Annotated in this window: 51 protein-coding genes, 1 tRNA gene, 1 other RNA gene and 2 pseudogenes (2 of these 55 cut by a window edge); 50 read left to right on the top strand and 5 right to left on the bottom strand. The window is 37.9% G+C overall.

Annotated elements, in window-relative coordinates:
* From murA to IYQ91_RS02015, 5 genes are all read left to right on the top strand, one after another.
* Positions 1–1,200 carry the 3' portion of a UDP-N-acetylglucosamine 1-carboxyvinyltransferase gene (gene murA / locus IYQ91_RS02035; RefSeq protein WP_195672921.1) on the top strand. It extends 81 nt beyond the left edge of the window, so only the last 1,200 of its 1,281 coding nucleotides appear in the window; its start codon lies off the left edge, out of view; it ends in the stop codon at positions 1,198–1,200.
* Positions 1,193–1,369, top strand: coding sequence for a DNA-directed RNA polymerase subunit beta (locus IYQ91_RS02030; RefSeq protein WP_195672920.1), 177 nt, complete (start codon positions 1,193–1,195; stop codon positions 1,367–1,369). Before murA ends, IYQ91_RS02030 begins: the two co-directional genes overlap by 8 nt.
* 104 nt (positions 1,370–1,473) lie before the next feature.
* Positions 1,474–2,319: a DNA/RNA non-specific endonuclease gene (locus IYQ91_RS02025; protein WP_195672919.1), complete on the top strand. Its 846-nt coding sequence runs from the start codon at positions 1,474–1,476 to the stop codon at positions 2,317–2,319.
* 291 nt (positions 2,320–2,610) lie between these two features.
* Entirely contained in the window at positions 2,611–4,347 is a 1,737-nt protein-coding gene (locus tag IYQ91_RS02020; protein ID WP_126466646.1) for an ABC transporter ATP-binding protein, read from the top strand.
* Between the two features lie 9 nt (positions 4,348–4,356).
* Positions 4,357–6,126 carry an ABC transporter ATP-binding protein gene (locus IYQ91_RS02015; RefSeq protein WP_195672918.1) on the top strand — a complete coding sequence of 590 codons (1,770 nt, stop codon included), beginning with the start codon at positions 4,357–4,359 and terminating at the stop codon, positions 6,124–6,126.
* Between the two features lie 414 nt (positions 6,127–6,540).
* Here IYQ91_RS02015 and IYQ91_RS02010 read toward each other — a convergent pair whose 3' ends face one another.
* Positions 6,541–7,542 (bottom strand): YdcF family protein, encoded by a 1,002-nt coding sequence (locus tag IYQ91_RS02010; RefSeq protein WP_195672917.1) that lies wholly within the window; start codon positions 7,540–7,542, stop codon positions 6,541–6,543.
* Positions 7,543–7,679: 137 nt separating this feature from the next.
* On the opposite strand from IYQ91_RS02010, the gene ssrA reads away from it, so the two are divergent.
* From ssrA to IYQ91_RS01850, 32 genes and pseudogenes are all read left to right on the top strand, one after another.
* Positions 7,680–8,029, top strand: a transfer-messenger RNA (tmRNA) gene (gene ssrA / locus IYQ91_RS02005).
* An 8-nt stretch (positions 8,030–8,037) separates the two neighbouring features.
* Positions 8,038–8,125, top strand: a tRNA-Ser gene (locus tag IYQ91_RS02000).
* Positions 8,126–8,275: 150 nt separating this feature from the next.
* On the top strand, positions 8,276–8,656 hold the full coding sequence (locus IYQ91_RS01995) for a CidA/LrgA family protein (RefSeq protein WP_021001517.1): 381 nt from the start codon (positions 8,276–8,278) through the stop codon (positions 8,654–8,656).
* A complete protein-coding gene (locus IYQ91_RS01990) occupies positions 8,649–9,344 on the top strand; it encodes an LrgB family protein (protein WP_049516752.1) in 696 nt (231 codons plus the stop codon). Before IYQ91_RS01995 ends, IYQ91_RS01990 begins: the two co-directional genes overlap by 8 nt.
* 117 nt (positions 9,345–9,461) lie before the next feature.
* On the top strand, positions 9,462–9,974 hold the full coding sequence (locus tag IYQ91_RS01985) for an adenine phosphoribosyltransferase (protein WP_003025236.1): 513 nt from the start codon (positions 9,462–9,464) through the stop codon (positions 9,972–9,974).
* 99 nt (positions 9,975–10,073) lie between these two features.
* Positions 10,074–11,018, top strand: coding sequence for a homoserine O-acetyltransferase MetA (metA, locus tag IYQ91_RS01980; RefSeq protein ID WP_003025234.1), 945 nt, complete (start codon positions 10,074–10,076; stop codon positions 11,016–11,018).
* A gap of 8 nt (positions 11,019–11,026) precedes the next feature.
* On the top strand, positions 11,027–11,701 hold the full coding sequence (locus tag IYQ91_RS01975; protein ID WP_003025231.1) for a DnaD domain-containing protein: 675 nt from the start codon (positions 11,027–11,029) through the stop codon (positions 11,699–11,701).
* 93 nt (positions 11,702–11,794) lie between these two features.
* Positions 11,795–12,484, top strand: coding sequence for a tRNA (adenine(22)-N(1))-methyltransferase (locus IYQ91_RS01970; RefSeq protein ID WP_195672916.1), 690 nt, complete (start codon positions 11,795–11,797; stop codon positions 12,482–12,484).
* Positions 12,471–13,268 (top strand): Nif3-like dinuclear metal center hexameric protein, encoded by a 798-nt coding sequence (locus tag IYQ91_RS01965; protein ID WP_195672915.1) that lies wholly within the window; start codon positions 12,471–12,473, stop codon positions 13,266–13,268. Before IYQ91_RS01970 ends, IYQ91_RS01965 begins: the two co-directional genes overlap by 14 nt.
* Before the next feature lie 12 nt (positions 13,269–13,280).
* On the top strand, positions 13,281–14,378 hold the full coding sequence (locus tag IYQ91_RS01960) for an NAD(P)/FAD-dependent oxidoreductase (RefSeq protein WP_195672914.1): 1,098 nt from the start codon (positions 13,281–13,283) through the stop codon (positions 14,376–14,378).
* Entirely contained in the window at positions 14,379–14,855 is a 477-nt protein-coding gene (locus IYQ91_RS01955) for an 8-oxo-dGTP diphosphatase (RefSeq protein ID WP_195672913.1), read from the top strand. It abuts the gene before it with no gap.
* Positions 14,856–14,873: 18 nt separating this feature from the next.
* Positions 14,874–15,702: pseudogene (locus IYQ91_RS01950) on the top strand (ZIP family metal transporter).
* A gap of 202 nt (positions 15,703–15,904) precedes the next feature.
* Entirely contained in the window at positions 15,905–16,774 is an 870-nt protein-coding gene (gene rfbA / locus IYQ91_RS01945) for a glucose-1-phosphate thymidylyltransferase RfbA (protein ID WP_003025214.1), read from the top strand.
* A gap of 3 nt (positions 16,775–16,777) precedes the next feature.
* Positions 16,778–17,371 carry a dTDP-4-dehydrorhamnose 3,5-epimerase family protein gene (locus IYQ91_RS01940; RefSeq protein WP_049508097.1) on the top strand — a complete coding sequence of 198 codons (594 nt, stop codon included), beginning with the start codon at positions 16,778–16,780 and terminating at the stop codon, positions 17,369–17,371.
* Between the two features lie 31 nt (positions 17,372–17,402).
* Positions 17,403–18,449, top strand: coding sequence for a dTDP-glucose 4,6-dehydratase (gene rfbB / locus IYQ91_RS01935; RefSeq protein WP_059220589.1), 1,047 nt, complete (start codon positions 17,403–17,405; stop codon positions 18,447–18,449).
* A gap of 37 nt (positions 18,450–18,486) precedes the next feature.
* Positions 18,487–19,506 carry a UDP-glucose 4-epimerase GalE gene (gene galE / locus IYQ91_RS01930; protein WP_049508100.1) on the top strand — a complete coding sequence of 340 codons (1,020 nt, stop codon included), beginning with the start codon at positions 18,487–18,489 and terminating at the stop codon, positions 19,504–19,506.
* 319 nt (positions 19,507–19,825) lie between these two features.
* Complete coding sequence (locus IYQ91_RS01925; protein WP_195672912.1) at positions 19,826–20,416, top strand: class I SAM-dependent DNA methyltransferase; 591 nt, start codon at positions 19,826–19,828, stop codon at positions 20,414–20,416.
* 118 nt (positions 20,417–20,534) lie between these two features.
* A complete protein-coding gene (locus IYQ91_RS01920) occupies positions 20,535–21,230 on the top strand; it encodes a glycosyltransferase family 2 protein (RefSeq protein ID WP_003030449.1) in 696 nt (231 codons plus the stop codon).
* 7 nt (positions 21,231–21,237) lie between these two features.
* Positions 21,238–21,579: a DUF2304 domain-containing protein gene (locus IYQ91_RS01915; protein WP_003037340.1), complete on the top strand. Its 342-nt coding sequence runs from the start codon at positions 21,238–21,240 to the stop codon at positions 21,577–21,579.
* Positions 21,563–22,831, top strand: coding sequence for a lipopolysaccharide biosynthesis protein (locus IYQ91_RS01910; RefSeq protein WP_195672911.1), 1,269 nt, complete (start codon positions 21,563–21,565; stop codon positions 22,829–22,831). Before IYQ91_RS01915 ends, IYQ91_RS01910 begins: the two co-directional genes overlap by 17 nt.
* Before the next feature lie 2 nt (positions 22,832–22,833).
* Positions 22,834–23,835 (top strand): glycosyltransferase family 2 protein, encoded by a 1,002-nt coding sequence (locus tag IYQ91_RS01905; protein ID WP_059220593.1) that lies wholly within the window; start codon positions 22,834–22,836, stop codon positions 23,833–23,835.
* A gap of 64 nt (positions 23,836–23,899) precedes the next feature.
* The gene (locus tag IYQ91_RS01900) at positions 23,900–25,414 is read left to right on the top strand and encodes a DUF2142 domain-containing protein (RefSeq protein ID WP_229311609.1); all 1,515 of its coding nucleotides are present in this window, start codon (positions 23,900–23,902) and stop codon (positions 25,412–25,414) included.
* Between the two features lie 25 nt (positions 25,415–25,439).
* Positions 25,440–26,090 (top strand): excalibur calcium-binding domain-containing protein, encoded by a 651-nt coding sequence (locus IYQ91_RS01895; protein WP_195672910.1) that lies wholly within the window; start codon positions 25,440–25,442, stop codon positions 26,088–26,090.
* Between the two features lie 102 nt (positions 26,091–26,192).
* On the top strand, positions 26,193–27,119 hold the full coding sequence (locus IYQ91_RS01890; protein WP_195672909.1) for a glycosyltransferase family 2 protein: 927 nt from the start codon (positions 26,193–26,195) through the stop codon (positions 27,117–27,119).
* A 74-nt stretch (positions 27,120–27,193) separates the two neighbouring features.
* Positions 27,194–28,045, top strand: coding sequence for a dTDP-4-dehydrorhamnose reductase (gene rfbD / locus IYQ91_RS01885; RefSeq protein ID WP_195672908.1), 852 nt, complete (start codon positions 27,194–27,196; stop codon positions 28,043–28,045).
* Between the two features lie 107 nt (positions 28,046–28,152).
* A complete protein-coding gene (cps2T, locus tag IYQ91_RS01880; RefSeq protein WP_195672907.1) occupies positions 28,153–29,301 on the top strand; it encodes a beta 1-4 rhamnosyltransferase Cps2T in 1,149 nt (382 codons plus the stop codon).
* On the top strand, positions 29,298–30,233 hold the full coding sequence (locus IYQ91_RS01875) for a glycosyltransferase family 2 protein (protein WP_195672906.1): 936 nt from the start codon (positions 29,298–29,300) through the stop codon (positions 30,231–30,233). The genes cps2T and IYQ91_RS01875 overlap by 4 nt, the downstream gene beginning before the upstream one ends.
* A 2-nt stretch (positions 30,234–30,235) precedes the next feature.
* Positions 30,236–31,042 (top strand): ABC transporter permease, encoded by an 807-nt coding sequence (locus tag IYQ91_RS01870; protein ID WP_080979203.1) that lies wholly within the window; start codon positions 30,236–30,238, stop codon positions 31,040–31,042.
* Positions 31,042–32,244, top strand: a complete 1,203-nt coding sequence (locus IYQ91_RS01865) for an ABC transporter ATP-binding protein (protein ID WP_195672905.1) — start codon at positions 31,042–31,044, stop codon at positions 32,242–32,244. The genes IYQ91_RS01870 and IYQ91_RS01865 overlap by 1 nt, the downstream gene beginning before the upstream one ends.
* Positions 32,237–33,529: a glycosyltransferase family 2 protein gene (locus tag IYQ91_RS01860; protein ID WP_019770495.1), complete on the top strand. Its 1,293-nt coding sequence runs from the start codon at positions 32,237–32,239 to the stop codon at positions 33,527–33,529. Before IYQ91_RS01865 ends, IYQ91_RS01860 begins: the two co-directional genes overlap by 8 nt.
* Positions 33,526–35,286: a rhamnan synthesis F family protein gene (locus tag IYQ91_RS01855; protein WP_195672904.1), complete on the top strand. Its 1,761-nt coding sequence runs from the start codon at positions 33,526–33,528 to the stop codon at positions 35,284–35,286. Before IYQ91_RS01860 ends, IYQ91_RS01855 begins: the two co-directional genes overlap by 4 nt.
* A 114-nt stretch (positions 35,287–35,400) precedes the next feature.
* A complete protein-coding gene (locus IYQ91_RS01850) occupies positions 35,401–37,863 on the top strand; it encodes an alkaline phosphatase family protein (protein ID WP_195672903.1) in 2,463 nt (820 codons plus the stop codon).
* Between the two features lie 369 nt (positions 37,864–38,232).
* Here the strand turns inward: IYQ91_RS01850 and IYQ91_RS01845 are convergent, their stop codons facing one another.
* Positions 38,233–39,315 (bottom strand): M24 family metallopeptidase, encoded by a 1,083-nt coding sequence (locus IYQ91_RS01845; RefSeq protein WP_195672902.1) that lies wholly within the window; start codon positions 39,313–39,315, stop codon positions 38,233–38,235.
* Positions 39,316–39,579: 264 nt separating this feature from the next.
* On the opposite strand from IYQ91_RS01845, the gene ccpA reads away from it, so the two are divergent.
* The 13 genes and pseudogenes from ccpA (at position 39,580) to ftsY (ending at position 54,583) form a co-directional block, all read left to right on the top strand.
* Positions 39,580–40,584, top strand: a complete 1,005-nt coding sequence (gene ccpA / locus IYQ91_RS01840; protein ID WP_003025161.1) for a catabolite control protein A — start codon at positions 39,580–39,582, stop codon at positions 40,582–40,584.
* A 92-nt stretch (positions 40,585–40,676) separates the two neighbouring features.
* Entirely contained in the window at positions 40,677–41,675 is a 999-nt protein-coding gene (locus IYQ91_RS01835; protein ID WP_195672901.1) for a glycosyltransferase family 4 protein, read from the top strand.
* Between the two features lies 1 nt (position 41,676).
* Positions 41,677–42,990: a glycosyltransferase family 4 protein gene (locus IYQ91_RS01830; protein WP_195672900.1), complete on the top strand. Its 1,314-nt coding sequence runs from the start codon at positions 41,677–41,679 to the stop codon at positions 42,988–42,990.
* A 26-nt stretch (positions 42,991–43,016) separates the two neighbouring features.
* Positions 43,017–43,358: a hypothetical protein gene (locus IYQ91_RS01825; protein WP_126466670.1), complete on the top strand. Its 342-nt coding sequence runs from the start codon at positions 43,017–43,019 to the stop codon at positions 43,356–43,358.
* Positions 43,359–43,649: 291 nt separating this feature from the next.
* Positions 43,650–44,351 carry a response regulator YycF gene (gene yycF, locus IYQ91_RS01820; RefSeq protein WP_003025150.1) on the top strand — a complete coding sequence of 234 codons (702 nt, stop codon included), beginning with the start codon at positions 43,650–43,652 and terminating at the stop codon, positions 44,349–44,351.
* Complete coding sequence (gene vicK / locus IYQ91_RS01815; RefSeq protein ID WP_195672899.1) at positions 44,344–45,696, top strand: cell wall metabolism sensor histidine kinase VicK; 1,353 nt, start codon at positions 44,344–44,346, stop codon at positions 45,694–45,696. Before yycF ends, vicK begins: the two co-directional genes overlap by 8 nt.
* 1 nt (position 45,697) lies before the next feature.
* Entirely contained in the window at positions 45,698–46,501 is an 804-nt protein-coding gene (locus tag IYQ91_RS01810) for an MBL fold metallo-hydrolase (RefSeq protein WP_195672898.1), read from the top strand.
* 8 nt (positions 46,502–46,509) lie between these two features.
* Positions 46,510–46,870, top strand: a pseudogene (locus IYQ91_RS01805) (YbaN family protein).
* Positions 46,871–47,252: 382 nt separating this feature from the next.
* The gene (gene rnc, locus IYQ91_RS01800) at positions 47,253–47,951 is read left to right on the top strand and encodes a ribonuclease III (RefSeq protein WP_195672897.1); all 699 of its coding nucleotides are present in this window, start codon (positions 47,253–47,255) and stop codon (positions 47,949–47,951) included.
* Entirely contained in the window at positions 47,942–51,475 is a 3,534-nt protein-coding gene (smc, locus tag IYQ91_RS01795; RefSeq protein ID WP_195672896.1) for a chromosome segregation protein SMC, read from the top strand. Before rnc ends, smc begins: the two co-directional genes overlap by 10 nt.
* 1 nt (position 51,476) lies before the next feature.
* Positions 51,477–52,271, top strand: coding sequence for a Cof-type HAD-IIB family hydrolase (locus IYQ91_RS01790; protein WP_195672895.1), 795 nt, complete (start codon positions 51,477–51,479; stop codon positions 52,269–52,271).
* Positions 52,271–53,083, top strand: a complete 813-nt coding sequence (locus IYQ91_RS01785) for a Cof-type HAD-IIB family hydrolase (protein WP_126466674.1) — start codon at positions 52,271–52,273, stop codon at positions 53,081–53,083. Before IYQ91_RS01790 ends, IYQ91_RS01785 begins: the two co-directional genes overlap by 1 nt.
* Before the next feature lie 12 nt (positions 53,084–53,095).
* Positions 53,096–54,583: a signal recognition particle-docking protein FtsY gene (gene ftsY, locus IYQ91_RS01780; RefSeq protein WP_195672894.1), complete on the top strand. Its 1,488-nt coding sequence runs from the start codon at positions 53,096–53,098 to the stop codon at positions 54,581–54,583.
* A gap of 52 nt (positions 54,584–54,635) precedes the next feature.
* Here the strand turns inward: ftsY and zwf are convergent, their stop codons facing one another.
* From zwf to IYQ91_RS01765, 3 genes are all read right to left on the bottom strand, one after another.
* Positions 54,636–56,123, bottom strand: coding sequence for a glucose-6-phosphate dehydrogenase (zwf, locus tag IYQ91_RS01775; RefSeq protein WP_195672893.1), 1,488 nt, complete (start codon positions 56,121–56,123; stop codon positions 54,636–54,638).
* Between the two features lie 47 nt (positions 56,124–56,170).
* Positions 56,171–57,535, bottom strand: coding sequence for an MFS transporter (locus tag IYQ91_RS01770; RefSeq protein ID WP_195672892.1), 1,365 nt, complete (start codon positions 57,533–57,535; stop codon positions 56,171–56,173).
* Positions 57,536–57,649: 114 nt separating this feature from the next.
* On the bottom strand, positions 57,650–57,671 hold the end of the coding sequence (locus tag IYQ91_RS01765; protein WP_003032772.1) for a TIGR03943 family putative permease subunit. It continues 794 nt past the right edge of the window; 22 of the gene's 816 nt are visible here — the last part of the coding sequence; its start codon lies beyond the right edge, outside the window; the stop codon is at positions 57,650–57,652.

The raw sequence follows: 57,671 nt of genomic DNA, 5'->3' as shown, positions 1-57,671 counted from the left end.
CCTTTGCTTGCAGCAACTATTCTAGCGACGACAGGGAAAACAACTCTAACCAATGTCCCTGTGCTATCCGATGTATTTACAATGAACAATGTAGTCCGTGGGTTGAATACAAAAGTGACCTTTGAGCAAGAAGAAAACAAGATTACGGTGGATGCTACACAGCCATTGAGTGAAGAAGCACCTTATAAATATGTCAGTAAAATGCGTGCTTCAATTGTTGTATTAGGACCTATTTTGGCGCGTAATGGTCACGCAAAAGTTTCCATGCCAGGTGGCTGTACGATTGGAAGCCGTCCTATTGACCTTCATTTGAAAGGGTTAGAGGCAATGGGAGCAGAAATTAAGCAGACGGCTGGATTTATTGAGGCCAAAGCTAACCGATTGCATGGAGCTCATATTTACATGGATTTTCCAAGTGTGGGTGCGACGCAAAATATTATGATGGCAGCAACGTTAGCAGACGGTGTGACTGTTATTGAAAATGCAGCTCGGGAGCCTGAAATTGTGGATTTAGCTGTTTTGTTAAACAAAATGGGTGCTAAAGTCCGTGGTGCAGGTACGGAAACATTAACTATTACTGGGGTTAAGGAATTGTCTGGGACAAGCCACAGCGTGGTGCAAGATCGTATTGAAGCTGGAACTTTTATGGTAGCAGCTGCTATGACGGGTGGCAATGTTCTTGTGCGAGATGCTATCTGGGAGCATAATCGTCCGCTCATCGCGAAATTGATGGAAATGGGTGTGTCTGTTACCGAAGAGGACGAAGGGATTCGGATTTGTTCCGATTTGTCTAAACTAAAAGCTGTCAATGTAAAAACTCTTCCTCATCCCGGTTTTCCGACAGATATGCAGGCGCAATTTACAGCCTTGATGACGGTTGCCAAGGGTGAATCTACCATGATTGAGACTGTTTTTGAGAATCGTTTCCAACATCTGGAAGAAATGCGTCGGATGGGCTTGCACTCAGAAATTATGCGGGACACAGCTCGTATCGTTGGTGGTCAAGCCTTGCAGGGAGCAGAGGTGATGTCAACAGACTTGCGTGCGAGTGCAGCACTGATTTTGACGGGCTTGGTTGCAGAAGGTGAAACAAAAGTAGGACAACTAACTCACTTGGACAGAGGCTATTACCAGTTCCATAAAAAGTTGTCTAACTTAGGTGCTTCTATTAAGCGAGTGAAGGAAGAAGACGATGAATAATGATTTGAAATACGTTGGAAAACAAGTTGGAATTGTTCTAGCAGTCTTGTTGCTTGGTTTGATTTTGTTTGCACTTGGCTTAGTTGTTGGCTACGGTGGAAAAAATCCATGGGCTATTTTATCGCCAGGTAAGTGGCAGGAAATCATCAGCAAATTCACAGGACAATAGATAATAATATTGATAGGAAAAAGGGAGTGAGACAAAAGTCATGATTTCGTAGCAATAGACTTTGTAGTCCCACCCCCTCCTATTTATTTAAAAAGGGGGGAGAAATGGCGAGAAAGAAGTCCAACCAGAAAGTAGCGCAAAGTGTAGTAGGCGTATTTCTTGCACTCGTTCTTGCGCTGGGAGGTTATTCTTTTAGCAATCATCGCACTAGTACGAGTCATTCTGATAGCTCTGCTATTAATCGAAGTATTCGGATGAATCATGCAGCACCCAGTCAAGAATTAGCACAGAGTGTTTTGACAGAATCCGTTAAACGACAGCTCAAAGGAAAGATCGAATGGAATGGATCGGGAGCCTTTATAATCAACGAAAATAAAACAACATTGGATGCCAAAGTTGCAAGCGTTCCTTACGCGGATAATAAGACCAAGCTTGTTCGAGGTCAGACTGTTCCGACTGTAGCCAATGCTCTTTTATCCAAAGCCACTCGTCAGTATAAGAATCGTGAGGAGACAGGAAATGGCTCTACGGCTTGGACACCTGCTGGTTGGCATCAGGTGAAGCATTTATCAGGTGAATATAATCATGCGGTTGACCGTGGGCATCTGTTGGGCTATGCTTTGATTGGTAACTTGAAAGGGTTTGATGCTTCGACCAGCAACCCGAAAAACATCGCTGTGCAAACAGCTTGGGCTAATCAAGCCAATACTGGTCATTCTACGGGTCAAAATTTTTATGAAACAAAGGTCCGCAAGGCACTAGACAAAAATAAACGAGTTCGGTATCGGGTGACTTTGATTTATGCCAATGAACAGGATTTGGTGCCGGTTGGTTCGCATATTGAAGGCAAATCTAATGACGGCAGTCTGGAAATAAATGTCTTTGTTCCCAACGTACAGACAGGACTTCGGCTAAATTATCAAACAGGAGAAGTGACTGTTACCAACTAGATTATTGCTAGTGTTGCATTTATATCATCTTTTTGTTATACTATTTTTACATGAGGTCGGACAAAAAGTATCTCAGCCTCTATCTAATTTAGTGATAAGCGAATGACGCAGTAGGTGATTGGACTCTTTATTCGCTTTTCAAGCTCGAAAGAGCACCTAATCACCTTTGCGGGGGTGGGACTACGAACTTAAATTTTTCAAGATAAGTTCTGTCCCACTCCCCCATTTTGTCTAAAAAGTACGTTGGTGCTTTTTTATTGTGGATTTGTTTTATGAGGAGAAAGGAGAAACATGAAGTATATTTGGTCTTATTTGAAAAAATATCCTAAATGGTTGATGCTGGATTTCTTTGGTGCTGTCTTCTTTGTCGTGGTGAATCTCGGTTTGCCGACTGTTTTGGCACGAATGATTGACGAAGGGATTAATCGAGGAGACAGCAATCGTTTGTATTATTGGGCGATTGTGATGCTCATTGTCATTTTGCTAGGAGTCTTTGGACGGATTGTCCTTGCCTATGCTGCTGGGAAATTAACGACGAGCATGGTACGGGACATGCGCAATGATGTGTATGATAAATTGCAAGAGTATTCCCATCATGAATACGAGCAGATTGGTGTTTCATCCTTAGTGACACGGATTACCAGTGATGCTTTTGTTTTGATGCAATTTGCAGAGCAATCCTTAAAATTGGGTGTCATTACGCCTATGATGATGATGTCTAGTGTGATGATGATTTTTTTCACTAGTCCTTCCTTAGCTTGGATTGTCGCAATTTCCGTTCCTTTTCTTGGCATTGTCGTTTGGTATGTGGCGACAAAAACACGTCCTCTATCAGAAAAGCAACAAAAAACGTTAGACAAAATCAATCAATACGCGCGTGAAAATTTAACGGGTCTGCGCGTCATTCGGGCTTTTGCACGAGAAGAATTTCAAGAAGAGCGCTTTGCTTCACAAAATGAAATTTATGCGGATAATTCCAATCGCTTATTTAAATTAACTGGTTTGACAGAACCGCTCTTTGTTCAAATCATCATTGCCATGATTGTTGCCATTGTCTGGTTTGCTTTAAAACCACTTGGTACAGGAGACTTGCAAGTTGGGGATTTGGTTGCTTTTATCGAATACAGTTTCCATGCTTTGCTGTCTTTCTTGTTGCTATCTAGTTTGTTTACGATGTATCCTCGTACAGCTGTTTCAAGTGAACGCTTGAAAGAAGTAATGGAAATGCCGATTTCGATCAATCCAAACGAAGACGGTGTTACGGAGACAGACAGTCACGGTTATTTAGAGTTTGACAATGTTACTTTTGCTTATCCTGGTGAGACTGAAAGCCCAGTGCTACATGATATTTCGTTCAAAGCGAAACCTGGTGAAACGATTGCTTTTATCGGCTCGACCGGCTCAGGAAAGTCTTCATTGGTGCAATTGATTCCGCGTTTCTATGACGTGACACTTGGAAAGATTTTAGTAGACGGAGTGGACGTGCGTTCTTATAACCTAAAAGCGTTGCGGCAGAAGATAGGTTTCATTCCACAAAAGGCTTTGCTGTTTACGGGAACAATCGCAGAAAATCTGCGGTATGGGAAAGAACATGCTAGTCGTGAGGAATTGGTGCAAGCAGCAGATGTAGCACAAGCGAGAGACTTTATCGAAAGCAAGGAAGAGCGTTTTGAAACGCATTTGGCAGAAGGAGGGAGCAATCTCTCTGGTGGTCAAAAGCAACGTCTCTCCATTGCGCGGGCGGTCGTGAAAGAACCAGATATTTATATTTTTGATGATTCATTTTCTGCGTTGGACTATAAGACCGATGCCATTCTTCGAAGTCGACTCAAAGAAGTTACGCAAAATGCTACTGTATTGATTGTAGCACAACGTGTGGGAACCATTATGGATGCAGATCAGATTATTGTTCTGGATAAGGGAGAAATTGTCGGGCGCGGAACACATGAAGAATTGTTGCAACAAAACGATATCTATCGCGAAATTGCTAATTCTCAGCTTAATAGTCAATCACTAACAGAAGAATAGGAGGGAAAGATGAAACAACATAGTTTTATGCGCTTGTGGAGTTATTTAAAAGTTTATAAACTCTCAGTAATCCTTGCTATCTTTTTGAAGGTGGTGAGTATTGTGATGAGCGTGCTAGAGCCTTTTGTACTTGGTCTTGCTATTACAGAATTGACACGAAATGTGCTGGACATAGCAAAAGGAGTCGAAGGCGCCAGTATAAACACAACATATGTCTTTTGGGTAATGGCACTTTACCTTTTGCGTGGTTTGTTCTATGAAATTGGGGCTTACTATTCTAATTATTTTATGACCAATGCGGTGCAAAATACGGTACGCGATATGCGCAATGAGTTGAGTTCTAAAATTAATCAAATTCCAGTTTCTTACTTTGATAAGCATCAATTTGGAGATTTGCTAGGGCGCTTTACCAGTGATGTAGAGACTGTTTCAAATGCGCTTCAACAATCATTCTTACAAGTTGTAAATGCGGTTTTGACCATTACCTTAGTTATCGGAATGGTCTTGTATCTTAATTTTCAACTGGCTTTGATAGTGATTGCTAGCATTCCATTGACCTATTTTGGGGCGAATTTTATCTTAAAGAAATCGCAGCCTTATTTTAAAAAGCAAGCAGATGCGCTGGGTGCTATGAACGGATTTGTGCAGGAAAATCTGAGCGGTTTTAATGTGCTGAAACTTTATGGTCGTGAAGAAACATCTTCAGAAGATTTTCGCGAAATCACGCAAAATCTCCAAGAAGTTGGCTTCAAAGCTAGCTTTATTTCGGGCTTGATGATGCCAATTTTGAATGCCGTTTCAGATTTGACCTATTTGATTGTAGCGGTTGTTGGTGGTCTGCAAGTCATTTCTGGACAATTAACGATTGGGAACATGCAAGCATTCGTACAATACGTGTGGCAAGTAAACCAACCAATCCAAAACTTAACGCAACTGGCTGGGCAATTGCAGAGTGCTAAGTCTTCGCTGGATCGTGTCTTCCAAGTTTTGGATGAACCAGACGAAGTAACAGATGCGAAAGAGTGGCTGGAGCATGATTTGACAGGTCAGGTCAGCTTCAAGCATGTTGACTTTCAATACGTGGAAAACAAACCGCTCATTCGAGACTTCAATTTGGAGGTAAGGCCGGGTGAAATGGTAGCAATTGTCGGTCCGACTGGTGCTGGAAAGACCACCCTCATCAATCTACTCATGCGCTTTTACGATGTAACAGCAGGTTCAATTTCTGTTGATGGTCACGATATTCGCAACTTATCGCGCCAAGAATACCGCAAACAATTTGGTATGGTCTTGCAAGACGCTTGGCTTTATGAAGGAACAGTCAAGGAAAACTTGCGCTTTGGAAATCTGAATGCGACAGATGAAGAGATTGTGGAAGCTGCCAAAGCGGCTAATGTCGATCATTTCATTCGGACACTTCCAGGTGGCTATAATATGGAAATGAATCAAGAGTCTAGCAATATCTCACTAGGACAAAAACAATTGCTGACCATTGCGCGAGCATTATTAGCCGATCCCAAAATCTTGATTTTGGATGAAGCAACCTCGTCCGTTGATACACGCCTAGAGCTCTTGATTCAAAAAGCGATGAAGAACCTCATGCAAGGACGAACAAGCTTTGTCATTGCTCACCGCTTATCGACGATTCAAGAGGCAGACAAGATTTTGGTTCTCAAAGACGGGCAAATCATTGAGCAAGGAACTCACGAATCGCTTTTAGCTGATAAAGGTTTCTATTACGACTTATATACAAGTCAGTTTGCTAAGAAAGAGGCCTAACGAATAAAGGAGCAAAAGAAAACTCCAATTAAACAATAAAAACACGAACCCTGTCTTGACTAGCAGTTAGCTAATCTGGACGAGTTCGTGTTTTTTTATCTTTGGTGACATAAAGCTAAAATGCAATTGCTCTGTCTCACAACTATTTTTTGCTAAATCTTCAAAACTGCATGACATTTCTTCCGTCCGCCCAGCGGACGAAGTGAACTAGTTTTGGTTTATAGTGTCAGCTGGGCGGACGAAGTGAATGAGTTTTGGTTTATAGTGTCAGCCGAGCGGACGAGGCGAATGAGTTTTGGTTTATATTGTCAGCCGAGCGGACGAGGCGAATGAGTTTCAGTTTACTTTGTCGCCCCAGTCGACAGCTTCAATCGTTTTCTCCGAATTGTTCATTCCGTTAAGTAAAATTACGCCTTATCGAAAGAGGTTAGTAAGCCAAACAATGAAATACAATCCAAGAAAAATAGCGTGCCATTTCCAATAGAGTACAATCAGTCCGATTGTTTCACGTATCCAAGCCGATGGGAGAAAATAAAGTGCTGTTCTAGAGCCGATACTTCGCCCCTTTATGCCGAGCTTTCGCATGTAAATACCTGCTCGCAAAGAGTGGAAAGAGTTGGTGACGATCAAGCAATAGTAATTTTCCTTACTTTTTTGGTCTAAAATAGTTTTGCTAAACTGCAAATTTTCTAAGGTATTGGTTGACTGCTGTTCAATTATAATATCTTCTTGTGGAATACCTACTTGCCTTAAATATTGCGCCATTGCTTCTGCTTCAGTTATTGGTTCATCGACACCTTGTCCTCCAGAAACGACAATTTTGGGATGGTTATGAAATTTTTCATACATCGTCTTCCCTTTTTCGAGCCGTTGAGCGAGAAGAGGCGGAACCTTGTCTCCTATCAAACCAGACCCTAAGATGATGATGTAGTCTGGATGTTTTATGACGGGAAAAGTATTATAAACAAAACCATAAATTATATAGGTCACATAGAGATAACTACCGTAAATTAAAAGTCCGTTTGTGAGGGAAAGCATTTTACGAAGAACAATAAAATGGGGAAAGAAAAAAGTAAGCGCTAGGGAAAGAGCAATAGCGAGTCCATAAAAGAGGGAGAGAAGGTTTGCTAAACGCCTGCCTTCAAAGGTCATCATCTGTCTGCCATTAAAAATGAGATAAATGGTTGAAATTATAACACTCAAAGGAATGAAAAGTGCTAAGATGAGCAAAGAAAGCATTGCCAGATTTCTATTGACAAGTTGTTCCATATGAATCACAAACAAACCAGAAACGATAGCGGCAAATAAAATTAAAACGATACTAAGCAGATAAGCATTGAAAAGTCGCCTTGGCTCTATATAAAACAAGACAAGAAAAAGAAGAGCAGGAAGAAGCCAAATAAGATGCAATACCATAATGTGATAACAATCCTTTCAAACAGATTCCTTTTTAGTATAGCATAAAAGTTCCTGTAAAAAATAATAGATTCAAAAAGAATAGACTTAAAAATTGAAATATTATTAAAAAATATGGTATAATACTTTTATGTCTTGGGGTCGTTACGGATTCGACAGGCATTATGAGGCACATTTTGCGACTCATCGAGCGGATGTAAAGCGCCAGTTAAATATAACTGCAAAAAATAATAATTCTTACGCTTTAGCTGCCTAAAAAACAGCCAGCGTGACCAGATTCGGATCGCTCGTGTTCGATGACCGGTCTTAATAATAGCGAGATACGATTAAGCCTTGTCTAGGGGCTTGATAAGAGACTGATAGACTCGCTTGGCTTGGGCTTGAGTTATGTGTCAAAGCGAAGTTAAATCCAATACATAACCTATGGTTGTAGACAAATGTGTTGGCAGGTGTTTGGACGTGGGTTCAATTCCCACCGGCTCCATTGTTAAATATGGAAGATTACTCAAGAGGCTTAAGAGGCTGTGTTGGAAACGCAGTAGGCGTGTGAAAGCGTGCGTGGGTTCGAATCCCATGTCTTCCGTTTTGTTACAAAACGCTCGTTAGTGGCGTTTTTTTCTTACTAGAAGATAAAATGAGTGAAGAGAACGGATTCACTCATTTATTTTTTTGAAAAATATTGAAATTTTTCTGAAAAGTAGTAGACTGTTACTAGAAAGTTTGGAGGTTTCTTGTGAAATTATACGTACAATTGATGATTATTTTTTCAATTTCTTTGATAGGAGAAGGGATTTCCTATCTTTTTCATTTGCCTATTCCGGGGAGTATTATTGGGCTTCTTCTTCTTTTTTTGGCTTTGCAATTTAAAATTTTCAGATTGCGGCATGTGAGTATGGTGGGAAATTTTTTATTAGCCAATATGACCATTTTATTTTTGCCGCCAGCAGTCGGAATTATGGATAAATTTCATGTCATTGCGCCTTATTTGCTGCCGATTGTTTTGATTATTGTTGGAGCGATTGTGATCAATGTAGTTGTCATTGCCGTGGTTGTTCATTTTATCAAAAATCGCTTTGAAGGAGACTACGGAGAAGGAGAAACAAGAAATGTCTAATTTGTGGGGCAATCCTTTATTTGGTTTGGCTTTATCAATCTTTGCTTATCTGGTAGGAATGTTGATTTTTCGCAGATTTCCGCATCCTTTGACAACCCCTTTACTTCTAGCCACCATATTTGTCATTGTATTTTTAAAATTGACAGGAATTTCTTACAAGAATTACTACGTAGGCGGGGCGTATTTGAATAATCTCATTGTGCCGTCAACGGTTGCACTGGGAATTCCTTTGTATAAAACATTTCATCTTATGAAACACCATGCCAGAAGCATTTTGATTGGTACTTTTATAGCGGTAGTAGTGAATACTAGTTTTACGGCCTTGGTCGCCAAGGCTTTTGGAATGGATTTTTTCTTAGCAATTTCACTCTTTCCCAAATCAGTAACAACAGCTATGGCGGTTGGAATTACAGATAAAATGCAAGGGCTGACGACAGTGACGTTGGTAGTTGTAGTTGCAACGGGAATCTTGACAAGTGTGATCGGTCCGACTGTTTTAAAAATCTTAAAAATCAAAGATCCTGTTGCAGTAGGCTTAGCTCTTGGAGGAACGGGACATGCTGTTGGGACAGGGACAGCCTTTAAATACGGACAAGTTGCAGGAGCTATGGCTGGTCTAGCTATTGGGGTGACAGGGATTATGTATGTGATTGTCAGTCCAATTGTTGCAAGTATTATTTTAAAATAGCAAAAGACGAGAATGACTGTGCTGTGACTATTTTTTGAAAGCAAGTATGTTTTCTGCCCCATTTCCTAAAAAACATGATATAATAGAGAGTAAAAACTTTTTGATAGAAAGACAGTTATGGATTTAAAAGATTATATTGCAACCATTGAAAATTACCCACAAGAAGGGATTTTATTTCGTGACATTAGCCCATTAATGGCAGATGGGAATGCCTACAGCTATGCCATTCGTGAAATTGTCCAATATGCTACGGACAAGAAAATTGATATGATTGTCGGTCCAGAAGCGCGTGGATTTATTGTTGGATGTCCGGTAGCTTATGAGCTTGGGGTTGGTTTTGCTCCAGTACGTAAGCCTGGGAAATTGCCTCGTGAGGTTATCTCAGCTAGTTATGAAAAAGAGTATGGAGTAGATACCTTAACAATGCACGCAGACTCTATCAAGCCTGGACAGCGTGTACTGATTGTTGATGACCTTCTTGCAACGGGAGGAACGGTTAAAGCAACAATTGAAATGGTTGAACGTTTAGGTGGTATCGTTGCAGGTTGCGCTTTCCTTATTGAATTGGATGAATTGAAGGGACGCGAAGCTATTGGTAACTACGATTACAAAGTTCTCATGCATTATTAAGGTATAACTAAAAGCTATATCTTGTTGTAGAAAAAGTATAATTGAAAACTATATCTCCTTTCAGTATAATAAAAGCAGAAAGCAAAAGGAGATATTTTCGTGCCTATTAAAATTGATAAGAAATTACCAGCTGTTGACATTTTAAGATCTGAGAATATCTTTGTCATGGATGATGAGCGTGCAGAACACCAAGATATTCGTCCTCTGAATATCTTGATTTTGAATTTAATGCCGCAAAAAACAGTGACGGAAACGCAGTTGTTGCGCCATTTAGCAAATACGCCATTGCAACTTCGGATTGAATTTCTTTATATGACTTCTCATACCTTCAAAACGACACATGCGGACTATATGGAGACGTTTTATAAGACTTTTGATGAGATCAAAAATCGTTATTTTGACGGTTTGATTGTCACCGGAGCGCCAGTCGAGCATTTGCCTTTTGAAGCAGTAGATTATTGGGAAGAATTCCGACAAGTTATTGACTGGTCCAAATCGCATGTTTACTCAACGTTGCATATTTGTTGGGGAGCGCAAGCGGCTCTTTATGCTCGTTATGGCATTGCCAAACACCAGATGAAGCGCAAGTTGTCCGGTATTTATAGTCAATCCACACCAGAAAAACCAAATTTGCTGTTTCGTGGTTTTGATGATGAATACGCAGCTCCTCATTCGCGGTATACAGAAGTTCGCAAAGAGGATATTTTAAATAAGAGTAATTTGGAAATTTTAGCTTGTGGAGAAGAAGTCGGTGCCTCCGTTGTGGCAAGTCGTGATCTTCGCGAAGTGTATAGCTTTGGTCATTTGGAATATGACCGCGAGACCTTGGCAAAAGAATATTTGCGTGATGTAGACGAAGGGCTGAATCCGCATATTCCAGAAAATTATTTCAAAAATGATGACGTTACTTCAGTCCCCTGTTTACGATGGAATCTGGCTGCGGCGCTGTTTTTCAACAATTGGATTAATTATGCTGTTTATCAAGAAACGCCATTTGATTGGGAAAATGCAGCAAATGACGCTTCCTTGTTTGCTTATTTATAAGAGGTGCTATGACTTATTTATCAGCGTATAAGACGGGCAATTTAGTATTGCCAACTGAGCTTCTTTTTCATTTTCATGAGATATTTGATAATAGTGATGACTTTTTGGTCTGGCAATTTTTCTATTTGCAAAATACAACGTCGCTAGAAGAGATTTCTCCTGTTCAGATTGCGGAAAGTATTGGGAAATCCGTTGCAGAGGTCAATCGCTCTATGTCAAATTTGACAGAAAAAGGATTGTTGCAATATAAAACAATTGCCCTCAATGGTGAAATTGAGGCAGTTTTTGATGCACTGCCAGCGCTTGAACGATTGGATGAAATTGTAGAGAATCACTCAAGCGTTGCGCAAGCTATTTCTCAGAATGTTTTAAAAGACTTGGTTGAGACTTTTCAGCAAGAATTAGGTCGTCTCTTGACACCGTTTGAAATCGAGGATTTGACAAAGACGATTCAAGATGACAAGACCAGTCCTGAACTTGTTACTGCTGCTCTTCGTGAAGCTGTTTTTAATGGAAAGGCAAACTGGAAATACATCCAAGCTATTTTACGGAATTGGCGCCGTGAAGGCATTACAACAGTAGCACAGGTAGAAGCGAAGCGAGAAGAGCGTGAGGCGACAAATCCACAAAATATCACTGTCTCGGATGATTTTTTGAAGGCTATGGATTTGTGGCGAGATTAAGAAATCGGAGTTTATTCTCTTGGAATAGACTCTTTTTTTAGTTCCTTAAAAATGATATACTAAGTGAAACGATTATTTTAGAAATGAGTTATCATGCAAGTAAAGAATATCTCAAAACGTTTGAGAAAAGTGGCTGGTTTTGTACCACAGGATGCCAAAATCTTGGATGTAGGAAGTGACCACGCTTATTTACCGATTTATCTAATTCAGCAGGGGAGAATTTCCTCAGCCATTGCTGGTGAAGTTGTTGAGGGACCTTATCAGTCTGCGGTGACAAATGTAGCAGATAATCAGATGTCCGATAAAATTTCTGTTCGTTTGGCAAATGGTTTAGCAGCTTTTGAAGTAGAAGATCAGATTGATGTTATCGTTATTGCAGGAATGGGAGGAGGATTGATAGCAGATATTTTAGACAATGGCAGTGCAAAATTGGCATCTGTTAAGCGCCTGATTCTTCAGCCTAACAATCGGGAAGATGAACTTCGCAGGTGGTTGTGTAGTCATAATTTTCAAATTATAGAAGAAGCTATTGTGGAAGAAAATGGGAAATTTTACGAGATAATGATAGCTGAACAGGGGCATCAAGTGTTGAATGCTGAACAAGAACGCTTCGGATCTTATCTAATGAGGGAGCAATCAGCTGTTTTTCAAGATAGATGGCAGCGGGAAGTAGACAAACTGGAAAAAGCTCTGGCTAAAATCCCAGAGAAAAATCTAACGGAACGCTCTGCTATGTCCAAAAAAATCAAGCAAATCAAGGAGGTACTGCATGCTGGCAAGTGATTTTATTAACCATTATGAAGCATACTGTCCTAAGGAGCTGTCCATGACGGGAGATGTCTGCGGACTGCAAATTGGAACTTTGAATAAAGAAGTCAAACGAGTGCTGGTGGCTTTGGATATCCGCGAACAGACGGTTGCAGAGGCGATTGAAAAGGGAGTGGATTTGATTTTGGTTAAGCATGCTCCAATTTTTCGTCCTATTAAAGATTTGGTGGCGGAGCGATCTCAGAATCAGATTTACATCGATCTGATTAAGCATGATATTGCAGTTTATGTCAGCCATACCAATATTGATATTGTGGATGACGGTCTTAATGACTGGTTTTGTGATCTACTAGAAATCACCGATACGGATTATCTTAGCGAAACGGCTCCTGGGCACGGTATTGGTCGTATTGGCAAGATTGCACCTCAGACTTTTGGAGACTTTGCAGGCAAGGTTAAGGAAACTTTTGGTCTGGATAGTTTGCGTTTGGTGACTTATTCGGATGTGGATTTGGAGCAAATGATTGAGAAAGTGGCAATCTGTGGTGGCAGTGGTCAGTCCTTTTACAAGGAGGCTTTAGCACAGGGCGCTCAGCTTTATATTACAGGTGATATCTACTACCATACAGCACAGGATATGCTGAGCGAGGGGCTTCTAGCTTTGGACCCGGGTCACCATATAGAAGTGCTCTTTGTAGAAAAATTAGTTGAAAAATTTCAAGACTGGAAAGTAGAAGAGAGTTGGGAAGTTGAATTTTTAGCCAGTCAGGTTTCTACAAATCCTTTTAAACATATCTAAGTAGGAAATTGTATGAAAAAAGTAGCGATTATTGGAGCAGGGATTGTCGGATCAACTGCTGCCTATTATCTATCGAAAAATCCTGCTTATCAGGTGACAGTTTTTGACTATGGTCAAGGTCAGGCAACCAAGGCAGCGGCTGGTATTATTAGTCCGTGGTTTTCTAAGCGGCGCAATAAAGAATGGTATCGCATGGCGCGACTGGGAGCAGATTTTTATCTGGATTTGATAGTTGATTTACAGAAGGACGGTTTTGCAACGGAGTTTTACCAACAGACCGGCGTCTTTTTGCTGAAGAAAAAAGAGGAGAGCTTGGAGGCACTCTATGACTTGGCAGACCAACGGCGAAAAGAGTCACCGCTCATTGGAGACTTGCGGCTGCTTTCACGGGCAGCAGCGGCAGAGTATTTTCCGAGGCTTCAAGGGTTTGACCGGCTACTCTATGCTTCTGGAGGAGCACGCGTGGAAGGCTCATTATTGACTCAGGCTTTGCTTGCGGCTAGCGGTGCAGAAGTAATCCAAAAGAAAGTAAGTTTGGACATTCGAGATGGGGCTTTCTGGGTTAATCGTTCTTGTTTTGACCAAGTTATATTGGCAATAGGAGCTTGGTTGCCTGAGCTTCTGAAACCATTAGGTTATCAGGTGGATGTTCGTCCACAAAAAGGTCAGCTGCGAGATTATCAGACTGCTCTGGTGACAGATGATTATCCAGTTGTCATGCCAGAGGGAGAGCTAGATATTATTCCTTTTCAAAATGGCAAAATCAGTATGGGAGCTACTCACGAAAATGAAATGGGCTATGATTTAAGAGTGGATCAAGACTTGCTGGATAAAATGGAACAGGAAGCTTTTTACTATTTTCCTAGCTTGTCTCAAGCAAACAGAATGAGCGAACGGGTCGGAATTCGAGCTTATACCAGTGACTTTTCTCCCTTTTTTGGTCAGGTGCCAGATCTTTCGCAAGTATTTGCAGCCAGTGGTTTAGGCTCTTCTGGTTTGACGACAGGTCCTCTCATCGGATATCATTTAGCTCAGATGGTTCAGGGAAAAAGTGGTAGTTTAAATCCAGCGGATTATCCCATTGAAAGATATATTAAGAAAGAGAAATAGATGACAGAGAATATTTTAAATTGGGTCAATGTTTGTGTGAAAAAAGGGAATCAAGTTCTCTTGCTCAATCGACAGCATGATGATTTTAAAGGTTGGATTCAGCCAGGTGGAAAAGTTGAGTTCCCAGAATCTTTTTTTGAAGCAGCGGCTCGTGAGTTGAAAGAAGAAACAGGACTGATAGCTTTGAATTTACAGCTTAAAGGCATTTCCGGTTTTACCAATCCAACAAAAGCAGAGCGTTATGTCTTTTATGATTTTCTCTGCGAGGATTTTGAAGGGGAACTACTAACGGAATCACGGGAAGGTCAGCCCAAATGGTGGTCGATTGATGAACTGGACCAGCTCGACATGCAGGACAACATCAGAGATAGGCTTCCTTTGTACTGGCGAAAAGGCTCCTTTGAGCGGATTCACTATTGGGATGAAGAGAACCATTGCATCAAAGAAACCAAGACGATATTGTATGATGAAAGATAATGAGGAGATGAAGTTGTTATGAATTGGTTGCAGGAGCAGCCTGTGGTGCTGCAGGCTTTTTTGGCGGGACTCTTTACATGGGGCTGTACCATTGTAGGCTCTGCGGTTGTCTTTTTCTTTAAAACAAGTCAGTCGTAAGCTGCTGGATATTATGATGGGATTTGCAGCTGGTGTCATGATTGCAGCTTCATTTTGGTCGCTCTTGCAGCCTTCAATTGAGTATGCAAAAGGTAACTATGGAGTGTGGTCTTGGATGCCAGCCGCCCTTGGTTTTCTGTTGGGTGGTTTCTTCTTGCGCTTTATTGATGCGGTAGTACCCCATTTACACCTTAGCAAGAAGGATGTATCTGAGGCAGAAAGTCTGCCGGAGCACAGCCGGAATAAACTGTCCAAAACGGCTCTGCTTTTTCTGGCTATTACCATACACAATTTTCCAGAAGGCTTGGCAGTAGGAGTGGCCTTCGGTGCCTTATCCAGCAATTCCAGTCCAGAAGTCTTTATCGGAGCTGTAGGTCTGGCTCTGGGAATCGGTCTCCAAAATGTGCCGGAAGGGGCAGCCCTGTCCATTCCTATACGGACAGACGGGGAATCGCGTCTTAAAGCTTTTTACTGGGGTTCAATGTCGGCTATTGTTGAGCCTATCGGAGCTGTCCTTGGTGCTTATGCGGTTATGACAATGACGGCTATTCTACCCTATGCCCTGTCTTTTGCGGCGGGAGCTATGATTTTCGTCGTCGTGGAGGAGCTGATACCAGACTCTCAAACTAATGGCAATACAGATGTTGTGACTTTAGGTCTCATGGTAGGCTTTGTGTTGATGATGGTATTGGATGTGGCTTTAGGATAGCAGATACTTTTTTGAGACCAATCGTATATTTTATCAGCCTATTTAGATAACAGCAGTTCTACTTTGACTGATTTTTTGTTTCGTTTTGGATTTTCATTAAGTATGAGAGACTTTAAATGAAAGCGCTCTCTTTCTTGAAGGATGACATCCGCTTTAAAAAATGGTAAAATAAGGAGAATACATTTAAGAGAGGAAACTCATTATGAAAGGTATTATCCTTGCAGGTGGTTCTGGTACACGTTTATATCCTTTGACTAGAGCTGCATCTAAACAACTCATGCCGGTTTATGACAAACCCATGATTTATTATCCATTGTCAACCCTCATGCTGGCTGGTATCAAGGATATCTTGATTATCTCAACACCAACAGATCTTCCTCGCTTTGAGGATTTGTTGGGTGATGGCTCGGAGTTTGGCATCAAACTTTCTTACGCTGAGCAACCAAGTCCAGATGGTTTGGCTCAAGCCTTTATTATTGGTGCCGACTTTATCGGTGATGACCATGTGGCTTTGATTTTAGGTGATAATATTTATCATGGACCAGGCCTTAGCAAAATGCTTCAAAAGGCTGCTTCGAAGGAAAAAGGAGCGACTGTTTTTGGTTACCAAGTGAAAGATCCAGAACGTTTTGGTGTGGTTGAATTTGATGACAATATGAATGCAATCTCTATTGAAGAAAAACCAGAACAACCACGTTCTAACTATGCAGTTACAGGACTTTATTTCTATGACAATGACGTAGTAGAAATTGCTAAAAATATCAAGCCTAGTCCACGTGGAGAGCTGGAAATCACTGATGTCAATAAGGCTTACTTAGACCGCGGCGATTTGTCTGTTGAGCTTATGGGACGTGGTTTTGCTTGGTTGGACACTGGTACACATGAGAGCTTGTTAGAAGCTGCTCAATACATTGAAACCGTTCAACGTATGCAAAATGTGCAAGTAGCAAACTTAGAAGAAATTGCTTACCGTATGGGTTATATTACCAAAGAACAAGTGCATGATTTGGCACAATCACTTAAAAAGAACGAATACGGTCACTACTTATTACGTTTGATTGGAGAAGAATAAGACATGTCTGAACAATTTTTTGAAAAAAAATTAGCAGCCCGTAAGATTGAAGCCATTCCTGGCATGCTGGAATTTGATATTCCAGTTCATGGAGACAATCGTGGCTGGTTCAAGGAAAACTTTCAAAAAGAAAAAATGGTGCCCCTTGGTTTTCCGGAAAGCTTTTTTGCAGAAGGTAAGCTTCAAAACAATGTCAGTTTTTCTCGCAAAAATGTGCTCCGTGGACTTCATGCAGAACCTTGGGATAAGTACATTTCTGTCGCAGATGGCGGAAAAGTTCTCGGTTCTTGGGTTGATTTGCGTGAAGGAGAAACGTTCGGAAATACCTACCAAACGGTCATTGATGCCAGCAAGGGAATTTTCGTTCCTCGCGGTGTAGCAAATGGCTTCCAAGTATTGTCAGATACAGTTTCTTATAGCTATTTGGTCAATGATTACTGGGCATTAGAATTGAAACCTAAGTATGCCTTTGTCAACTATGCTGACCCCGCTCTTGAGATTGAATGGGAAAATCTTGACCAAGCAGAAGTTTCTGAAGCAGATAAGAATCATCCAATGCTTAAGGATGTTAAGCCTTTGACCAAAGATATGTTATAATACCCTCAGAAAAATAGGAGAAAATCTTTTCATGACTGAATATAAAAATATTGTAGTGACAGGTGGAGCAGGATTCATCGGTTCTAACTTTGTCCATTATGTGTACAATAACTTTCCAGATGTGCATATCACGGTTCTGGATAAGCTAACTTATGCTGGTAACCGAGCTAACATTGAAGAAATTCTAGGTGATCGCGTGGAGTTAGTCGTTGGAGATATTGCAGATGCAGCAATTGTTGATCAAGTAGCTAAGAATGCGGATGCAATTGTTCACTATGCGGCAGAAAGCCATAATGACAATTCGCTAAATGATCCTCGTCCATTTATCGATACGAACTTTGTTGGAACTTATACGCTTCTTGAAGCAGCTCGTAAATACGACATTCGTTTCCACCATGTGTCGACTGACGAAGTTTACGGAGACCTTCCTCTTCGTGAAGATCTTCCAGGTCACGGTGAAGGACTGGGTGAAAAATTCACACCAGAAACGAAGTACAATCCAAGTTCACCTTATTCGTCAACCAAGGCAGCTTCTGACTTGATTGTCAAAGCTTGGGTACGCTCTTTCGGTGTCAAGGCAACTATTTCTAATTGTTCAAATAACTATGGACCATATCAACACATCGAAAAATTTATTCCGCGCCAAATTACCAATATCCTTTCAGGCATTCGTCCAAAACTTTATGGTGAAGGAAAGAATGTTCGTGACTGGATTCATACCAATGACCATTCATCAGGGGTTTGGACCATTCTCACAAAAGGGAAAATCGGTGAAACCTACCTAATTGGTGCAGATGGTGAGAAGAATAACAAAGAAGTGCTAGAACTCATTCTTAAAGAAATGGGACAACCAGCTGACGCTTACGACCATGTAACAGACCGTGCGGGTCACGACCTGCGCTATGCTATTGACGCTAGCAAGTTGCGTAATGAACTAGGCTGGAAACCAGAATTTACCAACTTTGAGGCTGGATTGAAAGAAACAATCAAGTGGTACACAGATCACCAAGATTGGTGGAAAGCTGAAAAGGAAGCTGTCGAAGCCAACTATGCCAAGACTCAAAAAGTATTAAAATAAAAAGTAACTATTGAAGTTTTGTCTTAAAAGGAGAATCATGAAACATAAAATTTTAGTAACAGGTGGAGCCGGATTTATCGGAACGCATACCGTTATTGAGTTAGTCAATGCTGGACACGAAGTTGTTATTGTCGATAATTTAGTGAACAGCAGTAAAAAAAGTGTAGAAGTTGTAGAACGAATTGTTGGTCAAAAAATTCCATTTTATCAAGTGGACATTCGTGATAAGAAGGTCTTACTTGAAATCTTTAAAGCAGAACAACCAACAGGCGTGATTCATTTTGCGGCGTTGAAAGCAGTCGGTGAATCAACACAAATTCCGCTGACTTATTACGAAAACAACATTACAGGAACGTTGACATTGCTACGCGTCATGGAAGAAGTCAATTGCAAAAATATCATTTTCAGCTCTTCTGCAACTGTCTATGGCGATCCTCATACCGTTCCAATTTTAGAAGATTTTCCTCTGTCAGTCACCAATCCTTACGGACGTACAAAACTGATGATTGAAGAAATGCTGACGGATATTTACAAAGCTGATGCAAACTGGAATGTTGTCTTGCTTCGGTATTTTAATCCAATTGGTGCTCATGAAAGTGGTGATTTGGGTGAAAATCCAAATGGCATTCCAAATAATCTCTTGCCATATGTGACGCAGGTTGCTGTTGGAAAATTAAAAGAAGTGCAAGTATTTGGCAATGACTATCCAACAGTTGACGGTACCGGTGTTCGTGACTATATTCACGTGGTAGATTTAGCAAAAGGACATGTGGCTGCTCTGCAAAAAATTGAAGGAACTGCTGGTCTAAATATCTATAACCTTGGTACCGGTAAAGGATACTCTGTTTTAGAAATTATCCAAAATATGGAAAAAGCAGTCGGAAAACCAATTCCTTACAAGATTGTTGACCGCCGCCCTGGTGACATTGCAACTTGCTATGCCGACTCTACAAAAGCAAAAGAGGAATTAGGCTGGGAAGCACAATTTGATATTACACGCATGTGCCAAGACGCTTGGCATTGGCAAAGCAAACACCCAAATGGATTTGATGACTAAATAAAAAATATGTCAAATAGTAGACGAGGCTGGGATAGTAGTTTCTCAGCCTCGCTTTTTAAATAGAAATAAGCTTGATGCACAGTAGTTGATTGTTCAAAACATTGCGTTGAAGTTGCGAATAATGCTTGCGAGGTAAGGTTAATTTTGTTTCCTAGTCAAACTCGTAAGAAGTACCTAATCAGCCTTGTGGAAGTTGACCAGAATTCACTGTTCTGAGGTTTTTGCGTAATGACTTGAAAGTAAGCTTACTAAAAAAGTAGAAAACCAGTTAAGCATTTTTCTGGAAGAATGATTTACTTTCTGTTAAACTAAAAATATGGAACATCATTTTAATCATAAGGCAGAATCATTCGATTCTCTCAAAAATAGATTTATTGCCGATCTCATTCGCCAGGAAGTGGAAAAACAAATAGTAGATTTTTCTGACAAGCGCATTTTGGATTTTGGCGGTGGTACAGGCTTGGTGACTCTGCCATTGGCAGCTCAATCCAAGTCAGTCACGCTTGTTGATATTTCAGATAAAATGCTTGATCAAGCTCGCCTAAAAGTGGAAAAGCAAGCCATTGATAATGTTTATTTGTTGCAGCAGGATTTGTTGACAAACCCATTAAATCAATTATTTGACATCATCGTGGTTAGTCGTGTTCTTCATCATATGCCAAATGTTGAGAAGACTCTAGCAATGTTTAGAAATCATCTTGTAGAGGACGGACAGCTTTTTATTGCAGATTTTGTTAAAACAGACGTAAATCATCATGGCTTTCATCTTGATGAATTGGAAGAAAACTTATCTCAGAATGGTTTTCTACCTGTCAAATCTCAAATAATTTATAGTGCAGAGAAACTCTTTTTAGACAATTATGCCGAGCTTTTCTTGACATTAGCACAAAATCACTCGTTTGCATGACGAGTGATTTTGGTTTGTCTTTATAGTAAATTTCTTGATTCTTTTATGGAAATAGTAGAAAATGGCGCGTGGATATAGTATAATGTGGTTATATGATTTTGAAGGAGAATGAGATTAAGTGAAATCTTCGGATTTATTGATTATTATACCTGCCTACAATGAAGAAGGCTCTATTGAGAATGTTGTCAACAATATCATCAGGAATTATTCACAGTATGATTATGTGATTATCAATGACGGTTCAAAAGATAGAACATCAGCCATTTGCCATGCAAACAGTTATAATATTGTGGATTTGCCGGTCAATTTAGGATTGGCAGGCGCATTTCAAACAGGACTTAGATATGCTTATGAGCAAGGCTATAAAAAAGCAGTGCAGTTTGACGCAGATGGTCAACATTTGCCTGAGTATATCTCAGTTTTAGAAGCAAAAATGAACGAAGGCTATGAAATGGTTATTGGATCTCGTTTTGTGACGGAAAAGCGCGAAACGTCTTTGCGGATGATGGGGAATATTCTCATTAGTGCAGCCATTAAATTAACCACAGGAAAGACAATCAACGATCCAACCTCTGGTATGCGGATGTTTTCTGAAGGACTTATCAAAGAATTTGCTCTCAATATCAATTATGGACCTGAGCCAGATACCGTCTCATATCTAATTCGTCATGGTGTGAAAGTAGCAGAAGCCCAAGTGCGAATGGAAGAGAGACAAGCTGGTGAGAGTTATCTGACACTTTCTCGCTCTATTCAATATATGACGCACATGTTTGTATCTATCTTGATTATTCAGAATTTCAGAAAGAGAGGGTAGACATTAAATGACTATTTGGTTTCAAATTGTATTGATTTTTGTCTCTATTATGACTTGTGCCTTTATTTTACGTAGCATTCGAAAATCACAAGTTCAAATCAACGATGCTATATTTTGGGTATTTTTCTCTTTAATTTTATTAGTATTTAGCATTTTCCCAGGTCTAGCAGAAGCTATCGCAAGTGCATTAGGAATTGTATCAGCAGTCAATTTTATCTTTTTATTTGTCATTTTCTTATTGCTCATCAATCAATTCCAACTCACTCTTAGATTATCTAAATTAGATACGAAATTTAAAAATTTAGTTCAAACAATCGCACTGAGGGAGAAAGATGAAAATAAAAACTAATCCTTCTGCTAAAGAGATTTATTTTTGGAATTTACTGGGGAATTTAGCAGCTTCAGGAGTTTCTGTCCTTTATCTACTGATTGTAACAAGATTAACTTCTGCCAAAGTAGCAGACCAATTTAGCTTGGCGAATTCCATTGGGACTCTTTGGATTGTTATCGGACTTTTCCAAGTCAGAAATTATCAAGGAACGGATGTGAATCAAAAGCATTCTTTCATAGGATATTTTCAAACTAGGTTGATAACAATTTTAGCGATGTTGGTCACATTGTATCCCTATTTATATATTGTCGGAGAAGGCCGTTATTCTTTTGAAACGATTTTACTGACATTTTTAATGATTTTGTATCGTATGTGGGATGCGGTATCTGATTTATTTCAAGGCTTATTTCAACAAAGAGAACGTATGGATATAGCTGGGAAAACAATGTTTTACCGTTATTCCACTAGTGCAGTTGTTTTATTTCTTAGTATCTTGCTTTCCAAGTCTGTGATTGTAGGTCTATTTTCTTTAGTCATTTGGAATGGCTTGGTGATCATTTTTTATGAAACCAGTTTTCTTAAGTATTTTGAAACGATTTATTGGAAAGAACTCTTTTCTAGCAATTACAAAAAAGATATAAAAGATATTTTTCTGGCTTGTTGGCCATTATTTGTAAATGGATTTATTTTATTGTATATTTTAAATGAACCTAAAATTATTATTGAAAAAGGCCTAAATCAAGGAGTTTTGCAGACTGGCATGCAACGTGATTTTAACATTCTTTTTATGCCTGTTTTTTTTATGAGTCTCATCATTTTAATGGTTAGACCCCTAATAACCCAAATGGCTATTTTGTGGAATCGAGAAAAGTATGTAGAATTTTCTCTAATTGTGAAAAAACTCTTGCTCTATTTATTTATAGGTGGGATAGCCGTTACGATAGTGGCTTACTTCATAGGCACCCCAATTCTTAGTTTGGTATTTGGAGTGGCGTTATCACAATACACTCTTCCTTTTGCAATTCTAATCTTTGCAGGAGTTTTATATGCTTTAGCCATTGTTTTTGAAAATATTCTAACCATTGTTCGAAAGCAACACTTATTAGTAGGTTTATATATCGTTTTATTAGTTATCACTAAGTTGGTAACAGAACCATTTATTTATCATTATCGTATGTTAGGTGCAGCACTCAGCTTTCTGATTGTTATGACCGCTTATTTAGTCGGTATTTTTGGCATTTATATGGTAGCTGGGAGAAAAAGGAAATAAGAATGAAATATGATTTAACTGTCATTATTCCCGTTTATAATACAGAAAAATATTTAAGAAGATGCTTAGATAGTATTGTCAATCAAGACAATTTAGAGAAATGCGCGATCCGCGTTATTTGTGTTAATGACGGGAGTACAGACCATTCGGAAGAGATTATTAAGGAATATGTTGAAAAATATCCATTTATTGAACTGTTTTCAAAAGAAAATGGAGGAGTGTCAGATGCAAGAAACTATGGATTAAATCAAGTTTGTGATAGTGAATATACCACTTTTATTGATCCAGATGATTGTATATATCCTAATTATTTAACGGAGTTTTTGTTAGCAAAAGGAAATGATGTTATTTATTTTGATTTTGATTTAATTGATAGTGATGAGAAATTGATAAAACATTTAAATGTCAATCCTTTCTTTAATGATAGTAAAGATTCAGATAATAATATTCGTTTATTCATGCTAACAAAACACGCTTCTTGGACTAGAATTTATAAGTCACATTTTTTTGATTTCAATTATTTTCCAAAAGGGAAAATTTATGAAGATGTTGCCTTAATGCCCTATATGACTTCAAAATGCACTAGTATTTCTTATATAAAAAAATATTTATACCGATATACAGTTGATACTTCTGGTTCAATCATGAATTCAAGCAAGTCAAATATTTTTGATATCTATGATGCTTTAGAGTATCTGTTTGCTTTATTTGGTGATGATTTTGATAAATATAAAGAAGAATTACAATATTTGGCCTTGGAACATCTATGTGTTGGTCATACCTATAGATTGTTGAAATATCCAGAAGTGAAGAAACAAGATTTTAAAGATATTATCCTCTTTATGGATAGGTACTTTGGAAAAAACTGGGAAAAGAATAAATATATCAAACGAGGTGTACAAAAAGTAAATATTCACTCTAAACTAGCTTATGTTGTACCATTGTTTTTAAAAGTATTGAAGAATGAGTGGTTTGGGTTATTATTGTTGGCAAAAAAACGCTAATATTCTATTAAAAAAGATTGGAGAATGGGTAATTGTGATAAAGAAGTCTATTAATTGGTCGTTTATGTTCAATATAAAAGACTGGTTTTATTCTTTTGTATTGAATATAACAAAACGCTGGAAATATTTATTTGGATTATGGGGTCTGTTATTCCTTACTTATTTTTATTTAGGTGGTTCAACGGCTACCATTCCAAGGACTTTATTGTTTATAACAGGTTTGGTATTTAGCATAACTATTTGTTTACCTGGAAAATTGCATAATAAGGTATTTTGGAGTATTCTTTTTTCGGGGGGGCTTTTTGTTATTTTAACTCCTGTTTTAGATGTTCCTGATGAGACTGCTCATTATTCAAGAGCTTTGTACATATCAGAAGCGCACCTCTATCTTCCCAAAAAGTCTTCAGAGTTTAGAGTTTCTAAGGATGCTGTAGAAGCTGAAAAAGTATTTAAAAAACCGTTGATACATTCTGGGTTAGATAAAGTTAAGACCTCTTCACAAACTGCACGTTATCCTAAATTTTTAGCAACGAATGCTTCATCGTTTATTCCTTATTTACCCCAAGTATTTGGCTTGACAATCGCTAAGATTTTAGGATCAAGTGTTCTATCTTCAATCATTTTAGGGCGTTTATGTAATCTTTTGGCTTATGCGTTGTTAATTAGGTTAGCTATAAAAAAAGCTAAGGGGAAAGAATTATTGTTCGCAAGTCTAGGGATGCTACCAATGAGTGTATATTTAGCATCTTCTTTCAGTACAGACGGTATGGTGAACGGGTTTCTCTTTTTGATTATTGCTTTGTTTTGTGAGTATGTTCAAAAAGATAAGGTTTCCTTATCAAATATCCTTTTATTTGCAATACTGTGTTTAATAATGACTACCATGAAATTGCCTTATGTATTATTGGTAGGACTGTTATTATTTATACCAAGAAAGAAATTACCAGATAAGTATGCTTATATATTTATTATTGGATTAATCTTGTTAGTAGGAATTTTAAGTTTCTTTTGGTTACGTTTATCTAGTAATATTAATATGAATCAGGTAACTTCTAATGTAAATCCAGTTGAAAAGATTAAATACACATTAGAGCATATGAGTGAATTTACAAGAATGATTGTGCAAGAGTGGGTGAATTTAATTCCAAATAAAATCCCCTCCCTATTTACATTTGGTTGGTTAACCTATGGTTTAGGAAATTTACTATGGTTCTATTTAATATTTATCAGTTGTGTCATATTTATGATACCTCAATATAATCCTTTACCTAAAATTAGTAAATATGGAACTTTTTTAGTCGGGATTGGAGTTACGTTTGGCATTTTAATGACAGCTTATTTAATGTGGGGAAAAGTTAATGAAATTGCTATTCAAGGTGTTCAAGGGAGATATTTTACTGGGGTTATTTTACTTTTAGGTTTAACGTTTAATAATATTAAACTATTTGTGCCAGTATATCCGACACTCTCTTTAGAAGAAGAGGAGAAAAGAGATACCTTTGTTTTATTTATTGCATTGGTCTTTATAATGATGTCTGTCGTATTAACAGTACTTCAATATTATGGTTTTAAAATTTAATAGCTAAAGATAGGAGTGATTTTAAATGAAAAAAGCACTAAGCGGTTTTGTTTTCTTAACATTAATAATGTTGTTGGGAATTGAAAAGGCAAAGGCTGATAATGAAGGTTTAGAAATGTACCGTCTGTATAATCCAAATAGTGGCGAACATTTTTATACAGCGAATTGGAATGAAAAAGAAATGCTTTCAAGAGTTGGCTGGCGTTATGAGGGGAGAGGCTGGATTGCTTCCTTGAAAGGACAGGATGTATATAGAATGTACAACCCTAATGCTGGCGATCATCATTATACTTTGAATGCTAATGAAAGAGATTTCCTTATTAAGTCAGGATGGAAATATGAGGGAGTAGCTTGGAAATCTTCTGGTCAGTATCCATTGTATAGACTTTATAATCCAAATGCTAGAGCGGGTAGTCATCATTACACATTATCTGAAGCAGAAAAAGTGCATTTAACTCATGTTGGTTGGCGTTATGAAGGCATTAGTTGGTATGCTGTTGGGTTAGGGGCTCCAATTTCTCATCAATCGTCTTCTAATTCAGGAAATATAGCGAATCCGGAAATATATCCAAATTGTGAAGCTGCCCGAAGAGCTGGTGTAACTCCTATTTATCGTGGACAGCCTGGTTATAGTAGTAAATTGGATAGAGACGGAGATGGGGTTGCTTGTGAATAGTTAGCAAATCATTTATTTTTAAATAGTCCTTTTAAAGTTAGGCTTTATTCCTAACTTTTTATTTTTATGTTAGAATATATTTAACGACATAAGGAGGCTAAAATGACAATTTCAATCATCGTTCCTTGTTTTAACGAGGAAGAGTCGCTTCCGTTGTTTTATGCGGAAATGGAAAAAATTAAATCTCAGATAAATGATCATTTTGAATATATCTTTGTCAATGACGGCTCAAAAGATAGAACTTTATCTATTTTACGAGAGCTCAGTCAGAAAAATAATAGTGTTCGTTATCTTTCTTTTTCGAGAAATTTTGGGAAAGAAGCAGCTCTGTATGCGGGTCTCAAACGTGCAACTGGTGATTTAGTGACTGTCATGGATGCGGATTTGCAAGACCCACCTGCATTATTGATTCAAATGAAAAATATGCTAGATGAAAATGCTGAATTGGATTGCGTAGGAACGCGTCGTACAACACGCGAGGGAGAACCTCTGATTCGTAGTTTTTTTGCGAAGATGTTTTATAAATTGATTAATAAAATTAGCCAAGTTGAGATGGTAGATGGAGCGCGTGATTTCCGTCTCATGCGTCGACAGATGGTAGATGCTGTTTTAGAGGTTTCTGAGTATAATCGTTTTTCCAAAGGGATTTTTGCTTGGGTTGGATTTAAAACAAAATATTTGGAATATAAGAACGTGGAGCGAGTTGCAGGAAAAACCAGTTGGAATTTCTGGCAATTATTGAATTATTCTCTAGAAGGGATTATAAACTTTTCAGATGCTCCTTTGACAATAGCTTTTTGGGGAGGTATTGTTGCCTGCTTATTGGCATTTTTCCTTATCATTATTGTCATTATTCGTACCTTGATTTTTGGGGATCCTACAGCTGGCTGGCCTTCTATGGTTTCGATTATTCTTTTTCTAGGTGGTTTTCAGTTGTTGACAATTGGCATTCTTGGTAAATACATTGGAAAAATTTTCATGGAAACTAAAAAAAGGCCAATTTATGTTATTAAAGAAAAGAGCGAGTAGAAAAACCAGATTTTTTATGCTTTTTTTGATATAATAAATTCATTGAATGTTTATTATTCAGAAAGGAATTTCAGATGATTTTAATTACAGGAGCTAACGGACAACTTGGGACAGAACTTCGTTATCTTTTAGATGAACGCAATGAAGAGTATGTGGCAGTTGACGTGACAGAAATGGATATTACCAATGCCGAAATGGTAGAGAAGGTTTTTGCAGAAGTGAAGCCAAGTTTGGTTTATCACTGCGCTGCCTATACAGCTGTAGACGCAGCAGAAGACGAAGGTAAAGAACTGGACTATGTCATCAATGTGACCGGGACAGAGAATGTCGCAAGAGCGGCAGAAGCCCATGGAGCAACACTTGTTTACATCTCTACAGACTATGTCTTTGCTGGAGATAAGCCAGTTGGGCAGGAATGGGAAGTAGATGATCAACCAGACCCTCAGACAGAATATGGTCGCACGAAGCGCATGGGAGAGGAATTGGTTGAGAGATATTCTAGCCGTTTCTACATTATCCGCACAGCTTGGGTCTTTGGAAATTATGGAAAGAACTTTGTTTTCACTATGCAAAATTTAGCGAAAACACATAAAACCCTGACGGTTGTTAATGACCAACATGGTCGTCCAACTTGGACGCGTACGTTGGCTGAATTTATGACGTACTTAGCAGAAAACCAAAAAGAATTTGGCTATTATCACTTGTCGAATGATGCCACAGAAGATACGACTTGGTATGACTTTGCAGTAGAAATATTAAAAGATACAGATGTCGAAGTTTTGCCAGTAGACTCTAGTAAGTTTCCAGCGAAAGCGAAGCGACCACTCAATTCTACCATGAGCCTAGCTAAAGCCAAAGCGACTGGCTTTGTCATCCCAACTTGGCAAGATGCCCTCAAGGAATTTTATAAACAAGGAAAGAAATAAGGTAGAAGCAGCCGAAAGGTTGCTTTTCTTTTCTATTTTATGTTACACAAACGATTTATAAAGTGATATAATAGATTAGATTGCAAAATCTTGAAATGAGGAAAATCATGCAACATGTATTCATCATAGGAAGTCGTGGCCTTCCTGCTAAATATGGTGGATTTGAAACCTTTGTTGAGAAATTAGTGGAGAACCGCATATCTCCTCAAATCCAATACCATGTAGCTTGTTTATCAGATGATGAAGCTTATCATCATTTTGATTACAAAGGCGTAGACTGTTTTACGATTAAAGCACCAAAACTTGGTCCAGCTCGTGTTATTGCTTATGATATGATGGCAATCAACTACGCACTTACATTAGTCAAGCAACAACAGATTGAGCGTCCTATTTTCTATATCCTAGGAAATACAATCGGAGCTTTTATCGCACCTTTTGCTCGAAAAATTCACCATGCTGATGGTATCTTTTATATCAATCCTGATGGACTTGAGTGGAAACGTGCTAAGTGGTCTAAGCCCGTTCAAAAGTACCTCAAATATTCTGAAAAAGTGATGACCAAGCATGCAGATTTGGTGATTTCGGACAATCAAGGAATTGAAAGCTATATCCAGAAAGCTTATCCGTGGGCTAAAACCACTTTTATTGCCTATGGAACCGATTTACGCTTGTCATCTTTAACTGCTCAGGATGAGAAAGTCCGACACTTTTTTGACACGTGTGCAAGTAAAGAAAAACATTATTATTTGATTGTTGGGCGTTTTGTTCCAGAAAATAACTATGAAATCATCATTCACGAGTTTATGAAGTCACAGACGCAGCGAGACTTGCTGATTGTCTGCAATCATCAAGGCAGTGCTTATTTTGAAGAACTACAACAAAAAACAAATTTTGACCGAGATGAGCGGATTAAGTTTGTCGGTACTGTTTATGATCAAGATTTATTGAAGTATATTCGCAATCAAGCGTTTGCTTATATTCATGGTCATGAGGTCGGCGGCACCAATCCTGGTCTCTTAGAAGCCTTAACTCAGACAGATTTGAATTTGGTCTTGGGTGTGGACTTTAACCGACAAGTGGCAAAAGAAACAGCTCTTTACTGGGATAAGAAAGAAAACAGCCTAGTTGATTGCATTCATCAGGTAGATAAACAGTCCGACTTTTCAGATCTAGGTCAAGCTGCGAAAGAAAACATGAAAGAACACTACACTTGGGAAAAAATTGTGGGTGAATACGAGGAATTATTTTTATCATGAAAGTGACTATTCTCATGTCCACCTACAATGGTGAACGGTTTTTAGCAGAACAAATTGAAAGTATTCGGCAGCAGACCCATACAGACTGGCAGCTGTTAATCCGAGATGATGGTTCTAAAGACAGAACGCGTGAGATTATTCAAGATTTTTGTCAAAAAGATAATCGCATTCATTTTGTGAATCCTGATAGCGTTGAAAATCTTGGTGTTATCAAAAGTTTCTTTTATCTTTTGAAATATCAAGAGTCAGATATTTACTTTTTTAGCGATCAAGATGATGTCTGGCTACCTGAGAAAGTAGAAATGCAGCTAGAAGAAGCGATTAAACACGATACCAGTCAGCCTTTGCTGGTTTACACGGATTTAAAAGTTGTAGATCAAGAGTTAAATGTCGTACATGAAAGTATGATTCGTACACAGTCTGACCATGCAAACACGGAACTGCTCCAAGAATTAACAGAAAATACTGTTACAGGTGGCGTTTCGATGATTAACCAAGCTCTGGCTGACTTATGGACAGGCCAAGAAGCTCATGATCTTCTCATGCATGACTGGTATTTGGCTTTGTTGGCAGCAGCTTTTGGTCATTTAGTCTATATAGACCAACCAAGTGAATTATATCGGCAACATTCCAATAATGTTTTAGGTGCAAGAACCCTCAGAAAAAGAATGCAGAATTGGATTCGCCCGCATATTCTCTTCGCAAAATATTGGAAATTGATTCAAGATAGCCAAGAACAAGCAAGGAATTTATTAGCTTTGCCTTTGGCTACTCAAAATAAAGAACTGATTGAAAATTTTGTGACAATCATGGAAGTCCCGTTTATGGAACGCTTGCGTCGTCTTCAAAAATATGGCTATCGAAAGAATCGCGCCTTCCACACTTTTGTCTTTACAACCCTAATTCTTACAAAATTTGCTTATAAGGAGTAATGATGGACTTATTTAGTCGAAAAAATATGATTCTCTTACGCGAGATGATTAAAACAGATTTTAAATTACGGTATCAAGGAAGTTTGATTGGGCATTTATGGTCCATTTTGAAACCTTTACTTTTGTTTACGATTATGTATTTAGTATTTGTTCGATTTTTGAGATTTGATGATGGAACACCACACTATGCTATCGGTCTTTTAGTTGGTATGGTAACTTGGAATTTCTTTTCAGAAGCTACAAATATGGGGATGATGTCTATTGTTGCTCGTGGTGATTTGCTTCGAAAACTTAACTTTTCAAAAGAGATCATTGTTATTTCTTCAGTTGTTGGTGCAGCAATTAACTACTCTATTAATTTATTGGTTGTTTTCATCTTTGCTTTAGTTAATGGAGTAGCAGTATCAATGGGCTGGTTTACAGTTATTCCGTTATTTGTTGAATTGATTTTATTTTCAACAGGAATCGCTTTTATTTTAGCGACGTTATTTGTTAAATATAGAGATATTGGTCCGATTTGGGAAGTAGTGATGCAAGCAGGAATGTATGCGACACCTATTATCTACTCTCTTACCTTTATTTTGCAACGTGGTCAAGTGACAATTGCAAAACTCATGATGTTAAATCCTTTGGCACAGATCATTCAAGATTTGCGGCACTATATTGTTTTTTCAGGAAGCATGCGTGGCTGGGATTTAATTGGTCATAAAGGTGTTGCTATGGTGCCCTACATTCTTCCTTTCTTTATCTTTGGAATTGGGTATTATATTTTCCACAAAAATGCTAAGAGATTCGCGGAGATTTTATAATGTCAGATAAAAAAATTGCAGTAAAAGTTGATCATGTCAGCAAGTATTTTAAACTTCCTACTGAAGCAACGCAAAGTTTACGTACCAATTTAGTCAATTATTTTAAGGGGATTAAAGGCTATACGGAACAACATGTTTTAAAAGATATTAACTTTGAGGTTGAGGAAGGTGATTTCTTTGGGATTGTGGGTCGTAATGGTTCAGGAAAGTCTACTCTTTTAAAAATCATTTCGCAAATTTATGTTCCTGAGAAAGGAAAAGTCACAGTCAATGGGAAAATGGTTTCCTTTATTGAACTTGGTGTTGGCTTTAATCCAGAATTAACTGGACGGGAAAATGTCTATATGAATGGTGCTATGCTTGGTTTTACAACAGAAGAAATTGATGCTATGTACGATGACATTGTTGATTTTGCTGAATTACATGAATTCATGAATCAAAAATTGAAGAATTATTCAAGCGGAATGCAGGTTCGTTTGGCATTTTCAGTCGCGATTAAAGCACAAGGTGATGTTCTTATTCTTGATGAAGTTCTTGCAGTCGGTGATGAAGCTTTCCAGAGAAAGTGTAACGATTATTTTTTAGAACGAAAAAAATCTGGGAAAACAACTATTCTTGTTACGCATGATATGGGCGCTGTTAAGAAATATTGTAATAAAGCTGTTTTGATTGAGGATGGCTTGATTAAGGCGATTGGAAATTCTGATGATGTTGCGAATCAGTATAGTTTTGATAATGCTAATCAAGTTAAAGATGAATCTGGTTCAATGGTAGAGGACACCCAAGTGAAAAGTCTCAAGGTAGAATTGTTATCTGGAGCACAAATCACACCATCAGAAGAAATTCGTTTTCGGATTAGTTATGAAGTTTTAAATGATATCGAAACCTATATTGCATTCTCACTGACAGACCTTGATCGAAATATTTGGATTTATAATGATAATTCCATGGATACGATGACTAAAGGACGAGGTCATAAAGAATGTGTCTATAGTTGCAAATTAGAGAAAGTAAATGACATAAAAATGAAGCTAGAAGTTTCGATTCGTGATAAGAGTAAAAAAATGATCTCTTATTCAGATTCGGCTAATACTCCAATTATTGTCATTAATCGCAATGATTTGGCCTTAGATGATAAATCTGGACGAGATTCTGCCACAGGATTGATTCAAAGAAACGGATTTTGGAATATAAATGGATAGCAAAATGATTAGTGTGGTTGTAACTTGTTACAATCATGAGTCTTATATAGCTGACTGTCTTGAGAGTATATTTTTACAGACATATAGGAATATTGAATTATTAGTCTTTGATGATGGTTCTACTGATGATTCACTTAGTATCATAAATAGTGCTTTAGTGGCATCCCCTTTTGAGAAAACCAAATGTTATTCTGATGAAAATTGTGGAGTAGTAATTACTAGGAATAAGGCTTTAGATATACTGACTGGTGATTATTTTTTATTCATAGATAGTGATGATGCTATACCAGAAGATTATATCGAAAAGTTAGTAAACCAAGCAGAAACTACTAATGCAGATATAGTTTATTCCTCACTTGTTGACTTTTATACAGGTCAAACTGTTTTAGAGGCAAAAGAGTTTAGCCTTGAAGAACTTTTTGTCGGTAATTTTATTAATGCATCTAGCCTTGTTAGAACAAAAGCAATTGGCGAGGTAAGATTTGACGAAGAATTAAATCGGAAAAGACTTGAAGACTATGATTTTTTCTTAAATCTCATAGCAAATCATCAATTAGTTGCACGTCCTTGTCAGGAAGCTTTTTTAAAGTATCGACTTCACCAAGACTCTCGAAGTAATCACGAAAACTATAAGGCTTATTACTCAACTTATCGGTATATACTTTGTAAGTATCTAGTAACATTCCCAGAAAAGGTAAACAACTCTCTAGAATTTCATTTTAATAGACTTACAAACCTAGATATTGAGCATTCTATAAAAGAGCAATACCTAGAAGTATATTCTTTGGGTGAAAATGAGGAACTAATTCATAGGAGACCAATACTTTTTTCTGACAGCTTTGAATTATCTCTAACTAACTCCTATTCAAAACTTAGGGTGAAGCCATCCAACATTCCTAGCTTTTACCAAAATTTTTATGTTGAGGTTGGTGGGAAAAAGTTAAATCCAATTTTGTCAAATGGAATTATTACAGATCATTCTTCCATTGTCTTTAAAGATTTTTCGCCCTTCATTGATTTTGAAATTCCAACTGCAGAAGATATATCGGTTAAGATATCATATAAGCGTTATAATATTAATGACATTGTAGCTTCTGACTACATTGGTAAAATTTTAGCACAAGAAAAATCTGATTCTCAAATGGAGACTCGGAGACTATTGGATGAGATGAAGGTATCACAAGATAAATATGATAATCTTCAACAAGAATATCTAAAAACTATCAATTCAAAACGTTGGACAATTCCAACTAAAATAATTAATTTCTTTAGGAGAAAAAGGTGAATCGTTTACTTCTATATGTTCATTTCAACAAATATAATCAATTTAGTGAACATGTCCGTTATCAACTGACACAATTACGTCAATTATTTTCAAAAGTGGTTTTCATTTCAAATAGTCAACTAGATAAAAGTGTGGCTGAACAATTAAAAAATGATGGCTTGATTGATCAATTTATCCAGCGACAAAATCAGGGTTATGATTTTGCCGCATGGCATGAAGGAATGAGCAACATTGGGTTTGATAATCTTACAAACTACGATAGCATTACAGCTATGAATGATACTTGTTTCGGACCACTCTGGGATATGACTCCGTATTTTGAAAAGTATGAGGCAGATGATTCGGTAGACTTCTGGGGGATGACTAACCACAGAGCAATTGATGCAGGCCATATTTTTATTGATGAGCATTTGCAGTCTTACTTTATGTCTTATAAAAAATGTTTAATTGAGTCTTCTACCTTTCAAGATTTTTGGAAAAATGTTGAGTCATACAAAGATGTGCAGAAGGTTATTGACAATTATGAAACTAAGTATACAAAGATATTTAGGGAAGCTGGCTTTAATTATCAGGCAGTATTAAATACTGTTCCAATTGCTGATCAATTTTATCATTCAAATTTTACGATTCACTATCCTCATGTATTACTTGATAATAAGGTTCCCTTTATAAAAATAAAGACGTTTGATTTAACGCAACATTTATCACCTTACTTACTGAAAGCAATTGAACAGGTATCAGATTATCCGACAGAATTTATTTTATCTCACATGTCTGATATGAGTTTACCAACGCCTCCATATTTGCTTGATAGAAAAGTATTAAAAGATAATAAACTTCAGTATTCAAATCAAAAGAAAGTTGCGGTACATCTCCATACTTATTATGTGGATCTTTTGGAAGCATTTTTAACGGCTTTTGAAAATTTTCATTTTGATTATGATTTGTTTTTGACAACAGATTCTGAGAAAAAGAAAGCAGAAATTGAGAAGATTCTAACAGAACGTGGTAAGGTAGGCAAAGTTTATATTACTGGAAATCGCGGTCGTGATGTTATTCCAATGTTGAGACTCAAAAAAGAACTATCAAAATATGATTATATTGGTCATTTTCATACGAAAAAATCTCCAGAGTATCCGCATTGGGTAGGAGATTCATGGAGAAATGAACTTTTTGATATGTTAATCAAACCGGCGGATAAAGTTATAGCTAGTTTGGAAAATGATGAACGGTTAGGTTTAGTTATTGCTGATATTCCAACTTTTTTCCGTTATACAAAGATTGTTGATCCGTGGAACGAAAATAAATTTGCAGACGATATGAATCTGCTCTGGGAACGAATGAATATTAAACGATCTATAGATTTCAATCAATTAAATACGTTTATCATGAGTTATGGAACCTTTATTTGGTTCAAATATGATGCTCTGAAGCCTTTATTTGATTTGAATTTGCAAAATGCTGATATTCCAGCAGAACCATTGCCTCAACATACCATTCTACATTCCATTGAGCGAATTTTAGTTTATTTAGCTTGGTCTCAACGTTATGACTATGCAATCTCTAAAAATGAGATTTATATCACTCCTTTTGTGGACAATACCGTTTTAAATATTCGTCCAGATACCTTACCAAATACCTATATAAATTTTGACAATATTGGTGGTATTAAAGGCGCTCTGAAATATATCTATCGTGGACCAGGGAGTGCTATTAAATATTTGCTGAGAAGATTAAAAAGAAGAATTATTTCTTGAAGCTTTTCAAGTTGATTTTATCTTATAACAAACATTGAGGAAATTTCTTTATTAAAGACTACTTAGATTTGTCTTTTAGTAATTAAGATAAATCAATTTTATTGGGCAATCATTATGAAATTTTTAATTAAATATTATAGACAATTTAGTATATTGTTAATCAGCTTCTTATTTTTTAATGTAATAGGGGCTTGGTTAAATTTTATACTAGAAGAAAATAGAAGCAAGACAGTCAATTCTTATATGATACTGGGATTACTATGTGTATTGATAATCACAGTATGTTTGGGGTATATTGTATCAAAGCTCTTAAATAAAAAATTATATTTTTTTATATTATTTATTTATGTAGGATATTTAATTTTTTCTTATTTACTAGAAATATCCATACACTTAACTGTACCTTCTTATGATTTATGGGATTTTAAAACTAACCATTTATTGCAATTTAACTCTTTGATTTTTATTATTCCGACATTATTGATAGCAATTATTTTTAAATATACTCCAAAATTAAATAATATAAATTTTTTAGATAGTTTGGCAATTGATGAAAAAAATTATGATATTTTAGAAACATTCTTTTTATCACAAGTATTATTGAATTTCATATTATTAGACAGTAAAACATTAGAGTTTCTTAAACAGAGCAATTTTTTAAATAAATTTATTGTTAATAATAAATTTCAAATAACTGATTACTTTGCCTTTTCTTTAATAGGATTACTTGTTTATTTAACTATTTTACTTATCACTCCTAGTTTTTTCTCAGTAAAAGCAATAAAGGATATTTATAAAAATAAAGCTAGTTTTTCAGTTGCTAGTTTGTTAAGTTTACTGTTTGCAATTATTTTTAATTTTACAATACAAAATAGCATAAGAGGAGATGCAGAATTTCGCCTTTCAACAGGAGCAACACCGTTTCAAATTATTATTTTCTTTGTTACTTTTTTAATTATCTATCTAGTATTTAATCATTTTTTAATTTCTACTATATTTATTTTGCTAATTATTAGTGGGGTGACTATAGCGAGTAGCCTCAAATTTCAATTTCGTCAAGAACCGATATTACCTAGTGATATTGTTTGGTTAAAGGAACCTAAACTACTATTAGAATTTATTAATGGCTTTGCATATATAGTATATATTTTATTAGGGCTTTTTGTGATAGTAAGTTTGTATATTTTTTTCAGAAAAAAAGTATTGGCGAATAAGATTATACCAAATTATAAATATCGCTTATCTGTTTTGATGCTGACAGTAGTATTCTTAATGTCAATTGTGGGGATATTTACAAATAGAAAAGATGGTAAAATCCGAGAAAACATACCTATAATTTCTGTTCTTAATAACTATGAAGATTTGACTTGGTATGGAAACACGGTAAATGCTCGTTCGCGTTCACTTGCATTTGTATGGTTATCGCAACTATCAGATAGTACTATGTATAAGCCACAGGGTTATAGTGCCAAAAAAATTAAAGCAATTGAGCAAAAATATCAAAAAACTTCTCAAATTTTAAATGCAGAACGAACGAATAAGATAGAGGAACAAACAGTTGTTTATATATTGAGTGAAAGTTTTTCTGATCCTGCTCGTGTTGAAGGGGTTAAGCTTTCTCAAAACCCTATTTCAAATATTCAAGAAATTAAGAATCAAACTACAAGTGGCTTAATGAAATCAGATGGCTATGGTGGTGGAACAGCAAATATGGAGTTTCAATCGCTAACCGGTCTACCATTTTATAATTTGTCACCTAGTATTTCTGTTGCTTATACAGAAGTTGTTCCTAAAATGAATAAATTTCCTGTCATCAGTGACCAATTTGAATGCAAGAATCGCATTGCTATCCACTTGGCTGCTCCAACAAATTATTCTAGAAATGTTATTTATAAATCTTTAGGATATGCTAAATTTGTTAGTCTATTGACAAAAGGACTAGATGTTCATTATCAGGGAGTAAATTATAGTGATAGTTCCTCTTATCAGTTAATTCTTGATAATATGAAAGACAATCAAAACCAATTTTTCTCTGTTATGACGATGCAAAATCATTCTCCTTGGAAAGAAGAAGAACCAAATAATATTAAAGCTTCTAGTTCAAACTTCTCTAGCGAGGAAAACGACCAATTAACCAATTATACTCGTTTATTATATCACACAGACATTGCTACAAAAGACTTTCTGGCTCAACTTTCAAAAATAAACAAAAAGATTACAGTTGTTTTTTACGGAGATCATTTACCAGGGCTTTATCCACAGTCAGCTTTCAAAAATAACCCAGATAGTCAATATTTAACAGATTATTTTGTCTGGAGTAATTACGAGACTCCTAAGTTAAACTATCCTGTTGTAAATTCGAGTGATTTCACAGCTCTGCTTTTAGAACAGACGAATTCAAAAGTGTCCCCTTATTATGCTTTATTAACAGAAGTTTTGCATAAGGCTAGTGTTGATAAAAAAGATTTAGATGTAGAAGGGCAGCAAATTGCAAAAGACCTAAAACTAATTCAGTATGATATGGTGGCTGGTAAAGGCTATTTGTCAAAAGATTTTTTTAAAGTACATAGTGAGTAAAAAGCTATAATAAGTAGCTCTACAAATCTCTATAGTTGGCTAAAAATTCAACTATGGAGTTTTTTCTTATGAAATAAGTTATGAATAGAATATAACAATATGTAAAATTGATTTTGTCATTATTTTTTGTCGAAAAGAATTCTTCATCTTTTTATGGCATAAAAAGAAATTGACATCAAGAACGATAAAATTTTCTTTGGTATGTTAAAAGTTAAGATGCTTTATAGATTTGAAAACAGATTTAATTACTAAACGAGTTAGAATTAGTTAATTCAATGATTACAACAAAGTTAGAACCCAAAACAAAAGGACTAAATCCAATACAGGCTTCAGTCCTTAAATCAACTATTTTAGCTTTCTTTTTAGTTTTTAATCAAAATAGAGCAGATCTTTACTTGTATTTGTAAAGACTTCAAAGCCATCTTTTGTAACATGACCGCAGTCTTCGATACGAACACCAACTTTTCCTGGAATATAAATTCCAGGCTCAACAGAGAAGCACATACCTTCTTCGATAACCATATCGTTTCCTTCCATGATAGATGGAAATTCATGTACGCTCATACCGATACCATGTCCCAGACGATGATTGAAATATTCACCATAACCGGCTTTTTCGATGACTTCGCGTGCTGCGCGGTCTACTTCATGAGCTGTTACTCCGGGTTTGATGAAGTCAAGAGCTGCCCGTTGAGCTTCAAGCGTTAGATTGTAAATGTCTTTTTTAAACTGATCTGGTTTTCCAACAGCAACTGTCCGTGTCATATCGCTGGCATAACCATTGACCATACAGCCAAGGTCAAATAGAAGCAGGGCATTGTTTTCGACTTTGTTTGCACCCGGAATGCCATGCGGATTAGCAGCATTATCACCTGTCAAAACCATGGTTTCAAAGCTCATCTCATATCCGAGTTGCTTGATACCGAAGTCGATTTGAGCAATAATATCTGTTTCTGTTTTATCGAGAGAAATAGTCTCAAAACCAATCTTAACAGCCTTATCTGCATATTCTCCAGCAACAAACATTTTCTTAATTTCATCGGATGATTTGATGAGACGCATACGATTGATACAAGGTGTTAAGTTTGTAAATTCAGCTTGTTCAAAAACAGTACGCAATCCATTGTATTTTGTCAAAATCAAGTTATCAAACTCAACAGCAACTTTGTGGAAACTGCTAGCTGGCAAGGCTGCTCTGATTTTTTTCCATGGATTTTCAGAATCAACATAACCCACAACCTTGAAATCAACAATCGCACTAGCGCGATCTACTTCAAGAGCTGGGACAAAGAGCAGTGGTTCATGATTTGTGAAAATAAAAAGAAACATCTGGCGTTCATGAGGGTCGCTATAAAATCCTGTTAAATAATTAATCGTGACAGGATCAGAAACCACGGCGACATATGTCTTCTCTGTTTCTAAATAAGAAATAATTTGATTTATTTTGGTCATTCTGTTACCTTCTTTCTACTCCTCTATTTTTGCAAAAAAACAAGTAAAAATCAAGAGGACAGTAAGAACTTTTTTGTCGCTTCAAAAATTTCACAGATTGGGTAGATTTTTCTTGTAAAATCATTGATAAAATTGCTAGAAATTTGCCTAAAGAACAAGATTTTTCAAAAAGTTATCAAAATGCTTGAAAGTGTTTCCAATAAGTGATAAAATGATTTTGGTAGGAATGTGAAAACGATATTTTCAACATAGAAAGGAAGAAACATGAACACAGACGATACAGTAACCATTTATGATGTCGCGCGTGAAGCGGGAGTTTCGATGGCAACCGTTAGCCGTGTGGTAAATGGAAACAAAAATGTAAAAGAAAATACAAGAAAAAAAGTCTTGGAAGTGATTGACCGCTTGGATTACCGACCAAATGCGGTAGCGCGTGGCTTAGCTAGCAAAAAGACGACAACTGTCGGGGTTGTCATTCCAAATATCACAAGCAGTTATTTTGCAACGCTTGCAAAAGGAATTGATGATATTGCAGAGATGTACAAATATAATATTGTCTTAGCCAATAGTGATGAAGATGATGACAAAGAAGTTTCTGTTGTCAATACGCTGTTCTCAAAACAAGTAGATGGTATCATTTTTATGGGCTATCATTTAACAGAAAAGATTCGCTCCGAGTTTTCTCGTTCGCGGACGCCAGTTGTGCTTGCAGGCACAGTTGATGTGGAGCATCAATTACCAAGTGTGAATATTGACTATAAGCAAGCAACCATGGATGCAGTTGAACGTCTTACGAAAAATAATCAAAAAATTGCTTTTGTAAGCGGACCTTTGGTGGATGATATCAATGGTAAGATTCGTTTAGCTGGTTACAAAGAAGCTTTGAAGAAAGCTAAACTTACTTATAGTGAAGGATTGGTTTTTGAGTCAAAATACAGCTATGATGATGGTTATCAATTAGCAGAACGGGTCATTGCTTCTAAAGCTACAGCAGCTTTTGTGACTGGTGATGAGCTGGCGGCTGGGCTGTTAAATGGTTTATCAGACAAGGGTGTAAATGTACCAGAAGACTTTGAAATCATCACTAGCGATGATTCACAAGTAGCACGCTTTACTCGTCCAAATTTGACAACTATTGGTCAGCCTTTGTATGACCTTGGTGCGATTAGTATGCGCATGCTGACTAAGATTATGCACAAGGAAGAGCTAGAAGAACGCGAAGTGGTATTAGCTCATGGCCTTATTGAGCGCCGTTCAACAAGGAAGTAGGGAAGAGACCGTAAGGTCTTTTTCTTTTGCTTTTATAATGCGATGTCCCTTCTTGGTTTTATTTTTTCTATCTTTTGGGTATAATAGAAGACATGAAAGTATTACTGTATTTAGAAGGTAAAGCGGTTTTGGAAAAATCAGGCATTGGACGAGCTTTGCAACATCAGATGAAAGCCCTAGATTTAGCTGGAATTCCCTACACGACAGATCCTTCAGGAGATTATGATGTGGTTCATATCAATACCTATGGACCTAGAAGTTTGCGACTTTTGCACAAAGCAAAAAAGCAAGGAAAAAAAGTGATTATGCATGGGCATTCGACTAAAGAAGATTTTCGAAATTCTTTTATCGGGTCAAACTTTTTTGCGGAAGCCTTTGGAAAATATCTGGCTCACATGTATCAAATGGCGGATTTTATCATTACACCGTCTGAATACTCCAAAAAGTTGATTCAGGGCTATGGTGTGACAACACCAATTGTGGCGGTTTCTAATGGGATTGACCTTCATAAATATCAAAAAGATCCACATAAAGAAGAAGTGTTTAGAAAACATTTTCATATCCAAGAAGGAGATAAGGTGGTTGTCTGTGCGGGACTTTATTTCAGACGCAAGGGAATAGAAGACTTTGTAGAGGTAGCCCGCAGAATGCCAGATGTTCGCTTTATTTGGCTGGGTAGTATTAACAAGTGGATCATTCCTCGGAAAATCAGAAATCTTGTACTTTTTGATCATCCTAAAAATGTTGAATTCCCGGGTTATTTTAAAGGTGCCGTTTTTGAGGGAGCTATGAGTGGTAGCAGTCTTTTCTTTTTCCCAAGTTATGAGGAGACAGAAGGGATTGTAGTGCTAGAGGCGTTGGCTAGTCATCAACATGTCGTTTTACGGGATATTCCTGTATATGAGGGCTGGATTGATGAGCAATCAGCTGAATTGGGGCATAATGTAGATGAATTTGTAGATTCTATCCAAAAGATTTTGGATGGTAAAGTAGATAAGCGAGAAGCTGGCTATAAGGTGGCGCAGAGTCGTTCAATTGATGATGTGGCTTATAAACTTGTGGATGCTTATCAAGAAGTATTGGAGATGTAGCATGCGAATTGGTCTTTTTACGGATACGTATTTCCCTCAGGTTTCAGGGGTGGCAACTAGTATTCGCACTTTAAAAACAGAATTAGAAAAGCTTGGACATACTGTTTTTATTTTTACAACGACAGATAAGGATGTCAATCGTTATGAGGATTGGCAGATTATTCGAATTCCCAGCGTGCCGTTTTTTGCCTTTAAAGATCGGCGAATTGCTTATCGCGGTTTTTCAACGGCTTTAGAGATTGCTCGCCAATATCAATTGGATATTATTCATACCCAGACTGAATTTTCTTTGGGTTTATTAGGTGTTTGGATTGCGAAAGAGTTGCGAATTCCAGTTGTTCATACTTATCATACACAGTATGAGGATTATGTACGCTATATTGCTAAAGGCATGGTTATTCGTCCTAGCATGGTCAAATACATTGTTCGCGGATTTATGAGTGATTTGGACGGTGTGATTTGTCCGAGCGAAATTGTTTATGACTTGCTCATGAAATACAAAGTAAAAGTAGAAAAACGTGTTATTCCGACTGGAATTGAATTGGCTAAATTTGAACGTCCAGAAATTACTAGTGAGAATATTGCTGATTTACGGGAAAAATTAGGCATTTCAAATCAAGAAACTATGTTGCTTAGTTTATCACGTGTTTCGTATGAAAAAAATATTCAGGCAGTTTTGGCTGCTCTGCCGGCAGTTTTGGAAGAAAATCCAGATGTGAAATTAGTAGTGGCAGGAGATGGACCGTATTTATCTGACTTAAAAGCGCAAGCCAAACGGTTGAATATTACGGATGCAGTGATTTTCACAGGAATGATTGCACCAAGTGAAACCGCATTGTATTATAAAGCAGCGGATTTCTTTATTTCCGCTTCAACGAGTGAGACGCAGGGCTTGACGTATTTAGAAAGCCTAGCTAGTGGCACTCCGATTATTGCGCACGGAAATCCTTATCTGGATAATGTTATCAATGATAAAATGTTTGGAACGCTTTATTATGAAGAACGTGATTTGGCGGGAGCCATTTTGGAAGCTGTTATTGCAACACCAGACTTGGATGAAAAGAGTCTTGCTACAAAATTATACGAAATCTCTGCTGAAAACTTCGGCCGTCGTGTCTATGAATTTTATTTGGATTTAACCATTTCAAAAGATTTCAACAATGATTTATATCCGGAGGAGTCTGTTAGTAAGCGATTAGCGAAATCTGTCATTTATCTTCCCAAAAAAGCGATTGCCCTTCCTGTAAATGGATCAGCGCGAATGTTTAAAGCATCTAAACGACAAATCAAAAATATACAGAAATACCTGAAATAAAATTCCAAAACTAGCGAGGTGGGAAAATGAAACGCGATATTCCTTTTTTAGCCGTACTACTCTTTTTCTATTTGTTATTTTATGGAATTGTTCAAATGATACCGATGGACGAATTGTTACGAAAGGGATTGGTGGTGAATAATATTTTGATATATTCACCGCTAGCAACATTCCTTGTGGGAGCTGTCTATGCTGGACTATATGGTTTTTCTTGCCGTTTTTTGCTTTTAGCAACGCTTATGTTCTTTGTGACGATTATGATCTTTGGTGAATGGATTTTACTGTATCATGTAGCCTATTTTATCTGTTTATTGTTGGGGACGCTGTTAGGTTATGGGATATTTCGCTGGAGAAAGACAAGTAAATAAACATTGAGCAGTTCAGAGCATTTGCTTCTTTAGGAAATTACTACAGTAGCAGTGAAAAGTTAAGACAAGTGTATTGCGTTTCATAGTTTTTCCTAAAAATTCAATGAATGGTCTAAGGCTTTTGTCTGGACTATTTTTTGATATGAAAAACTGTCTTTGCAGAGCAAATGTGTCATATTTTGAACATATTTGTTTTAAATTTGTAAAGTAAAGAAATGATGTGTTATGAGTTGAATTGGTAAATTTTAAGAAAAATTTGGTATAATAAAAAGATAGAAAAAGGTGAATAAAATGAAAAAAATATTAGTTGTAGATGATGAGAAGCCAATCTCAGATATTATAAAGTTTAACATGGTAAAAGAAGGTTATGAAGTAGTGACAGCCTTTGACGGTCGCGAAGCGTTAGAAATGTTTGAAGCAGAACGTCCAGATATTTTGATTTTGGACTTAATGTTGCCTGAAATGGACGGCTTAGAGGTGGCGCGAACGATTCGGAAAACGAGCAATGTGCCAATCATCGTTCTTTCTGCCAAAGACAGTGAGTTTGACAAAGTTATTGGTCTTGAGATTGGTGCAGATGACTATATGACAAAGCCTTTCTCTAATCGTGAGTTGCAGGCGCGTGTCAAAGCTATTTTGCGGCGGACAGATTTGACAATTGAAAATCAAGAAGCAGAAGCTGCTCCGACAGAAATTGTGATTGGAGATTTGCAGATTTTGACCGATGCTTTTGTCGTGAAAAAGCATGGCGAAGAATTGGATTTAACACACCGTGAGTTTGAATTGCTCCACCATTTGGCAACGCATATCGGACAAGTGATGACGCGTGAACATCTGCTAGAAACGGTGTGGGGTTATGATTATTTTGGAGATGTGCGGACTGTTGATGTGACAATTCGTCGTTTGAGAGAAAAGATAGAGGATATTCCTAGCCGACCAGAGTACATTTTAACGCGGCGCGGCGTTGGATATTACATGAGAAACAATGATTGATAATATTAGACAATTTGTTGTATCAAAAGATTTTGTATTTGTCTTACTCATTTTAGGATTTATTTTGGTTATTACCTTGCTTTCCTTGGAAAACCGACGTGATAATGTTCGTATTCGCCAATTGAATCAAAAAGTGAAAGACTTGATCGCAGGAGATTATTCAGAAGTTTTAGATATGCAAGGTAGTCCAGAAATCACTGATATTACCAATAGTATCAATGATTTATCTGAGGTAATCCGTCTAACGCATGAAAATTTAGAGCAAGAAACTAAGCGCCTGTCGAGTATTTTATCCTATATGACGGACGGTGTTCTTGCGACCAATCGTCGTGGGCAGATTATCATGATTAATGATATGGCGACCAAGCAGTTGGGGGTCAAAGAGTCTGAAGCACGAAAGATGAATATCTTAAAACTGTTGGATATCGAAGACGAATATGACTTACGAGACTTGATTACGAAAGTTCCAGAGTTGACCATTGATTCGCAGGATGAAAATGGAGAGTTTTTAAGTTTACGTGTCCGATTTGCCTTGATTCGGCGAGAATCAGGCTTTATTTCAGGGCTGGTTGCAGTGCTACACGATACAACGGAGCAGGAAAAAGAAGAGCGTGAGCGGAGACTGTTTGTTTCGAATGTCAGTCACGAATTGCGTACTCCCTTGACCAGTGTCAAGTCTTATCTGGAAGCATTAGATGAAGGCGCCTTGTCAGAACCAGTCGCACCGGATTTTATCAAGGTTTCATTAGACGAGACCAATCGGATGATGCGCATGGTTTCGGACTTGCTGAGTTTGTCACGTATTGACAATGCAACCAGTCATTTGGATATTGAATTGACGAATTTTACAGCTTTTATCACCTTTATTTTGAACCGTTTTGATAAAATCAGAAGCCAGAATGATGATAAAAAGTATGAAATTATACGAGATTATCCGATTAACTCTATTTGGGTCGAAATTGATACAGATAAGATGACACAGGTGATTGATAATATTATCAACAATGCCATTAAATATTCTCCTGACGGTGGCAAGATCACAGTGAGTATGAAAACAACCGAGACCCAAATGATTTTGTCTATATCAGATGAGGGCTTAGGAATTCCCAAAAAAGATTTACCGAAAATTTTTGACCGCTTCTATCGTGTAGACAAAGCAAGAAGTCGTGCACAAGGTGGATCCGGATTAGGTTTAGCTATTGCTAAGGAAATTATTAAGCAACATCACGGATTTATCTGGGCAAAGAGCGAGTATGGCAAAGGCTCAACCTTTACTATTGTCCTGCCTTATGATAAGGAAGCTGTCAAAGATGATGATTGGGAAGAAGATGAATTAGAAAGGTAGCATGAACGAGAAGGGATTTAAGTACAGTATTTTAGCGTCAGGTTCTACTGGCAATTGTTTCTATTTAGAAACCCCAAAGAAGAAGTTGCTGATTGACGCCGGCTTATCTGGAAAGAAAATTACCAGTTTGCTGAGTGAAATTGGTCGTAAGCCAGAGGATTTGGATGCTATTTTGGTGACGCATGAACATAAAGACCATATTCATGGTGTGGGTGTTTTAGCACGGAAATATCATTTAGATATTTATGCTAATCAAGATACTTGGAATGCTATGGAAACAGCACTTGGAAAGATTGATGTCAGTCAGAAGCACATTTTTGAAATGGGAAAAACGAAAACATTTGGTGATATTGATATTGAAAGTTTTGGGGTCAGCCATGATGCGGTTGCACCGCAATTTTACCGACTGATGAAAGATGATAAGAGTTTTGTTCTACTGACGGATACTGGCTATGTTAGCGATCGTATGGCAGGGATTATTGAAAATGCGGACGGGTATTTGATTGAGTCTAACCATGATATTGAAATCCTTCGTAGCGGAGCTTATCCTTGGAGCCTGAAGCAGCGGATTTTATCTGACCAAGGACATTTGTCGAATGATGACGGGGCAGAAACCATGATTCGTACGTTGGGTTATCGCACTAAGAAAATCTATCTAGGGCATCTTAGCAAAGAAAATAATACCAAAGAATTGGCTCATATTACAATGGTCAATCAATTGGCACAGGCTGATTTGGCGGTTGAGCATGATTTTCATATTTGTGATACATCGCCAGATACGGCGACACCTTTAACAAATATTTAGGAAAAAGAATGCGAATTTTTTACTTAATGATTGGTTTTATTTCAGTAGGATTAGCCCTTTTGGGAGTAGCTTTACCGCTATTGCCGACACCCCCCTTTTTTGCTGTTGGTGATTGCATGCTTTTCACGCTCTTCCAAACGATTTGAAAAATGGCTATACCATACTAAGTTGTATCAAATCTATGTGGCGGACTTTCGCGAAACAGGTGCTATTGCTCGGGAGCGTAAAAGACAAATTTTTATTTCCATTTATATTCTAATGGGAATTTTTATCTTCTTTGCACCTCTTATCTAGGTGAAGTTTGCTTTGGCTGCCTTAACCCTTTTTATGACGTATTATTTATTCAAAGTCATTCCAGATAAAGAATGAAAATTCATTTCATCTCTGGTGAACTTTTCCTATCAAATTCTTGGTATCGTTGGAGTATCAAGGATTTTTTTGATATAATAATAGAGAATTTGTTTTCATTTTATACTCTGTGAAGATCTCTTCAAACTTCGTCGGATTTCACAGTTCGGGTGACTGTGGGAGGTGGCAAAGAAGGAAAGCGAAACTTTTGCCAACCTTGCTGTACTCTTTGTTGCTGATTTCGTTGATTGCACTAGCAACTTCAAAAGCTCTGCTTGAGCTTTTGCCTCACACGTAGCTTGCTTTCTAGTTCCAATTGTCGGGGAGACAGCTGGAGGTGATTGTCAAATTTTTGATGTTCATTAAGTATTAAAAGAAAAAGTTCTTCTTGAAAGGAGAAAAAATGAGAGATTTACATAAAGTTTTGAGTCAGCAATTTGGAATTGTCTTCCAAGATGAAAAGTTGCTGGAGACAGCTTTTACACACACTAGCTATGCCAATGAGCACCGCCTCTTAAACATTTCACATAATGAGCGCTTGGAATTTTTAGGAGACGCTGTTCTGCAATTATTGATTTCAGAATATCTGTATAAAAAATATCCGAAAAAACCAGAAGGGGACTTGTCAAAACTTCGCTCAACCATTGTACGTGAAGAGAGTCTGGCTGGTTTTAGTCGAGATTGCCAGTTTGAGCAATTTATCAAATTAGGTCGTGGCGAAGAAAAGTCAGGTGGGCGTAATCGGGATACCATTCTTGGGGATTTATTTGAAGCCTTTTTAGGAGCTTTGTTGCTAGATAAGGGAGTGGAAGCGGTCAAAAACTTCCTGTATCAAGTCATGATTCCAAAGGTAGAAGTTGGAGACTTTGAGCAGGTGGTTGATTACAAGACCAAGCTACAAGAACTGCTCCAAGTCAATGGTGATGTCGAGATTGTCTATCAAGTCATCTCTGAGTCCGGTCCAGCTCATGCCAAAGAATTTGCTGTAGCGGTATCTGTTGATGGCAGAACGGTTGGACAAGGTCAAGGACGCTCGAAAAAATTAGCAGAGCAGGAAGCTGCTAAAAATGCATTTGAAAAGGAAAGTCATTCATGTATTTAAAAGAAATTGAAATTCAAGGTTTCAAATCTTTTGCAGATAAGACCAAGGTAATATTTGATCAGGGAGTGACAGCAGTCGTTGGACCAAATGGCTCAGGAAAGAGTAACATTACTGAAAGCCTGCGTTGGGCACTGGGAGAGTCCAGTGTTAAAAGTCTTCGTGGCGGGAAAATGCCAGATGTCATTTTTGCGGGGACTGAAACTCGCAAACCACTGAATTATGCTTCTGTTGTTGTCGTTTTGGACAATAAAGACCGTTTTATCCAGCAAGCTGCAGATGAGATTCGTGTGGAGCGTCATATTTATCGCAGTGGGGATAGCGAGTATAAAATAGACGGTAAAAAGGTACGTTTACGAGATATTCATGATTTGTTTATGGATACAGGGCTCGGACGAGATAGTTTTTCCATTATTTCCCAAGGAAAGGTGGAAGAAATTTTCAATAGCAAGCCAGAGGAGCGCCGTGCCATTTTTGAAGAAGCGGCTGGCGTACTGAAATACAAGACGCGGCGCAAGGAGACTGAAAGCAAGCTCAGCCAAACACAAGATAATCTAGATCGGCTGGAAGACATTATTTATGAGCTCGATAGTCAAGTGAAGCCTCTTGAAAAGCAGGCTACGACAGCTAAGCAGTTTTTGAAATTGGATGAAGAACGCCGTGCTCTTTATTTGGATGTATTGATTGCTCAAATAAAGGAAAATAAGACACAGCTGAATGATACTGAAGAACAGCTGACGGGGATTCAGCAAGCTTTGTCTGCTTATTACAGCAAACGTGACCAGCTAGAGCAAGAAAACGCTCTTCTGAAAGAAAAACGCCATGATTTGCAGAAACAAATGGCAGATGACCAAGCGAGTTTGCTTGAACTAACACGCCTCATCAGTGACTTAGAACGCCAAATCGAAGTTTCCAAATTAGAATCTAGTCAAGCTGCCAACAGTCGGAAGGAAAATGAGGAACGCCTGAAAGGATTGACAGAAAAATTAGAGGCGGTTCAAACAGAATGGCGGGGAAAAGACGAGCAGTTGACTGATTTTGCTGTAAAATTGGAACAAAATCAACAAGCGATTCATAAATTAGAAGCTGAAATTGAGGCATTTTCGGATGATCCTGACCAGATGATTGAAAAATTACGTGCTGAATTTGTCCAATTGATGCAGGAAGAAGCGGACTTGTCCAATGACTTAACTGCTTTAGAAAGTCGCTTAGCCAACGAATTACAATTATCTGAAAGCAAACAAGCAGAATTTGCTAAGTTAAAAGAAAATTTAAAGAATCTTCAAATCAACGAGCAAAGTCAACTGGAAGATTTAGAAACAGCTCGGCAGTCGGTTCAGCAGTTACTGGCAGATTATCAGGCACAGCTAAAGCAAGTTCAAACTGTAAAAACGAATTATCAGCAGAACCAAACGGCAATGTTTGATTTAATGGATGATGTAAAAAATAAGAAGGCGCGTGTTGGTAGTTTAGAAGCTATTCTGAAAAATCACAGTCATTTCTATGCTGGGGTGAAAAGCGTTCTTCAAGAAGCAGAGCGCCTGGGCGGTATTATCGGTGCTGTTAGTGAAAAATTGAGCTTTGATTCGCATTACCAGACAGCACTTGAAATTGCACTTGGAGCAAGTAGCCAGCATATTATCGTAGAAGACGAACAAGCTGCGACACGAGCAATTGAATTTCTGAAACGCAATCGAACAGGACGGGCAACTTTTCTGCCACTGACAACGATTAAAGCGCGGCATTTACCAGATCATCATCGAGCAAGCATTGAAAAAAGCACTGGTTTTCTTGGTCTAGCTTCGTCTTTGGTGCGCTATGATAAGAGTTTAGAGCATATTTTCCAAAATTTGCTAGGTACAACAGCCATTTTTGATACGGTAGAAAATGCGCGAGCAGCTGCTCGCAAAGTTCGGTATCAAGTACGAATTGTCACGCTGGATGGAACAGAATTGCGGACAGGCGGTTCTTATGCAGGTGGCGCTAATCGAAATAACAATACGATTTTCATCAAGCCGGATCTGGACGCTTTACAAAAGGAACTTTCTGAGAAGAATGTTACATTAGCCGAACAAGAAAGGCAAGTGGAAGATTTGCACACGCAGCTAAGCCAAGCCAACAGTCTGTTAGAAGAAATAAAAGTAAGTGGTGAGGAAGCACGATTAGCAGAGCAAAAGGCTCAAATGGCTTATGAGCAAACGCACAAACAGGTTGAAGACTTATCTGAGCTCTTAGTGCTGCAAGAAAGAGAGTTATCTCGTGAAGTTCTTCCTGATATGGCGGAGCAAAAAGAAAAGTTAGTCAATCGCCTTGCAGAAATTGAGCAAGAGAAATCCGAAACAGAAGCTGAGATTGAGCAGATTAAGTCGGATAAAGATGCTGTTCAAGCACGTTTAGACAAGCTAACAGCCCGCTTATCTGAGCTTCGTTTGGCTCGTACCGAGCTGACGGGGCATCAGCGTTACGTTCAGACGGATCTCACGCGTTTGTCCAATGAAAAATCTGAATTGGACAAAGGGATTTCAACTTTACAATTTCTAATGGAGCAAAAGGAAGAAACCGCTTCAAAAGTGGATATTGCTGTTTTAGAAGAGCAATTAACACAGGCTATACAGGAAAAGACAACTTTGAACCAAGCTACCATTCGTCGTCAGTTTGAACTGGACGATTTGGAAGGGCAAGCAGAGGATCTTACTAGTCATCTGGAACAAGCCCGCCAGCAAAATGAGGATCTGATTCGCAAACAGGCAAAAGCAGAAGCTGAAAAAGATAAGATTGCAGATGTCCTTCGACGTCTTTTGACGAATTTGACAGATGACTATCAAATATCTTTTGATGAAGCTAGTAAACAGGCTCGTCCACTAGAAAATCTTACGGTTTCTGAAACTAAGGTTAAGGACTTAGAAAAGGCTATTCGGGCTTTAGGACCAGTCAATCTTGATGCGGTAGAGCAATTTGAAGAAGTCAGTCAACGACTGCATTTCCTCAATACTCAAAGAGATGACGTACTCTCTGCGAAAAATTTGCTTTTGGAAACCATCGAAGAAATGAATGACGAAGTAAAAGAACGCTTCAAATCAACCTTTGAAGCTATTCGTGAGAGCTTCAAAGTGACTTTCAGACAGATGTTTGGCGGCGGTTCAGCGGACTTGATTTTGACCGAAGGCGACCTGTTGACTGCGGGGGTAGAAATTTCGGTTCAACCGCCCGGCAAAAAAATCCAATCACTCAATCTGATGAGCGGAGGAGAAAAGGCGCTATCAGCCTTAGCATTACTCTTCTCCATTATTCGTGTCAAGACGATACCATTTGTCATTTTGGACGAGGTGGAAGCTGCACTTGACGAAGCTAATGTCAAACGTTTTGGCGACTATCTTAATCGCTTTGACAAGGACAGCCAGTTTATTGTGGTAACACACCGTAAAGGAACGATGTCCGCAGCAGACTCTATCTATGGGGTAACCATGCAAGAGTCCGGTGTATCAAAGATTGTCTCCGTAAAATTAAAAGATTTAGAAAGTATGTAAAATGAATATAAAATTAGTTGCGACAGATATGGACGGCACCTTTTTAGATGACAAAGGGCAGTTTGATATGGTTCGACTGAAGCAGTTGTTGCTCCGTTTTAAAGAAAAGGGCATCTATTTTGCAGTAGCCAGTGGACGCGGTTTGCTGTCATTAGAAAAGCTATTTGAGGATGTGCGAGATGAGATAATTTTTATTGCTGAAAATGGCAGTCTGGTAGAATTTCACAGAGAAGATCTCTATGAAGCAACTATGTCCAAAGATTTTTATCTGTCAGCTTTTGAGAAATTGAAGACATCTCCTTTCATCAATACCAGTGAATTGCTTCTAACAGGTAAAAAAGGCTGTTATGTCTTGGAAACGGTTGATCCAGCTTATTTAGCTTTTAGTGCGCACTATAATGAAAACATCCAAAAAGTAGCTCGCTTGGAGGATATTACAGATGAAATTTTCAAATTTACAACCAATTTTTCTGAAGAAACAGTAGCTGCTGGTGAGGCCTGGGTCAATGAACACGTTTCTGGTGTCAAAGCCATGACGACAGGTTATAAGTCAATTGATATTGTCCTAGACTATGTGGACAAGGGCGTTGCCATTGTCGAATTGGCAAAAAAATTAAATCTTGAGATGGATCAGGTCATGACATTTGGTGACAATTTGAATGATCTACACATGATGCAAGTAGCAGGTTATCCCATTGCCCCTGAAAATGCTCGTCCAGAGATTTTGGAAGTAGCCAAAGAGGTCATTGGGCATCATGCGGCGCATTCAGTTATGACGTATATGGAGGGCTTATAATGGCAGATATAAAATTGATTGCCCTAGATTTAGATGGGACTTTACTGACTTCTGAGAAAAACATTTCAGAGCGAAATTTGGCAGCTCTTAAGATGGCTCAAGAGCAGGGAATCAAGATTGTTTTGACGACCGGTCGCCCTCTAAAAGCAATGGAGCTTTTCTTAAACGAACTGGGCGTAGCCAATCAAGAGGACGAATACACCGTTACTTTTAATGGTGGTTTGGTGCAACGCAATACAGGTGAAATTCTTGATAAAACAGTTTTTGCCTATGACGATGTGGCTCGTATTTTTGAGGAAACAGAAAAGTTAGGCTTGCCACTAGATGCGATTTGCGAAGGAACTGTCTACCAAATCCAGTCAGACCATGAATCGCTTTACCAAACTTGCAATCCTGCTTTAACATTTGAGTCGGTTTCATTTGCAGACTTATCTAGCCAACAGACTTATAATAAATGTGTAACAGCTTATGCACCAGATCCGCTTGATCGTGGCATCGCTCAGCTTTCGTCCGATTTATTTGACAAATATGAAATTTTTAAGTCGCGCGATATGCTGTTAGAATGGTCTCCAAAGAATGTTCATAAGGCAAATGGCTTAGAAAAATTGATTGCTTATTTAGGAATTGAACAGAGTCAAGTCATGACCTGCGGAGATGAAGCAAATGACCTGTCTATGATAAAATGGGCAGGGCTTGGTGTAGCTATGCAAAATGCAGTAGCAGCAGTCAAAGAAGTCGCCAATGTAGTGACGCCGATGACGAATGACGAAGATGCTGTTGCTTGGGCTATAGAAAAATATGCACTAAAATAAAGGAGGAATTGAATGGGGTTATTTGATCGCCTTTTTGGTCGCCAAAAAGAAGAAAAACCAGTTGAAAATATTCCTGAAGAAGCTGTAGAAACAGTATCAGAGGATGATCAAGGAAAGAATCTAGAAAAAGTAGAAACAGCTCCTGTAGAGAATATACAATCTGAGAATCTAGATGAACAAACATTCCAAACAGAGCTGAAAGAACGCCTTGTTGAGGATGAAGCACGTCTTGAAACCATTCAAGAAAAAGTAGAAGAAATGGAGCCGAGGACGACTGATATAGTGGCAGATGTAGAGTCAGTTGAAAATGACTCGCAAGCTCCAGAAAATCATACATTGCAGAATGAAACGGTAACTTCACAACCTGACGAGACAGCAGCTTTTTCGCAACATACGACTCATCCAGCTGCCACAGATTTACAGGAACGTCTAGCAGAAGCTAGAAGACAGCAGGCAGAACAAGAAAATATGAGGCAGCTGAACGAAGCGAACGCATGGTCAAGCTCAGCAGAGTCAACTACGGTAGAGAAGACTATTAGCGAACCAATTGAAGCAAGTTCATTTATTCAAGAAGAAACGGTTCAGGAAAAGTATGACCGTAGTCTTAAGAAGACACGGACAGGTTTTGGAGCGCGGCTTAATGCTTTCTTTGCTAATTTTCGCTCGGTAGATGAGGAGTTTTTTGAAGAGTTAGAAGAACTCTTGATTACGAGTGACGTGGGAGTGCAAGTCGCTTCTAATCTAACAGAAGCCTTACGCCAAGAAGCTCGCCTTGAAAATGCCAAAAAGCCAGAGGCTCTTCGTCGGGTCATCATTGAAAAGTTAGTAGACATCTATGAGAAAGATGGCCAGTTTAACGAAAAAATCAATTTACAAGACGGTTTGACAGTCATGCTTTTTGTGGGTGTAAACGGAGTTGGGAAAACCACTTCGATTGGGAAATTGGCTTATAAATATAAGCTGGCTGGCAAGAAAGTCATGTTAGTTGCAGCTGATACTTTCCGTGCAGGAGCTGTTGCTCAGTTGGTGGAATGGGGACGTCGAGTAGATGTTCCGGTTGTGACAGGTCCAGAAAAGAGTGATCCAGCTAGCGTTGTTTATGACGGTATGGAGCGTGCAAAGGCTGAAAATGTGGATATTCTCATGATTGATACGGCCGGACGCTTGCAAAACAAAGATAACCTAATGGCAGAGTTGGAAAAAATTGGACGAATTATCAAACGGGTAGATCCTGCTGCACCACATGAAACTTTCTTGGCACTGGATGCATCAACTGGTCAAAACGCCCTTGTTCAAGCTAAGGAATTTTCAAAAATTACGCCAGTAACAGGAATTGTCTTGACGAAAATTGATGGAACAGCGCGTGGTGGTGTTGTTCTTGCAATCCGTCAAGAGCTGGATATTCCAGTTAAACTGATTGGATTCGGAGAAAAAATTGACGATATTGGAGTATTTAACTCTGAAAACTTTATGAAAGGGCTCTTAGAGGGCTTGGTATAAGAAAAAAGACTTGCAATTCATTCATTTTGCAAGTCTTTTGTATATATTTACTTTACCCCAATCGTCCTTCTTTGCGATAGGCTTCGTCTGGACGCCAATTCCAATCAGCTTCAAATTGATTGAGTAATTCAAAGCTGGCTTCGGGTCCCATAGTACCTGATTTGTAATAATGAAGGGGAACTTCGTTATTTGCCCATAAAGCTTCAATACGGTCAATCAATTCCCAACTAGAGCGAACTTCGTCCCAGTGGCTAAAATTGGTTGAGTCATTGTTTAGCACATCGTAGATGAGCTTCTCATAAGGTTCTGGTGACGCACCAGAAGCTGTTGCATCTGTACGATAATCAAGTGTCAATGGAGCTAAGTTAAATTGCTCGCCCACTTCTTTGCCATTCATACTAAGAGAAAATCCTTCAGTTGGTTGAATGTAAATCGTCAGCACATTTGGTTGAAGCGAGGAGCCGAAAATGGATTCCATTTGCTTGAAGACAATGTTGACATGGGTTCCTTTGGCAGTGAGACGTTTTCCAGTACGGAAGAAAAATGGCACCCCGCGAAATCGGTCACTATCTACAAAGAATGCACCAGAAGCAAAGGTTTCTGTGGTAGATTCTGGGGCAACATTTGGTTCACTACGATAGGAAATGTACTTTTTCCCGTCCACTTTGCCAGAAGTGTATTGACCACGAATGAAGAGCTTTTTCAAATCATTATCGGATGGCTTGTGTAAGTGCTTGAAAGCCTTAATTTTTTCAGCACGAATATCATCTTTGGTAAAAGTTTTGGGGTTGTCCATAGCAAGCAAAGACAGGAGTTGAAGTGTGTGATTTTGCACCATATCGCGCAGTGCACCTGAATGGTCGTAATAACCACCACGTTCTTCCACACCTAACTTTTCAGCAAAGGTAATCTGTACATTGTCAATATAATCACGATTCCAGACATTTTCAAAAAGAAGATTGGCAAAGCGAATAGCAAAAATACTTTGAATCATTTCTTTGCCGAGATAATGGTCAATCCGGAAAATCTGCTCTTCGTCAAATGTTGCCAACAAATCGTTGTTCAGTTTGCTAGCAGAAGCTAGGTCTGTGCCAAAAGGTTTTTCTACAATTAAGCGTTCAAATCCCTTCCCGTCCACAATTTGTTCTGATTTGAGGTGTTTAGCAATCGTCCCAAAAAACTGAGGAGCCATAGATAGGAAGAAAAGTTTATTGTGTTCTGCTTGATAGTGCTCATTGAGATGATTTTGTAGTTTTCTCAATTCAATATAATGCTCGGTATCTTGGACATCGTGACTTTGGTAATAGAAATGGCTAGCAAATTCTTGCGCTTGCTCAGGGCTATCAGCGAGATCTGTGATAGACTCGACCACGACAGATTCAAAATATTCCTTGCTCCAAGGTCGGCGAGCTGTACCGATAACGGCAAAATGCTTAGACAGATTGCCAGATTTATACAATCTAAAAAGAGAAGGATAGAGTTTTCTTTTTGCCAAATCTCCACTGGCACCAAAAATTGTAATAATCACTTTTGAAGACATTTTGAACACCTGTTTTCTAATATTTTATTTATTTTATCATAAATTGATTAAAATTTCCGAGTTTTGATAGCTCGAAATAAAGAGTAAAAGAGATAAAAAATAAGGATAACAAGGAAGAAAAGGAGTAGAAAGACAAGATGCACACCGGTCGTTGTATTAGGAGATTGATTAACGATTATAGCAGCGATAGCTGTTCCCAAAGCACCGGCAAATGTTTGAGCCGTTTGAAAGAGTGCTGTAGCATCTGGTGATTTCTCTCGGCTAATTTGTGAAACAGATAAGGCCATCGTGTTGTTGAAAGCCAGATTGCGCCCAATCGTGAAGAAAATATAAAAAAGGATAATGAGCGGTAATGTTAAGGTTTTTGTAAAAAATGCAAAAATAGAAACAGCTAAGAAAAAGAGGAGGTTCCCACCATATAGAGAAAGTTTGGGTCCCTTGGTATCATACAATTTTCCAAAGAAAGGTGCTGAAAAAGCTCCTAACATTGTTCCAGGAAGCAATGCAAAGCCAGCAGCAGAAGTAGCCTCGTGTTTTACTAAAACTAAGAAATTAGGAATCAGAAAATTGGCTGATAAATTTGAAAATTGGTAGAGAAAGAAAGGAATAATTCCTAGTAAAATAACTGGATTTTTCAAAATACGAATATCTAAAAAAGGATGCTCTACCGTTAAACTTCGCCAAACGAAAAGGACAAGTGATAATAAAAAGATGATGACAAAAGTCCAATTAAAGCTACCTTCTTCTAAGCTAGAAATCATCATGATAGAAAAAGTCAGTGAAAGTGTAAGAAGCAAGAAAGAAATCCACTCAAAAGGACGTTTTTGTTTATTGGGGGTATTTTCTAAAAATAAAAATCCTAATATGAAGGAGATAATCGGAACGGGCATGATGAGTGTGTAAATCATGTGCCAGTCAAACAAGCCAATCATAAAGCCGCCATAAGTGGGACCAATCGCAGGAGCTAGGCTTATAACGAGTCCAGACAGTCCCATGTAAAACCCGATTTGATTGCGCGGAATACGTTCTACGATAAGGTTAAACATAAGAGGAATAGCAATTCCTGTGGCTGCTCCTTGCAAAATGCGTCCTAACATAAGTAGGGCAAAATTGGGGGCAATCATCGCAACGCCATTACCCAGCGTAAACATAGCTAGACTGGTGAATAGAATTTTACGCTCAGACCAATTGTGTGCTAGAGTGGCTCCAAGTGTAATCGTGATAGCGACAGCTAGCAGATAACCTGTTGTAATCCATTGCAATGTGCCAAGGTCTGTATGAAAAACTTTCATAAGGTGCGGAAAGGTGACATTCATACTGGTTTCAGACAGAATTCCAGCAAAAGCAATGAGTGCTGTAGCGAGAATAGAGAGCAAGGTTTTCCTTGAAACGGGTTGGTTTTGATGTGACATAATACCTCCTAAAAATATAAATTTCTCTTATTTTATCATAATTACTTATAAAAGAGCATAATAGGAGACCTAGAGAAATACTTCTCAGGTCTTCTTTTGCTTATTTAATGTGGTTTAAAATACGCGGTAAACATAA

The organism is Streptococcus sp. HF-2466 (assembly GCF_015594645.1).
Lineage (GTDB): Bacteria > Bacillota > Bacilli > Lactobacillales > Streptococcaceae > Streptococcus > Streptococcus anginosus.
The sequence above is the reverse complement of the archived record's forward strand: the minus strand, read 5'-3'. Positions and strand labels throughout refer to the sequence as shown.

Coding starts and splice junctions, on each gene's coding strand:
- IYQ91_RS02030 (WP_195672920.1), top strand. CDS start 1,193: ATGAATAATGATTTGAAATACGTTGGAAAACAAGTTGGAATTGTTCTA.
- IYQ91_RS02025 (WP_195672919.1), top strand. CDS start 1,474: ATGGCGAGAAAGAAGTCCAACCAGAAAGTAGCGCAAAGTGTAGTAGGC.
- IYQ91_RS02020 (WP_126466646.1), top strand. CDS start 2,611: ATGAAGTATATTTGGTCTTATTTGAAAAAATATCCTAAATGGTTGATG.
- IYQ91_RS02015 (WP_195672918.1), top strand. CDS start 4,357: ATGAAACAACATAGTTTTATGCGCTTGTGGAGTTATTTAAAAGTTTAT.
- IYQ91_RS02010 (WP_195672917.1), bottom strand. CDS start 7,542: ATGGTATTGCATCTTATTTGGCTTCTTCCTGCTCTTCTTTTTCTTGTC.
- IYQ91_RS01990 (WP_049516752.1), top strand. CDS start 8,649: ATGTCTAATTTGTGGGGCAATCCTTTATTTGGTTTGGCTTTATCAATC.
- IYQ91_RS01985 (WP_003025236.1), top strand. CDS start 9,462: ATGGATTTAAAAGATTATATTGCAACCATTGAAAATTACCCACAAGAA.
- IYQ91_RS01975 (WP_003025231.1), top strand. CDS start 11,027: ATGACTTATTTATCAGCGTATAAGACGGGCAATTTAGTATTGCCAACT.
- IYQ91_RS01970 (WP_195672916.1), top strand. CDS start 11,795: ATGCAAGTAAAGAATATCTCAAAACGTTTGAGAAAAGTGGCTGGTTTT.
- IYQ91_RS01965 (WP_195672915.1), top strand. CDS start 12,471: ATGCTGGCAAGTGATTTTATTAACCATTATGAAGCATACTGTCCTAAG.
- IYQ91_RS01960 (WP_195672914.1), top strand. CDS start 13,281: ATGAAAAAAGTAGCGATTATTGGAGCAGGGATTGTCGGATCAACTGCT.
- IYQ91_RS01955 (WP_195672913.1), top strand. CDS start 14,379: ATGACAGAGAATATTTTAAATTGGGTCAATGTTTGTGTGAAAAAAGGG.
- rfbA (WP_003025214.1), top strand. CDS start 15,905: ATGAAAGGTATTATCCTTGCAGGTGGTTCTGGTACACGTTTATATCCT.
- IYQ91_RS01940 (WP_049508097.1), top strand. CDS start 16,778: ATGTCTGAACAATTTTTTGAAAAAAAATTAGCAGCCCGTAAGATTGAA.
- rfbB (WP_059220589.1), top strand. CDS start 17,403: ATGACTGAATATAAAAATATTGTAGTGACAGGTGGAGCAGGATTCATC.
- galE (WP_049508100.1), top strand. CDS start 18,487: ATGAAACATAAAATTTTAGTAACAGGTGGAGCCGGATTTATCGGAACG.
- IYQ91_RS01925 (WP_195672912.1), top strand. CDS start 19,826: ATGGAACATCATTTTAATCATAAGGCAGAATCATTCGATTCTCTCAAA.
- IYQ91_RS01915 (WP_003037340.1), top strand. CDS start 21,238: ATGACTATTTGGTTTCAAATTGTATTGATTTTTGTCTCTATTATGACT.
- IYQ91_RS01910 (WP_195672911.1), top strand. CDS start 21,563: ATGAAAATAAAAACTAATCCTTCTGCTAAAGAGATTTATTTTTGGAAT.
- IYQ91_RS01905 (WP_059220593.1), top strand. CDS start 22,834: ATGAAATATGATTTAACTGTCATTATTCCCGTTTATAATACAGAAAAA.
- IYQ91_RS01900 (WP_229311609.1), top strand. CDS start 23,900: ATGTTCAATATAAAAGACTGGTTTTATTCTTTTGTATTGAATATAACA.
- IYQ91_RS01895 (WP_195672910.1), top strand. CDS start 25,440: ATGAAAAAAGCACTAAGCGGTTTTGTTTTCTTAACATTAATAATGTTG.
- IYQ91_RS01890 (WP_195672909.1), top strand. CDS start 26,193: ATGACAATTTCAATCATCGTTCCTTGTTTTAACGAGGAAGAGTCGCTT.
- rfbD (WP_195672908.1), top strand. CDS start 27,194: ATGATTTTAATTACAGGAGCTAACGGACAACTTGGGACAGAACTTCGT.
- cps2T (WP_195672907.1), top strand. CDS start 28,153: ATGCAACATGTATTCATCATAGGAAGTCGTGGCCTTCCTGCTAAATAT.
- IYQ91_RS01875 (WP_195672906.1), top strand. CDS start 29,298: ATGAAAGTGACTATTCTCATGTCCACCTACAATGGTGAACGGTTTTTA.
- IYQ91_RS01870 (WP_080979203.1), top strand. CDS start 30,236: ATGGACTTATTTAGTCGAAAAAATATGATTCTCTTACGCGAGATGATT.
- IYQ91_RS01865 (WP_195672905.1), top strand. CDS start 31,042: ATGTCAGATAAAAAAATTGCAGTAAAAGTTGATCATGTCAGCAAGTAT.
- IYQ91_RS01860 (WP_019770495.1), top strand. CDS start 32,237: ATGGATAGCAAAATGATTAGTGTGGTTGTAACTTGTTACAATCATGAG.
- IYQ91_RS01850 (WP_195672903.1), top strand. CDS start 35,401: ATGAAATTTTTAATTAAATATTATAGACAATTTAGTATATTGTTAATC.
- IYQ91_RS01845 (WP_195672902.1), bottom strand. CDS start 39,315: ATGACCAAAATAAATCAAATTATTTCTTATTTAGAAACAGAGAAGACA.
- ccpA (WP_003025161.1), top strand. CDS start 39,580: ATGAACACAGACGATACAGTAACCATTTATGATGTCGCGCGTGAAGCG.
- IYQ91_RS01835 (WP_195672901.1), top strand. CDS start 40,677: ATGAAAGTATTACTGTATTTAGAAGGTAAAGCGGTTTTGGAAAAATCA.
- IYQ91_RS01830 (WP_195672900.1), top strand. CDS start 41,677: ATGCGAATTGGTCTTTTTACGGATACGTATTTCCCTCAGGTTTCAGGG.
- IYQ91_RS01825 (WP_126466670.1), top strand. CDS start 43,017: ATGAAACGCGATATTCCTTTTTTAGCCGTACTACTCTTTTTCTATTTG.
- yycF (WP_003025150.1), top strand. CDS start 43,650: ATGAAAAAAATATTAGTTGTAGATGATGAGAAGCCAATCTCAGATATT.
- vicK (WP_195672899.1), top strand. CDS start 44,344: ATGATTGATAATATTAGACAATTTGTTGTATCAAAAGATTTTGTATTT.
- IYQ91_RS01810 (WP_195672898.1), top strand. CDS start 45,698: ATGAACGAGAAGGGATTTAAGTACAGTATTTTAGCGTCAGGTTCTACT.
- rnc (WP_195672897.1), top strand. CDS start 47,253: ATGAGAGATTTACATAAAGTTTTGAGTCAGCAATTTGGAATTGTCTTC.
- smc (WP_195672896.1), top strand. CDS start 47,942: ATGTATTTAAAAGAAATTGAAATTCAAGGTTTCAAATCTTTTGCAGAT.
- IYQ91_RS01790 (WP_195672895.1), top strand. CDS start 51,477: ATGAATATAAAATTAGTTGCGACAGATATGGACGGCACCTTTTTAGAT.
- IYQ91_RS01785 (WP_126466674.1), top strand. CDS start 52,271: ATGGCAGATATAAAATTGATTGCCCTAGATTTAGATGGGACTTTACTG.
- ftsY (WP_195672894.1), top strand. CDS start 53,096: ATGGGGTTATTTGATCGCCTTTTTGGTCGCCAAAAAGAAGAAAAACCA.
- zwf (WP_195672893.1), bottom strand. CDS start 56,123: ATGTCTTCAAAAGTGATTATTACAATTTTTGGTGCCAGTGGAGATTTG.
- IYQ91_RS01770 (WP_195672892.1), bottom strand. CDS start 57,535: ATGTCACATCAAAACCAACCCGTTTCAAGGAAAACCTTGCTCTCTATT.